The sequence below is a fragment of the Aquimarina sp. BL5 genome, assembly GCF_003443675.1.
Classification (GTDB): domain Bacteria; phylum Bacteroidota; class Bacteroidia; order Flavobacteriales; family Flavobacteriaceae; genus Aquimarina.
Genome location: NZ_CP031963.1, coordinates 519042 through 576712, shown reverse-complemented (window position 1 = coordinate 576712; position 57671 = coordinate 519042). Strand labels below are relative to the sequence as shown.

Annotated in this window: 52 protein-coding genes and 2 pseudogenes (2 of these 54 cut by a window edge); 26 read left to right on the top strand and 28 right to left on the bottom strand. The window is 31.3% G+C overall.

Going from position 1 to position 57671, the window contains the following annotated elements; all coding sequences use genetic code 11:
• Positions 1-194: the 3' portion of a DEAD/DEAH box helicase gene (locus D1818_RS02660; protein WP_118456135.1), read on the top strand. It extends 1357 nt beyond the left edge of the window; 194 of the gene's 1551 nt are visible here — the last part of the coding sequence; its start codon lies off the left edge, out of view; the stop codon is at positions 192-194.
• A 17-nt stretch (positions 195-211) separates the two neighbouring features.
• On the opposite strand, the gene rlmF is transcribed toward D1818_RS02660, so the two are convergent.
• Entirely contained in the window at positions 212-1087 is an 876-nt protein-coding gene (rlmF, locus tag D1818_RS02655) for a 23S rRNA (adenine(1618)-N(6))-methyltransferase RlmF (RefSeq protein WP_118456133.1), read from the bottom strand.
• 962 nt (positions 1088-2049) lie between these two features.
• Here rlmF and D1818_RS02650 point away from each other — a divergent pair.
• Positions 2050-2661: a matrixin family metalloprotease gene (locus tag D1818_RS02650; RefSeq protein ID WP_118456131.1), complete on the top strand. Its 612-nt coding sequence runs from the start codon at positions 2050-2052 to the stop codon at positions 2659-2661.
• Between the two features lie 145 nt (positions 2662-2806).
• Here D1818_RS02650 and D1818_RS02645 read toward each other — a convergent pair whose 3' ends face one another.
• The 4 genes from D1818_RS02645 to D1818_RS02630 form a co-directional block, all read right to left on the bottom strand.
• Positions 2807-3184, bottom strand: coding sequence for a DUF779 domain-containing protein (locus tag D1818_RS02645; protein WP_118456129.1), 378 nt, complete (start codon positions 3182-3184; stop codon positions 2807-2809).
• Between the two features lie 15 nt (positions 3185-3199).
• Positions 3200-4723: an aldehyde dehydrogenase family protein gene (locus tag D1818_RS02640; protein WP_118456127.1), complete on the bottom strand. Its 1524-nt coding sequence runs from the start codon at positions 4721-4723 to the stop codon at positions 3200-3202.
• Positions 4724-4987: 264 nt separating this feature from the next.
• Entirely contained in the window at positions 4988-5407 is a 420-nt protein-coding gene (locus D1818_RS02635) for a DUF2147 domain-containing protein (protein ID WP_118456124.1), read from the bottom strand.
• 191 nt (positions 5408-5598) lie between these two features.
• Positions 5599-5805: a hypothetical protein gene (locus D1818_RS02630; protein WP_118456122.1), complete on the bottom strand. Its 207-nt coding sequence runs from the start codon at positions 5803-5805 to the stop codon at positions 5599-5601.
• A gap of 114 nt (positions 5806-5919) precedes the next feature.
• Between D1818_RS02630 and D1818_RS02625 the strand changes: the two genes are divergently transcribed.
• Positions 5920-6264 carry a hypothetical protein gene (locus D1818_RS02625; protein ID WP_118456120.1) on the top strand — a complete coding sequence of 115 codons (345 nt, stop codon included), beginning with the start codon at positions 5920-5922 and terminating at the stop codon, positions 6262-6264.
• An 86-nt stretch (positions 6265-6350) separates the two neighbouring features.
• Here D1818_RS02625 and D1818_RS02620 read toward each other — a convergent pair whose 3' ends face one another.
• The 5 genes from D1818_RS02620 to D1818_RS02600 all read right to left on the bottom strand — a co-directional run bounded on the left by D1818_RS02620 (position 6351) and on the right by D1818_RS02600 (position 11052).
• On the bottom strand, positions 6351-7358 hold the full coding sequence (locus tag D1818_RS02620; protein ID WP_162897249.1) for an Ig-like domain-containing protein: 1008 nt from the start codon (positions 7356-7358) through the stop codon (positions 6351-6353).
• 95 nt (positions 7359-7453) lie between these two features.
• The gene (locus D1818_RS02615) at positions 7454-8560 is read right to left on the bottom strand and encodes a hypothetical protein (protein WP_118456116.1); all 1107 of its coding nucleotides are present in this window, start codon (positions 8558-8560) and stop codon (positions 7454-7456) included.
• Between the two features lie 382 nt (positions 8561-8942).
• Positions 8943-9269 (bottom strand): hypothetical protein, encoded by a 327-nt coding sequence (locus tag D1818_RS02610; RefSeq protein WP_118456114.1) that lies wholly within the window; start codon positions 9267-9269, stop codon positions 8943-8945.
• Between the two features lie 99 nt (positions 9270-9368).
• Positions 9369-10040 (bottom strand): LytTR family DNA-binding domain-containing protein, encoded by a 672-nt coding sequence (locus D1818_RS02605; RefSeq protein ID WP_118456112.1) that lies wholly within the window; start codon positions 10038-10040, stop codon positions 9369-9371.
• Positions 10033-11052, bottom strand: a complete 1020-nt coding sequence (locus D1818_RS02600; RefSeq protein ID WP_118456110.1) for a sensor histidine kinase — start codon at positions 11050-11052, stop codon at positions 10033-10035. The genes D1818_RS02605 and D1818_RS02600 overlap by 8 nt, the downstream gene beginning before the upstream one ends.
• Before the next feature lie 191 nt (positions 11053-11243).
• Here D1818_RS02600 and D1818_RS02595 point away from each other — a divergent pair, with 191 nt between their 5' ends.
• From D1818_RS02595 to D1818_RS02580, 4 genes are all read left to right on the top strand, one after another.
• A complete protein-coding gene (locus D1818_RS02595) occupies positions 11244-11549 on the top strand; it encodes an EF-hand domain-containing protein (RefSeq protein ID WP_199726307.1) in 306 nt (101 codons plus the stop codon).
• Between the two features lie 61 nt (positions 11550-11610).
• Entirely contained in the window at positions 11611-12357 is a 747-nt protein-coding gene (locus D1818_RS02590) for a YHYH protein (protein ID WP_233558638.1), read from the top strand.
• Positions 12344-12949, top strand: coding sequence for a toxin-antitoxin system YwqK family antitoxin (locus tag D1818_RS02585; RefSeq protein ID WP_118456106.1), 606 nt, complete (start codon positions 12344-12346; stop codon positions 12947-12949). The genes D1818_RS02590 and D1818_RS02585 overlap by 14 nt, the downstream gene beginning before the upstream one ends.
• A 1-nt stretch (position 12950) precedes the next feature.
• A complete protein-coding gene (locus D1818_RS02580) occupies positions 12951-13601 on the top strand; it encodes an SCO family protein (protein WP_199726306.1) in 651 nt (216 codons plus the stop codon).
• A 329-nt stretch (positions 13602-13930) separates the two neighbouring features.
• Here the strand turns inward: D1818_RS02580 and D1818_RS02575 are convergent, their stop codons facing one another.
• The 7 genes from D1818_RS02575 to D1818_RS02545 all read right to left on the bottom strand — a co-directional run bounded on the left by D1818_RS02575 (position 13931) and on the right by D1818_RS02545 (position 19017).
• Positions 13931-14278, bottom strand: coding sequence for a hypothetical protein (locus D1818_RS02575; protein WP_118456102.1), 348 nt, complete (start codon positions 14276-14278; stop codon positions 13931-13933).
• A 53-nt stretch (positions 14279-14331) separates the two neighbouring features.
• Complete coding sequence (locus D1818_RS02570) at positions 14332-15246, bottom strand: DUF5777 family beta-barrel protein (RefSeq protein ID WP_118456100.1); 915 nt, start codon at positions 15244-15246, stop codon at positions 14332-14334.
• A 1-nt stretch (position 15247) separates the two neighbouring features.
• Positions 15248-15793 (bottom strand): YceI family protein, encoded by a 546-nt coding sequence (locus D1818_RS02565; RefSeq protein WP_118456098.1) that lies wholly within the window; start codon positions 15791-15793, stop codon positions 15248-15250.
• 18 nt (positions 15794-15811) lie between these two features.
• Positions 15812-16243: a hypothetical protein gene (locus D1818_RS02560; RefSeq protein WP_118456096.1), complete on the bottom strand. Its 432-nt coding sequence runs from the start codon at positions 16241-16243 to the stop codon at positions 15812-15814.
• Between the two features lie 10 nt (positions 16244-16253).
• On the bottom strand, positions 16254-16598 hold the full coding sequence (locus tag D1818_RS02555) for a cytochrome c (RefSeq protein WP_118456094.1): 345 nt from the start codon (positions 16596-16598) through the stop codon (positions 16254-16256).
• 100 nt (positions 16599-16698) lie between these two features.
• Positions 16699-17541: a hypothetical protein gene (locus D1818_RS02550; protein ID WP_118456092.1), complete on the bottom strand. Its 843-nt coding sequence runs from the start codon at positions 17539-17541 to the stop codon at positions 16699-16701.
• Between the two features lie 357 nt (positions 17542-17898).
• Positions 17899-19017, bottom strand: a complete 1119-nt coding sequence (locus D1818_RS02545; protein WP_118456090.1) for a LytTR family transcriptional regulator DNA-binding domain-containing protein — start codon at positions 19015-19017, stop codon at positions 17899-17901.
• A 339-nt stretch (positions 19018-19356) separates the two neighbouring features.
• Here D1818_RS02545 and D1818_RS02540 point away from each other — a divergent pair, with 339 nt between their 5' ends.
• The 3 genes from D1818_RS02540 to D1818_RS02530 are packed head-to-tail and all read left to right on the top strand — an operon-like array spanning position 19357 to position 21218.
• Positions 19357-19779, top strand: coding sequence for a hypothetical protein (locus tag D1818_RS02540; protein WP_118456088.1), 423 nt, complete (start codon positions 19357-19359; stop codon positions 19777-19779).
• Between the two features lie 7 nt (positions 19780-19786).
• A complete protein-coding gene (locus tag D1818_RS02535) occupies positions 19787-20335 on the top strand; it encodes a YceI family protein (RefSeq protein ID WP_118456086.1) in 549 nt (182 codons plus the stop codon).
• Positions 20325-21218, top strand: a complete 894-nt coding sequence (locus D1818_RS02530) for a DUF5777 family beta-barrel protein (RefSeq protein WP_118456084.1) — start codon at positions 20325-20327, stop codon at positions 21216-21218. Before D1818_RS02535 ends, D1818_RS02530 begins: the two co-directional genes overlap by 11 nt.
• A 97-nt stretch (positions 21219-21315) precedes the next feature.
• On the opposite strand, the gene D1818_RS02525 is transcribed toward D1818_RS02530, so the two are convergent.
• Positions 21316-22878, bottom strand: coding sequence for a M28 family peptidase (locus D1818_RS02525; protein WP_118463455.1), 1563 nt, complete (start codon positions 22876-22878; stop codon positions 21316-21318).
• 200 nt (positions 22879-23078) lie between these two features.
• Between D1818_RS02525 and D1818_RS02520 the strand changes: the two genes are divergently transcribed.
• From D1818_RS02520 to D1818_RS02510, 3 genes are read left to right on the top strand one after another with little or no spacing between them, the layout of a single operon-like run.
• Positions 23079-24128, top strand: coding sequence for a DUF3667 domain-containing protein (locus tag D1818_RS02520; RefSeq protein WP_118456082.1), 1050 nt, complete (start codon positions 23079-23081; stop codon positions 24126-24128).
• A gap of 56 nt (positions 24129-24184) precedes the next feature.
• Positions 24185-25747 carry a YdiU family protein gene (locus tag D1818_RS02515; protein ID WP_118456079.1) on the top strand — a complete coding sequence of 521 codons (1563 nt, stop codon included), beginning with the start codon at positions 24185-24187 and terminating at the stop codon, positions 25745-25747.
• The gene (locus D1818_RS02510) at positions 25716-26003 is read left to right on the top strand and encodes a peptide methionine sulfoxide reductase (protein WP_370449456.1); all 288 of its coding nucleotides are present in this window, start codon (positions 25716-25718) and stop codon (positions 26001-26003) included. Before D1818_RS02515 ends, D1818_RS02510 begins: the two co-directional genes overlap by 32 nt.
• Before the next feature lie 58 nt (positions 26004-26061).
• Here D1818_RS02510 and D1818_RS02505 read toward each other — a convergent pair whose 3' ends face one another.
• From D1818_RS02505 to D1818_RS02485, 5 genes are all read right to left on the bottom strand, one after another.
• Positions 26062-28254, bottom strand: coding sequence for an acylase (locus D1818_RS02505; RefSeq protein WP_118456077.1), 2193 nt, complete (start codon positions 28252-28254; stop codon positions 26062-26064).
• Between the two features lie 36 nt (positions 28255-28290).
• Positions 28291-29217 (bottom strand): LamG-like jellyroll fold domain-containing protein, encoded by a 927-nt coding sequence (locus tag D1818_RS02500; protein ID WP_118456075.1) that lies wholly within the window; start codon positions 29215-29217, stop codon positions 28291-28293.
• 118 nt (positions 29218-29335) lie between these two features.
• On the bottom strand, positions 29336-30883 hold the full coding sequence (locus D1818_RS02495; protein ID WP_118463449.1) for a hypothetical protein: 1548 nt from the start codon (positions 30881-30883) through the stop codon (positions 29336-29338).
• Positions 30884-31017: 134 nt separating this feature from the next.
• Entirely contained in the window at positions 31018-31881 is an 864-nt protein-coding gene (locus D1818_RS02490; protein WP_118456073.1) for an ABC transporter ATP-binding protein, read from the bottom strand.
• A gap of 11 nt (positions 31882-31892) precedes the next feature.
• Entirely contained in the window at positions 31893-33218 is a 1326-nt protein-coding gene (locus D1818_RS02485; RefSeq protein ID WP_118456071.1) for a serine hydrolase, read from the bottom strand.
• A gap of 217 nt (positions 33219-33435) precedes the next feature.
• On the opposite strand from D1818_RS02485, the gene D1818_RS02480 reads away from it, so the two are divergent.
• From D1818_RS02480 to D1818_RS02465, 4 genes are all read left to right on the top strand, one after another.
• The gene (locus tag D1818_RS02480; protein WP_118456069.1) at positions 33436-34413 is read left to right on the top strand and encodes a sensor histidine kinase; all 978 of its coding nucleotides are present in this window, start codon (positions 33436-33438) and stop codon (positions 34411-34413) included.
• 4 nt (positions 34414-34417) lie between these two features.
• On the top strand, positions 34418-35128 hold the full coding sequence (locus tag D1818_RS02475; protein ID WP_118456066.1) for a LytTR family DNA-binding domain-containing protein: 711 nt from the start codon (positions 34418-34420) through the stop codon (positions 35126-35128).
• Between the two features lie 112 nt (positions 35129-35240).
• On the top strand, positions 35241-36377 hold the full coding sequence (locus D1818_RS02470; protein WP_118456064.1) for an AraC family transcriptional regulator: 1137 nt from the start codon (positions 35241-35243) through the stop codon (positions 36375-36377).
• A gap of 148 nt (positions 36378-36525) precedes the next feature.
• Positions 36526-38910: a TonB-dependent receptor domain-containing protein gene (locus D1818_RS02465; RefSeq protein WP_118456062.1), complete on the top strand. Its 2385-nt coding sequence runs from the start codon at positions 36526-36528 to the stop codon at positions 38908-38910.
• 163 nt (positions 38911-39073) lie between these two features.
• On the opposite strand, the gene D1818_RS02460 is transcribed toward D1818_RS02465, so the two are convergent.
• Positions 39074-42190 (bottom strand): carbohydrate-binding protein, encoded by a 3117-nt coding sequence (locus D1818_RS02460; RefSeq protein WP_158597052.1) that lies wholly within the window; start codon positions 42188-42190, stop codon positions 39074-39076.
• A 411-nt stretch (positions 42191-42601) separates the two neighbouring features.
• On the opposite strand from D1818_RS02460, the pseudogene D1818_RS25880 reads away from it, so the two are divergent.
• From D1818_RS25880 to D1818_RS02450, 3 genes and pseudogenes are all read left to right on the top strand, one after another.
• A pseudogene (locus D1818_RS25880) lies at positions 42602-43933 on the top strand (oligopeptidase B); the annotation flags it as partial.
• Positions 43934-44134: 201 nt separating this feature from the next.
• Positions 44135-44782 (top strand): annotated as a pseudogene (locus D1818_RS25875) (prolyl oligopeptidase family serine peptidase); the annotation flags it as partial.
• Positions 44783-44923: 141 nt separating this feature from the next.
• Positions 44924-45820 carry a phospholipase A gene (locus tag D1818_RS02450; RefSeq protein ID WP_118456055.1) on the top strand — a complete coding sequence of 299 codons (897 nt, stop codon included), beginning with the start codon at positions 44924-44926 and terminating at the stop codon, positions 45818-45820.
• A 109-nt stretch (positions 45821-45929) separates the two neighbouring features.
• Here D1818_RS02450 and D1818_RS02445 read toward each other — a convergent pair whose 3' ends face one another.
• Positions 45930-48986, bottom strand: a complete 3057-nt coding sequence (locus tag D1818_RS02445; RefSeq protein ID WP_118456053.1) for a GEVED domain-containing protein — start codon at positions 48984-48986, stop codon at positions 45930-45932.
• A 360-nt stretch (positions 48987-49346) separates the two neighbouring features.
• Positions 49347-50507, bottom strand: coding sequence for an iron-containing alcohol dehydrogenase (locus D1818_RS02440; protein WP_118456051.1), 1161 nt, complete (start codon positions 50505-50507; stop codon positions 49347-49349).
• Positions 50508-50702: 195 nt separating this feature from the next.
• Between D1818_RS02440 and D1818_RS02435 the strand changes: the two genes are divergently transcribed.
• The 6 genes from D1818_RS02435 to D1818_RS02410 all read left to right on the top strand — a co-directional run bounded on the left by D1818_RS02435 (position 50703) and on the right by D1818_RS02410 (position 55995).
• Positions 50703-51905 carry an ATP-binding protein gene (locus tag D1818_RS02435; RefSeq protein WP_118456049.1) on the top strand — a complete coding sequence of 401 codons (1203 nt, stop codon included), beginning with the start codon at positions 50703-50705 and terminating at the stop codon, positions 51903-51905.
• Positions 51906-52124: 219 nt separating this feature from the next.
• The gene (locus D1818_RS02430) at positions 52125-52415 is read left to right on the top strand and encodes a hypothetical protein (RefSeq protein ID WP_120752594.1); all 291 of its coding nucleotides are present in this window, start codon (positions 52125-52127) and stop codon (positions 52413-52415) included.
• Positions 52412-53206: a hypothetical protein gene (locus tag D1818_RS02425; RefSeq protein WP_162897248.1), complete on the top strand. Its 795-nt coding sequence runs from the start codon at positions 52412-52414 to the stop codon at positions 53204-53206. The genes D1818_RS02430 and D1818_RS02425 overlap by 4 nt, the downstream gene beginning before the upstream one ends.
• A 201-nt stretch (positions 53207-53407) precedes the next feature.
• A complete protein-coding gene (locus D1818_RS02420; protein WP_118456043.1) occupies positions 53408-54517 on the top strand; it encodes a type 1 glutamine amidotransferase domain-containing protein in 1110 nt (369 codons plus the stop codon).
• Between the two features lie 103 nt (positions 54518-54620).
• Positions 54621-55670 (top strand): AraC family transcriptional regulator, encoded by a 1050-nt coding sequence (locus tag D1818_RS02415; protein ID WP_118456041.1) that lies wholly within the window; start codon positions 54621-54623, stop codon positions 55668-55670.
• Positions 55671-55803: 133 nt separating this feature from the next.
• Positions 55804-55995, top strand: a complete 192-nt coding sequence (locus tag D1818_RS02410; protein ID WP_118456039.1) for a cold-shock protein — start codon at positions 55804-55806, stop codon at positions 55993-55995.
• Between the two features lie 94 nt (positions 55996-56089).
• Here D1818_RS02410 and D1818_RS02405 read toward each other — a convergent pair whose 3' ends face one another.
• The gene (locus D1818_RS02405) at positions 56090-57493 is read right to left on the bottom strand and encodes a S41 family peptidase (protein WP_118456037.1); all 1404 of its coding nucleotides are present in this window, start codon (positions 57491-57493) and stop codon (positions 56090-56092) included.
• Positions 57494-57567: 74 nt separating this feature from the next.
• Positions 57568-57671, bottom strand: partial view of a hypothetical protein gene (locus D1818_RS02400; RefSeq protein WP_118456035.1) — the end only. Its footprint extends 457 nt past the window's final position; the window shows 104 of its 561 coding nt (coding positions 458-561); its start codon lies off the right edge, out of view — the gene reads right to left on this strand; the stop codon is at positions 57568-57570.

Genomic DNA, 57671 nt, shown 5'->3' with positions numbered 1-57671 from the left:
ATGCTATAGCTTTAGCTAAGATGCTAGGAGATGATATTGATCATAGGATACAGAGTTATGCTAAATGTATAAGTAGAAGTACCTATAATTTTTTATCATGGTTAAAGGATGATTACAGAAAAAAACTGAATACTTATTTAAGAGAAAATTTTGATGCTAAATTCGAAGAAATTCATGGTAGGCCACCTGAATAAACAATGATCATCTATTTTTATTCTTTTGGGAATTTCCAGACTATAAATCGACTTTGTTTGTTTCCTTGAGACATCTCTACAACTCTATGAACGGCTTTTAGTTTATGAAGTTGTTTAAAAATTTTTGGTAAATTATCTTTTTTAGAAACTAAAGATGTAAACCAGCCTACCTGAGTTTTGTAATTTATACTTTGCTTGATCATTCTTTTGATAAACAGAGCTTCACCACCGTTACACCATAATTCATTAGCCTGTCCACCAAAATTTAATACTAAAGGTGTGGCTTTTGTGTCAATTGTAGACAGATTTTTTAATTTACGTATTGTACCTTTAGTGGCTTCTTTTTCTGAAGAATGAAAAGGAGGATTACACATAGAAAAATGATAATATTCATTAGGCTTAATAACACCTTCAAAAATGTTCGCATTATTCTCTTGATGTCTTATCTCAATGTTGTTTTTTAAACTAAACGTCAGATCTATATTAGCCTGAGCAGCAGTAACCGAAACGATATCGATATCTACACCGACCATTTTCCAATTATATATTTGAGATCCCAAAATTGGATAAATACAGTTAGCACCAACACCAATGTCTAACCCTTTTATTTGACTGCTAATACCATCTTCTTCTAATAGATCCGAAATATGATGGATATAATCAGCTCTTCCTGGGATAGGAGGACATAAATAGCCTTTTGGAATATCCCAGTCATCTAATCGATAATGATGCTTTAGGATAGCTTTATTAAGTTCTAATACAGCTTGATTGTCGGAAAAGTCAATACTTTTATTTCCATAAGAGTTTGTTACAACATATGACGATAATTCTTTATTAACTGTTGTTAAATCATCAAAATTATACGGAGTATTATGAATGTTTTCTTTGTGCAAAGTAATGCTTGAAATTAATAGTAGGTAAATATACTAATTATAGTCTCTTATGCAGGAGTGTAATAAAAGAGATATTACAGTAAAAAACGAACATTAAGATTATACACAAAAGAATTTTATCAGTGATTATTATTTCTTTTAGTTCTCCCATATTTAAGCGTTCATAAAATAATTTCTAGTTGAATAAACGAGAAAGTTATTCTGAATTGTTCCATAAATTTTATTGAGAGAGTTATTTAATTTGGAATAATTAATGGGTAATATGAACAAAATCTCGTGAATAAAAACAATAAAATGATTTTTATTCGATGAATTAAGTGTTTTTATTCGATGAAAAACTAATTAATAACGATAAAAGAACATTTTAAAAATACCTTTTCTGACTTTTTTGGGGATTTTTTATGTTAAAATAGTGTTAAAAAACTACATTTTTGTAGTATTTCTTATTGGTGATTAAGCAATAATAAAATTACGGTTAAACCATATATGAGTAAATACTCTTTTATTTTGTTAAATTCTTTTATTCCTTGTAAACACAATTACTTCTGGTTCAAAATACGCAATATTCCGTCTTTTTCTTTAACATTTTAATTTTGTTAAATATCTGATAAAAAGTGTTTTATGGTTTTATTGTAAAACCAAACATGGGGGAATATACCCCCTAAATTTATTCATATAATTTCTATCTTTGGATTGATCGATCGACACAATTATTGTTCACACAATATTATTCTAGGTAATTGTCAAAACGAATTGAGTTAATTATATAGTTAATAAAAAACTCTAACTGAAAGACAATTTAAACAGAATACATCTAGGAAGAATTTGCTTACAATTTAAATTAGCTCGTAAAAAGAACATTATTCATTTTGTTAGTACTGATAATCAGTCAAATGCTCACAAAATGTGAATGTACTAAAAGTAAGTAGTGAAAGTATTAATGATTAAAAATTCAACCGACCATGAAATTACTAAAAATATTATTTGTTCTATCGATTTTCTTTTCTTGTACAACTGAAGATGATTATGTTCCCTTTCAAATTGAGCAAGTATTTTCTGATACTTTAGAGAGAGTTATCAAAGTAGATATTATATATGTACAGCCATCTACAAGATCCAATCAGAAATCATATAATTTAGATGAAACTCATTTTATTGATAATCTGAATGGAAGTTTTTTTCACAGACATGGTATTGGGTTGGAAATGGGAGATGTAAAAACACTTATAAATGATGAGTTGTATGATTTAAGAGATAACAGAGGTACGGAGTCTAGTACTTTCTTACGCGAAACTCAGGATTCTTATAAAGAGGATAGACTTAGTATATATATAATTAAAAGAGCGCATACCGTTGCTATAGCAGGTATTGGTAAAGATCAACGTGCTCTTATTACGGATGAATTTTTATACGAAACCACTGCTCCTCATGAAATCGGACATGCGTTAGGGTTGTTTCATTATTCGGAAGAAGGAAATATTATGAGTCAGATTAGACCTTATCTAAGAAAAGATTTTACATTAAGACAAATTGATGTAATGAAGAGCCGTATAGATGAGATGAAATCTAACTAAAAAACCAAAGTTACCCCAGTCGAGTTGATATTTAATTGAATAAAAGAAAGTCTTAATTGTACTTTGTTAAAGTTCTTGTGTAGAAACAAGCTGCAATCTTTTTGCAGCTTGTTTTTTTTTATTATCAAAAATTTTTGGATGATCATTATATTATTTCGCCTACACGAGTAGGACTCAACTCATTGATTTCCTCATCACTATATATTCTTGATTTAATGATGAATCTAACTCCTAAGGGGATTTCTAAAGAAAAACTAGAACCACGACCTTTAACTACATCTATAGTTAATTGCGTATGTTTCCAGTATTCAAATTGATCCGCCGACATATAAAAGTCACAGTTATGGATTGTTCCTAGCCAAACATCTGTTTCATTAATCATCAATTCGCCTTTTTCAAAGCACATAGGAGACGATCCATCACAGCATCCTCCGCTTTGGTGGAACATCAATTCTCCATGTGTTGCTCTAAGGGTGTTTATAATTCCTTTGGCGGCTTCTGTAATCTTAACTCGTGATATCATATTTTAGCTTTATTTTTAGAAAAATCCAAGAGGCTTTTTATCATAAGAAATAAGCATATTTTTAGTCTGACGGTAATGGTTAAGCATCATTTTATGATTTTCTCTACCTATACCAGATTTCTTGTAGCCTCCGAAAGGGGCATGAGCTGGATATGTATGGTAACAATTTACCCAAACACGCCCAGCTTGCACAGCTCTGGATATCTGATAAGCTTGATGCATATCGCGAGTCCAAACACCTGCTCCTAAACCATACAAAGTGTCATTTGCTATTTCTATAGCTTCAGCTTCATCTTTAAAAGTTGTGACACAAGCAACTGGTCCAAATATTTCTTCCTGGAATACACGCATTTTGTTATTTCCTAACAATAAGGTAGGCTCAATGTAATATCCATTTTCTAGGCCTTCTACATAAGCAGCTTTACCACCAGACAATACTTCGCATCCTTCATCTTTACCAATATTTATATAGTGAAGTATTTTTTCATATTGATCGTTTGATGCTTGTGCTCCCATCATGGTTTCAGGATCTAATGGGTGTCCTAGTTGGATCGCTTCAGTACGCTCGATAATTCGCGCTATGAATCGTTCGTAAATACTCTCTTGTATTAATATTCTTGATGGACAAGTACATACTTCACCTTGATTAAGAGCAAATAATACAGCGCCTTCTATACATTTGTCAAAAAAATTATCATCCGCTTCCATGATACTCTCAAAAAAGATATTGGGAGATTTTCCTCCAAGTTCTAATGTAACAGGGGTAATATTTTTAGAAGCATACTGCATGATGAGTTGACCAGTTGTGGTCTCACCTGTAAAAGCTACTTTTTTAATCCTAGTGCTAGAAGCCAATGGTTTTCCGGCTTCAATTCCGAATCCATTCACTACATTAAGAACACCTTCAGGAAGTATTCCTTCAATTAATTCCATCAGGATCATAATTCCGACTGGAGTTTGTTCTGCAGGTTTTAGCACAATACAATTTCCAGCAGCGAGGGCAGGAGCAATCTTCCAAGTTGCCATTAAGATGGGGAAGTTCCATGGAATAATTTGACCAACAACACCTAAAGGTTCTAAAATGTTTATTGAAACTGTGTTGGAATCTAATTCGCTTGCTGATCCTTCTTCTGCACGAATTACACCAGCAAAATATCTAAAATGATCAACAGCTAACGGAATATCAGCTGCTAAGGTTTCTCGCAGAGCTTTTCCGTTGTCCCAGGTTTCAGCTCTTGCTAGTATATCTAGGTTATTTTCGATTACATCAGCAATTTTAAGTAAACAATTGCTTCGAAATGTTGCAGAGGAGTTGTTCCATTCAGGAGCGGCTTTCCATGCTGCATCAATTGCCAATTCAATATCTTCTGAAGTTGACCTAGCAATTTTGGTGAAGCTGGTTCCATCAACCGGAGAAATGTTGTCAAAATATTGACCTTTAACAGGAGCGGTCCATTTTCCACCGATGTAGTTGTTATATTGGTCTTTGAAGTCAGGTCTTCTTACCTTACCTTTTGGGGTTGGTCTTGCAATACTCATAGTAATAAAAGAATTAAAAAGTTTAAAAGAGTTGTTAGAATAGGAATTCTAGTGTTTTGCCAAGCAAAAAGATATAATATGCTGACAATAAAGGACGTACCCTTAAATATACTATATTTTAAAGGATTCTAAACAATGAAAATTGTTAATATTACTATTGCCTTTTTTGAAAAACCTGTTACACGAGTATCACGAATAGCATACATTTCTGTTGTAAAACTTCATGAATTATAGTGTATAAACTCGTGTATTAAAAAAGTGTAATCAGTTTTTCACTCTTTTCGCTTCAAAGGTCTTAAATAGTATGCCTTTATAAGCTCTTATGTAACATAAATCTGTATTATCCGAATCAATCCATACTTTTACAGTATACGTTTTTCCGCTATCTGCATTATAGATAGTCCCTCCAGATAATTCTCCGTCTTCAAAACTTAGGTCGTTAAGAATATCTATTCCTAATAACTGACGTTGTCTAAGTTCAAGATTGGGATTTTTATTATCTAAACCATTAAGATTTGAGATAGGTTTTTTTGCTCGTTTATTGATTTTTCCAAAAAAACGATCTCCATCTTTATAGATCTCTATTATAGAACCACCCTCTATGCGCCATTTCCCGATATAAGTTTCGGGTTTTATAGATGATATACAAATACAGGTTAATAAGAGAAGTAGGGTTAATCTCATCGGAAAGAATGTGTTATTTAGATTAGTTTTCTTCTGAAATATAAGTATAAAAGTTTGATTTTAGTTTTATCTAAATCAATTATGCCAGATATTGACTCATCATCTTATAGAATATCAAGAAAAGAAACAGCTTACTGTTTTATACAGTAACTGTAAAACCAATCATAGCAGCAACTCAGTGAGTCAGTGGACTATTTGTTGTTATCGATGATATCTTTAATATCAACTTCCATATAATCAGCAATTCTTTGTAGTCTTTCAAAATCTTTAGCAAGATTTTTTCTCTTTACTACATAATCTCCTGCTTGCGGACTTACTCCTAAAGTTTTAGAAATACCGTATACCGTTTTAGCTCCTTTGCTTTTTTTTAGGAGCCGTTTTAAATTTTTATTTATCATAATTCAAACATACATGTATTTTTTTAATATTCAAATAAAATTTTATTAAAAAAATATTTGTATAATCAAATTATATATGTATATTCGTCGGAACTAATCCAAAAATCATCACTTATGAAACTCCTTATTATTGCATTATTCTGTGTGTCGTTTAGCTATGCGACAACAAATCCGACGAACGAAAAAGAAAAAACTAAAAAAGAGCAGAAGAGTGTTAAAGAAGAAAACTCATTAATCTCTAAGAATTTTCATTCTGTAAAAAAATGGAAAATGACAATTGAATATACCAGTGGAGAAGTGATTTCTAAGACAATTACGTTAAACCAAAATTCAACCGTAAGTCCAATGGAAAGTGCTTTTATTGAGGCAGAAAAATATATGAAAACATTAAAAAATGTTAAAAGCTATAATGTATCTCCAGTTGCAGGCAACTCTTTTGTATTGTTGGCAGGAAACTAAAAATCTTAAATGAGTCTCAAAACTACTACTGAGATAGGATACCTACTTAATTATGGAAAAAAGGCAGTTAATCAAACTGCCTTTTTTTAATTTATGGAAAATTCTAATGAATACTGTTGATTAGTAGTTTCTTGGTTAGAAGTTTTTTTGATTTCTGTATCAAATAAACGACTTAGGTTGTTACCCGCTAAATCTTCAATCTCTGGATTACATAAAATTTGATAATCACCTTTTTTCCAAGCTTCTCTTGGTTGGAATGATAGTATAGTTTCTTGTTCTAATAATTGCCATGTACCCTTTATTTCTTGCATACTCTTATCAACTATATGAATATTACCTTGAACACTACCATAATCCAAAGATTCACTACATTGAATTAATAACTTTGATATAGAATTAATTTTAGGAATACCTATTTTCCAATCATTTATAGTTGGTTTTATGCGATCAGTATTTCCTATACAAAAAGAATGTATAAAATCTTCTTGCATAGAAACTCCGTTTATATCTTTTATGTCTTTTGTAACTATTAAGCGATAAGTTTCTTTGTTAAAAACAGCTCCTAATTCTTTATTTGGCCCTAGACCTCGTTTCTGTCTTCCTGGCTCTATCCATATGGTTAAGAGTCTTCTATCATCAGAAATAAGTGGATTTTCTAATGGAAGTATAGTTCTTGATAATGTATCTCCGGCAAGGTTGATGAATCTAATGTGATCATACACAAAAGCAGTGTTAATTGGTTTTGAAAATCTGATATATAACTTTAAAAGATTAGAGGGTAGGATGGGAGCGGAGGGATATATTTCTGTTACTGAGAGAGATTCATAATTTTCAGGAATCGTTAGTTTGAAATATTCTATAATATGATTATATACTAAAGTATATTTTTGATCCCATCCAAATGGGACTACTGGTGTAAATAGAATTCCTTCATTTGTTTTAAGGGTTTTTCCTAGAATTGGAGTAGAATAACCTAATTTATCTTCAGAAATCTCACCTTTAAATACAAGAATTCTTCCTTCTTGTAATTTGTTGTTTTTAATTAGAATCTGGTTTTTAGTAAATACAAATTCAAGAGATGACTGAGCTTGCATTACTTCCATTAAACTAATAAAAACTAATAAAATCTTGAACAGATTCTTCACGATAAAATATCAATAAAAAAATGAGATGTACGTTATGAATTTTATTATTTAACCCACCAACTATTTCCTGTTTTTAAGGCTAGATTTCCATTGGATTCTCTTTGTACCATAAGGAAGCTATCACCTAGTTTATCTAATTGCTGTACATTAACAAATGGTAGATTTACATAATCTACACCCACCGCAGCACCTTTTTTAATAACAGGTGTAGTAAGTGAGCCTTCATATGCTTCCAGATCTTTAAAATCCATTTTCATTAATGGCCTATTACTATTAGCAATAAGTAAATAACGATTTCCTTCATTTTCAATCTCAATCATATCTACTGGAGAGTTTCCGCTTCCTAGTTCAGCAACTGTTCTACCTTTATTATGTTCGCCAGGTTTAATCTCATTCATTGGAAAAACAACCAAAGGTGTACACGTATAGCCAGCAACTACGTGTGGATTTCCATTAATATTGGTGGGAATAAACGCTTTTATTGGAGCGTGAGTTTCATATTTTCCGTGTGCTGCGTGATAAATTTCTAAAGAGCTATACTCTTGTTTTTCATTAAAAGGAAAATCAATTGATCTAAATGTAGAAGCAAATTCTTGGTTGCTCAAACCAGATAAGAATACTTTTCCTTCCATATATTTAATATCTGCCACGGCCCATTTACGTAATTTTCGGCCTCTACGATCTTTTGCTTCTTCTGTTACTGGGTTGAGCAATGTTTTTTTACTATAAGAAACATTATCAAGCGGAACTTGCTTTAGTATATTATCTTCTACTCTTAATAATATGGGAACTCCTGAACTGTGATTGATAGAGAGATAGATATTGTCATTCTCCGGATTTACTACCATATCCGTAATTTGTATCTGATCGATGGTTGTACCCATCATATCTGCTATTAGTTTATCCAACTGGTCTAATTTCACTTTAGAGTTATCTAATTTAGGATGCTCACTAAGGTCGATTGCTACAATCTGAGCGGCATTGCTATCGCCAATGAATAGAATGCCTTCAGGGCCAAACGTCATTTTATGAATGGAAGTAATACTAGGATTACCGGTTTTAAAATCTGTTTTTAACGAAGAATTTGCTTGAACATTATTTACAAAAAAGGATAGGGTCAACGAAATAATGAAAGTAATGAGTGTTTTCATGATGTGTGAGTTATGGATAGATCAATGATTTTAAAAGTAATAAAAATGCAGAATTCTTACAGTTAAATAATTGCCAATACTGTAATTGAGTACAGAATTAAATCTCGAACTTCCCTTTTGAAAACGAATTAACTTTTTACTTATAATAAACACAGGGGATATTTTTAATATACTGTTTTTGATGTAATTAAGTTACGTATGTTAGAAAGTGGATAGAATTTTCAGGTTTATATTATTACGACCCGTTGCGCATTTAAAAAAAACAGTTAGGAGCAAAGCGTCAGTTCGAGTGATTTTTTGTAATGAAATGAAGAAAAATTGTATCGAGAATAGCTTTTCTGATACAAAATCTAAATGCACAAGAGGTTACCACCTTTTTTTATTAATTCAATTCACCTTCACCTACGGGTTCACTAGCCGTAGATATTCTAGAGTTATTAAATCCGTTGTCATTATTAAAATAGACATAAATAGGGCTTTCATTTCGTAACATATCTATTAAATGCTGTAATTGATTGTGATGATAATAGAAACTATAATAAGAACCAGATTGAGTTGCATCTGGCAGAACTGCATTTGGATCTTCTATAAACCTAACCGAGCAGGTTTGCCCACCAGAACCTCTTAAAATTAAATTTGTTTTTCCCGTATTTCTGGAAGACCAGTTATAATACGAATATGTCTGAACTTGAAAGGATGATTGTGCCATTATTATTTTATTTTTATAGGCACAATCTATATTTTTCCAATTTAAAATAAAAGGGTTAAATGACTGATTATTAAAAGGGTAAAACCCTTGTGTTTTGGTTTAAAACAATTGCTCTTTAACTAGTTCATAATAGCTAGAGCTTACAGGTATTTTGGTTTCTGATAAGAAAAGATCTTTTCCTTTTAATGCTGTGACTTTATGCTTGTTGACTATGAATGAACGATGCACTCTCATAAATGAACTATTTGGTAATGTTTCATTAAGAGATTTTAAGGTTTGATAGCTCATTATTTTTTTATTGATTGTATTGAAAACAACATATTCACTATCACTTTCGATATAAAGAATATCACTATACTTAATTTTGTGTAAATCATACCCTGATTTTATCGTAATAGTCTCTTCGATATCTGTGAATGTGATATTTTTTTTAATCTTATTTATGGCAACTAAAAAACGATCAAAAGTGATAGGTTTTAGTAAGTAATCTAATGCATTTAACTCAAAACCTTCTAGTGCATATTCTGAATAGGCAGTTGTAAAAATTATTTGAGTAGATGAAGGGATTATTTTCGCAAAATCAGTTCCTTTTAATTCTGGCATTTGAATATCTAAGAAAACCACATCTATTGATTCATCTTTAAAAGATTCCATAGCGTCAATTGGGTTTTCAAACGAACCAACTATATCAATGTAATCTAACTTATTTATATAAGTTTTTAGAAGAGCTCTCGCTAATTCTTCATCATCTATTATGAGGCATTTAAGCATTATCAATAAATTTTATGTTCAACATAACCTTAAATTTCTCTTCGGATTCATCAATTTCTAATTGATGAATTTCAGGATATAATATACTCAATCTTTTTTTAACATTTTCTAGTCCAATTCCACCAACCTTATCTTTCTGGACCTTTTCTTTTGGAATACTATTCTCAATTTTAAACACAATGCTCTGAGTACTAACATTGATTCTAATATCTATAAAGGAACCATTAGGCTTCTCAATATTACTATGTTTAAAAGCATTTTCAATAAAAGGAATAAATAGCATTGGAGCTATCATTAAATTATTATCAGAAACATTAAAGTCTGTTTGTATTGGATATGGCTTACTGCTTTTTAAAGAAAACAACTTGATATAGTTTTCGATATAAGTAATCTCTTTTTCGAGTGGTACTAGTTGTCGTTCACATTCATATAACACATATCGCAGCATATTAGATAAGTAACTAATACTCTGTTGTGTTTTATCCGAATCCATTACTGAAAGCGCATAAATATTATTGAGAGAATTAAATAAGAAATGCGGATTGATCTGCGATTTAAGAAGCTTAAGTTCTGTCTGAAGGTTCTCATTTTTACTTCGGATAGTTTCTTCTTCTTTTTTCTGAGCAAATAAAAAAGTTTCAATAAATGTAGCAATTACATACGAAATGGTTAAGAACAATAATGTAATTAAAAACTTAGATGGAGGTCTTCTTGGTAAACGTCTTAATTCTTCGATAGGAGGCATTCTTGGAGGGGAGAATAGATTAGAAGAAATGAATGTGCATATTCCTATAGCCGAAATAGAAATCACTAAAAAAAGTACATACTTTTTCTTAAACAAAAATTTCTCTGAAAGATAAAATATAAGACCAGCGATAAGAAAAACCTGAAAGCCAAACACTAACAAATTTTCAATAAACAATCTATGATTGTCGACTTGACCGAATGATAGAATTATCCAAACTGTTAACCATAAAAGTATTTGAAAAAAGAATCTTTTTGATCTACTCATATTACAAATTAAGGAAAAATAAAGTCAGTGATTTTGTAAAACTGGGTATAAAACCTTGATATAAATGCTGTCTGTATGTTATAAGCTATCAACCACTGAAAAGATAGTGATATTGACTGAAAACAGGTAATTGCTCCACTACTTTTGTTTAATTTAATAGTCTATATAAGAAATAATAAATATGTATAGATATGTTGAGAAGAAACAAAATTAATTTAGGAATGGTAATAGGATTGGTAATTTTTATGGTGTCTTGTACATCCAATGCTCAATCTAAAGATGAAAAACAAAGAAGGCAAAAACCTCCAAGTATAGAAGAAGTATTTAAGATTATGGATGCTGATGAAGATGGAAAATTATCTAAAGAAGAAGTAAAAGGACCATTAAAAAGAGATTTTTCTAAAATCGACACTGATGAAGATGGGTTTATTACAAAAGAAGAGTTAGAGAAAGCTCCTAAACCAGAAAGAAAAGGTCCTCCAAAGAGAGAACAATAGAATACTATTAATTAACTAAATCTAAGAAATAATGAATCTTAACCTAAAAAAAAATGGAATAATGGCTACAATATTTGGATTATTTATAGTCGTTATCACTTTTATAGCTTGTAGTAGCGATGATAACAATATAAATACTACAGATGATGATGGAACAGTTGTCGAACTTCATGCAGCCTTTGCTGAGTTTGATACAGACGAAACTGATATTTATCTAGAAGGATCCAATGTGGTTATAGAAACTACAGGAAGACCGAATCATACTAGTTCTTATTGGGGAGAAGGCAATGCGCTATATATAGAGGAACCTAATGTTGCAGCAACACCAAGTTTGATTCCGAATTTTGATGGATCTGCTACTTTAAGGGTTTCTACAGATCCACAATTGGCGAATAATACAACAGCTACATCTCTTGGATCTATTGGGATTGCGATAAGCGGAGCTGCACTTTTTAATGACCAAGAAGGTAATGGAGCTTTAGATCAAGCTGCAGCATCTTTAGATTATTCAGGAGGACATATTGGGCCTGCAGAATATCATTATCATTTAGAGCCAAGAGCTTGGTCGGATGATGATGAGGATCTTATAGGAATCATTGCAGATGGTTTCTTTATTTATGGTAGAAAGTGTAATTCTACGGGAACATATCCAACAGATTTAGATACCTCTGGAGGTCATACAAGCACAACTCAGCATGCAGATGAGGCTGAATATCATTATCATATTATCAATGAACTATATTCTACCACAGGTAGTTATATTGTTTTTGCTGGACCATATAATGGAACTCCAAATGCAATTAATTAAAATAGTCTATATCACCATTTTCCTTTGTTTGATCAGTTGTAAAAATGCTTCAGAAAGTATAAACATACACACTGAAAATGTTACAAGCATTGATGATAAACTGGTACTTAAGAAAAAATTAGTTCTTAATTCAAATGAAGGGAAATGGTATTATAATGAACAACCTTTTTCTGGATATGCAGTTAGTTATCATCCAAATAATGCTTTAGAGGAAAAGGTTGGTTATTATAAAGGGAAAAAACAAGGAATTACTCAAAAGTGGTTTCCTGATGGAACACTACACAAGCAATGTTTTTATAAAAGCAATCGTCTTGATGGAGTTGTACAAATCTGGTGGAGCAATGGCTCTTTAGCTTCAAAATCAAATTATCTAGATGGAGAAAAGCATGGTATACAGCAAAAATGGTATCCGACCGGACAGTTATCTAAACGGACTCATTTGAATCACGGGAAAGAAGAAGGTATGCAAAAAGCTTGGTTAGAGAATGGTAAAATATACGTCAATTATGAAGCTAAAAATGGTCGTATTTTTGGTCTTAGACGCTCAAATTTATGTTATGAACTGGAAAAAGAAGTTGTGCAATATCAATAAAATGATATATTTATTTATAGGCTTTTCGATTAGTGTCAGTGGTTGTAAAGATTCTAAAGCAAAAAAGACAAGTAGAGTAGAATCATTACCTTATTTTAATGAAGCTACATTTACTCCGCATTGGTTAACGCCTGGTAGTCAAGAAGAAAAAGAATTTCATGTGATACCAGATTTTACTTTGGTAAATCAATTAGGAGATACAATTACAAATAGAACTTTTGACAATAAGATATATGTGACAGATTTCTTTTTTACTACGTGTCCAGGCATTTGTCCAAAAATGACCGCAAATATGTCTAAGCTTCAGAAAGAATTTAAAGAAGATTCTACAATATTATTATTATCTCATTCCGTAACTCCCGAATATGATTCTATTCCTGTATTACAAAAGTATGCTAAAGAGAAGAAGATTATCGATAATAAATGGCATTTAGTTACTGGTGATAGAAAGCAGATTTATGATTTAGGAAGAAATCATTATTTCGTAGAAGAAGATCTAGGTGTAGAAAAGGATGAAGATGATTTTCTACATACAGAGAATTTTTTATTAATTGATAAAAACAAACATATTCGTGGAATATACAATGGACTCAATAGAGCTTCAATTGCACAATTAATTATTGATGTCAATACATTAAAATCTGAAAAATGATTTTTAAAAGTTTATTACCTTAAAACTGTGAAGTAGAAGGTTTAGTTTCTTTTATGTTTATGACAAATCTTTATAGTTATTATTAATTACAGAGATTTATTTTTAAAACAAACTGTAATTAATCGGCGAATTGATTAGGACGGAAAAGATGAAATCTTCTTAAAATCAAAAGGCTGAGTTCATAAGAACTCAGCCCTTCTTAAAATCAATTACCTAAAAATAAACTCTTCTCCATAGCAATTTCACCCCACTGATTTTTCTATCAAGTAGTTTTAATTAAATAATCGATCTATCTACCTAAAACATTTCTTAAGGATGATTCGTCTTTATTATGTGTGTTCAAACCAAGATATACTGGTTTTTGCCGTCACACATAATTCATTACTAGCATTAAAAAAACTATTTTTAACAATCAGTTTTTGTTGTTGTTCATCAAATGATAATAACTCTAGATTTATAAAAAAATCTTGCATGAACATTAAATGTTTTCTGATTTTTTTTGTTTCTAAGAATTCTTGTAAATCAAAGTTGATTGTTTTTCTCTTTTGCTTAGCATATCCTTTTTCAAATAAATAAGCACTAAGTATTGATGATGTATAGTTTTGATATGCATTGTCTTGCATTACCATAAAATCATCAACATCTTCTCCTTTAACTTTAAAATTTCTTCTAAACATTTTATTAGTTGTATAATTTGTTTAATAATTATTTTGATAGTAACCTAGCTTATTTACAGGCCGGCTTCTTTCATTGCTTTCAGTTTTTTCTTTTTCTTATTTCCCATTTGGAAAGCTCTTGAAATATTAAAACCTAGATGTATATCACCTTCAAAAAAGTCATCCGTGGATTCGGTGATGAAACTTTTTTCTATCATAGTTATAGAATTTGAAAGTATTATCTGGAAGATGTGTCCTCCAGTTTCTATATCTACTCCAAAGGCTAATGAATTTGATGCATCAATTGATTCTAAGGGGTTTACTGTATAAAAGTATTCTCCATTTATTGAAACTCTCTTTGTTAATTTTACTCTACTACCAACACCAACTGCAAATATGCCGTGTGGGTCTTCGTTGATTTTCACAGAATTCCTATGAATGTAGGTTGGAGTGATTTGTAATGAAAACCCTGAACTGAATTTTCTTGCCATTAGTACTTGAGTAACATAGGATAACTTTTGACTAAAACTTGGTTCATTGTTAGGATCAAAATCCTTTAGCGTTCTATATGCAATACTGGTAAAAAGAGAGGCAGTAAAGGGAAAAGAGTTTTTACCAGAACTTTGTTTTAAGAACTTGTACTTAATAAATCCATCATATGTTTTATCAAAACTACTTCTACCAACACCTAACATAATATCATCAGTTAATCCATACTCAAACGCAAAACGAATATTAGATTGATCTAATCCATATAATTCATCAGCTCCCAAATTAACTCTGCCAAAACGATGAGATATCACAAACTCTAAGGTTCTTTTTTTTCGATTCTCGATTGAATGGCCGTTTAATATTCGGGTTCCTTTAAAAGTAGAGGTAGTGTAGTTTTTGGTTTGAGGAGTCTCTTCTTCTAAAATATCCAGTAGATCTTGGGCAAATGTTTGAGAACCAATCACCCATATCATAAAAACAATTAACTTTTTTTTCATGTTACTTTTTATATGGTTTATGATCTAATTCGAATGTCACTTTTATCGTTTTTGCTATATTATTTGAAACTATTGAAGGTATTTTAATTCCAAAATCAGCAACTTTTATTGGAAAATCTCCGGTTAGCTTTATGCTTTCTTCTGTTTTATTGATTTTGCCTTTTGCTTCTATTTTTTTAGTAATCCCGTGAATAGTAATATCGCCTACAATTGTTACCGTTGGTTCGTTTTCATTTGCATCACTAAAGTCTATTATCTGACCCTTGAAAATTGCTTTTGGATATTCATCAGATTCCACATAGTTCTCATTAAAATGCTCCTGCATTAATGATTTTTCGAACATAAAAGATTTCATAAGTATCGAGATAGCGATTGTTCCAGTTGATGAATCTATAATACTCAACACCTGGTTATTGTCTGCTTTTATATCTTCTATAGGCGTGCTAGAAAAAAATGATGTATACCCTTTTTTTGTAAGAAATTTACCCTGTCCGAATGAAACGGCAGAGCATAATAAGCTGAATAATAATATATTTAATAATTTCATTTCTTTATAATTAGATTGTTAATTAATGATTACACATTTTACCAATATCACGTCCATTAAATATCCAGTACAGATACCTTTAATATTGATTTTTTGACCTATTTTTAGGTTATTTGCTTTTTTGTTTTCCTTAGGTAATACGTGACAGATTACACTTTCGATGTCATCACTTTTTCTCAAAGAGATAATAGCATTACCGTTTTTATCTGTATCAATTTCAGCGATTGTTCCGTTAACTTCAATTATTTGTTCTAAGTATTTTGAGTTTGCTTCTGTTTCGTTATTTAGGAACTCACTTAATAAAACACCTGCTTCCATTGATAAATCCGGTGTAGCTGCTGATACATCTATATGAGGTTTATTATATACATTGAAGTAGATAAAAACACTGGCTAATAGAATAATTACTCCTCCAGCAATAAGAATTCTTTTGTTTATTTGTTTCTTCATTGGATTTGATTTAATTGTTTAATGCACCACTTTCTATCCAACAGCGAATCAATTCTATTTCCTCATTGCTTAATGAACCGCCTTGTGGCATTGTTCTGTTAACAACTTGAGTTCTTACTCTATCCGCATTATTATTAATGCCATCATAAGTTCTTAAATCAGGAAATTGGCTTCCCCCATGACAGCTTATACAGTTACTATCGATAATTGGTTTAATGCTAGCTGCAAAGGAAATAGTGGTGTCACAAGATTCTATTATTATATCAGAATCTTCTTCTACGTTAGTCTCGCAAGAGAAAAGAGTGATACTGAGTACGATTATCAGTGTGTTTTTAATTTTTGAGAGAATGTTCATTTTTGAAAAGAATTTTAAGTATAAGAGGAAGAAAGAAATTCTTATCTTCCTCTTATGATCAACTAACTAACTACTTATAAATAAACCAAGTTTTAATCTTCTAAAGTTCTGTAGTATCGGTATTAACAATTGGCCAAATACCTGGATTAGGAACATTGATTCCATAATTATCTCCTCTTTCTACATCTTGTCCAAAATAGTATAAAGGTCTTCCTTTATAGGTTAATTGTGGTGTACCAAAAACATCGATGGTTCCAAAATCACTAGCATCAAGAATACTAGGTAATCTATCTATATCTATATGAAAAACTGGCCATGCTGCATTGTTAGAAAAATCTTCTGCAGTGAAGCTGTTTTTGTCTTTTGTATCTCGGCTAAAGCTGTATATGGTTCTTCCTTTACTACTTGTCATATAAAAGGTAAGTTCATCTCCAGGAGTATAATCACTAGTGAAATTTTGATCATTTCCATCACCATCTCTACCCACTAATTGAGCTTCTGCATACATTAAGGAATAATCTGGTTTAGCAATGTACCAGTTATTGCCAATTTTATCGCCGTTAGTATCGCCTGCTGCATTATCATTAGCAAAATAATATAATGGCCATCCTTTATATGTATTTTGTTTTTCTCCGTCAGTTCTAGTAATTACACCAAAATCATTAGCATCTAAACCATCATCTAAGGTTAAGTCAGCTGTATAAAATATAGGCCAAGCAGTTTTACAATTACCTGAGCATTCTGATTGTTCCTTAGTATCTCTCGAAAAGAAATAAAGCGACATGCCTTCAGAATCCGTAAGAATTTTTCCGTGTATAGTGTTATCAGCTAGTTTTACATTATTAGCCTCGGGTACGATGATAATTTGTTCGTCTGAGTCATCACTACTACAACTTGTTAATAATGATATTGAAGTGAGTAATAAGAAAATTGATTTTTTCATTTTTAAATTATTTATGATTTATGCTACAAATAACAATCAATGAAGGAGGTAAAATCAAATTAATGTATGTGAGAAGGAAAAAGAAGCCTTAAAAAGGAAAAAAAAGCTTTGAAGTTCTAAAGTGTTTTTTGATTTTATAATTATACAAGAAGTGAAGAAATAATAAAAACATAAACACCTGTAATATAGGTTTTTACATGTATTTTGATAAAGGATGTTCACATGATGTCTACCTAAATAACAACTAAAAAATAACCAAGAACTGTCAAAATAGTTGTTGAAAAGAAAGGATAAAGCGTGTTAACGCATATTTATAAACTTACATAAGAATATGGTATGCAAAGAACAATTTTCTAACTAAATATTAAGCCATTGTCTAAATTCTGCGGCTTTATTTTTACTTATAATTATTTCAACATCCGCATCTTTGATCAAAATTTTAAGTTGGCTGTTTCCATATTTGATAATTTTAGCTATCGCTGTAATGCTTATTATAAACTGGCGATTAGCTCTAAAAAATAGCGATGTATCCAGATTCATTAATATATCATCTAAACTGTCATTACTAGTAGATCTTTTTCCATCAAAACATACTATATATGTTATCGTGTTTTCTGTATATATATAAGATATATCATTTATAGAAACAGGAATCAATTCATTCCTTATGTAGGTTAGAATTCTTTTCTTACTGGAATCTACAGAGGATTCCATTGTAGGCTCCAATAATTCTTCTTCTGTGTTTTCTACTACCTTTTGTTGATAAGCGATAAGATCGGTATTTAATTTAGATAGATTAAGTAATTCACTTTCTAAACTAGTATTTTTTTGTTCCAATTGCTTTTCGTAATAACTCCCTATAATTCGAACTGCAAAAAAAGAAGATAGAATAATCAATCCGCCCATTAGAGCAAAAATGGTGTAAAAGCTAGTTTTTAGTTTTCTTATCTGTACTGATATTTTGCTTAGGTTTACTTGTGCTGCTACAATTAGATCAGAGCCTTTTACCGGCGATATATAAACAATTTCAGATACGATTTCGGCATTAGCAATACTATCATTTTGCTTTCTTTGATTTATGAGTAAATCATATAATTTATCAGAACTATCTTCCTCATTTAGTGATTTTATTAGCGATTGGTCCGAATTTACTTTTAAGCCTACTTTTGTGATATCTGGGTGACATACTTGTTTTCCAGACCAATCAAACAGGCAAATAAAAGAAGCTTCATTTTGAGTGTTTTCGATAGCTTTTTGAATACTATTGACTATTTTCAATTTATCAATATCTTCTATTGTCCAATGCTGAGCTAATTTGGATATTTCGTTAGCTTCTCGTTTACTAGATTCTAATTGTATTTCTATTAATTGATTCGCACTTACTTTAATAAAGTACTTTACTCCAAAAGAAGCGATGATTAAAAAAATTACAGATATAGAAATAAAAGTTAAGAAATATAATTTGTCTTTTCTCATTGACTATGTACCTATCGTTTTTAATAATTTAAAACTTAATATACTTGTTGATTTTTTCTGAAACGAAAATACTATATTTTTTGTCCTATTGTTTTAAACATTGAAATAATTACAGATCATTTTAATTATTCATTTTCCTTTTCAAACACTATTTTTCGTCTTCAAGCAGGTTTTTAGGAATAGAATATATTAATGATTGTTAATTTGTCTGTAATCCTAATTTAAAAAAAATAAAACATGAAAGCATATATACCTTATAGATTTACGTCATTGTCAAGATTATATTTCATAAAATCAAAATAATATTCATAATTAATACTAGTTTTGCTTTTATAACAAATGAGTAAAAAAAACAAAATAACTTTTTCTCTAATAACCTTACTATTGTTAGGAGGTCTTTATATCTATTTAGAATTTTATAATTATTCACATATCGATATCGATAAGGTATCTACAGAAATAAAAACGAGTTCTAAACATCTTACAGCATCATTTATTCAGAATGAAAAAGATGCAAATTCTATTTATAAAGGTAAAATAATAGCAGTAGAAGGTATAGTAAAAGAAGTTTCTTTTTTAAATAACCGAAATACAGTAATATTGTATGGTGATAATAAATATTCTGGTGTGTTATGTGATATGCAATCCGATCAAACGGTTGGTATAAGAAAACTTAAAAAAGGCCAGAAGATTATGCTTAAAGGAGTTTGTAAAGGATTTCTTAAAGATGCTATATTACTAAATTGTATGCTGATTAACTAACAAACCAATGAATAGAATTATTATTCTACTATCTATTTTGATCAATTTTATAGACTCAGATAATAGGTCAGATCAAGTTATTACACGTCAGGGACAGGTATCTTTCTTTTCCTATACTTCTGTAGAAAATATAGAGGCCAAGAATAATCAGGTTTTAAGTATTATTGATTTTTCGAAAAATGAGATAGCTATAAGTATGTTAATGAATGCATTTGTGTTTAAAAAATCACTAATGCATGAACATTTTAATGAAAGTTATATCGAATCTGATTTATATCCTAAAGCTACTTTTCAAGGTAATATTATTGATTTTGAACCTTTAGCCGAAGGGATTCAAACCAAAATGGTAAAGGGAACACTTACGATTCGAGATATTACTAAAGAAGTTGAAATTAAAACAACTATTGAAAATATCGACGGAACTTATTTAGTGACAGGTGATTTTGAAGTTGTCGTTAAAGATTTTGAAATTAAAATTCCACCAATCCTAGCACCTAATATAGCTAAAAATATATCAATTAAATTCAGATTTGAATATCAACCTTATGAAGAATAACACATTTTTTCTTTTGTTTATACTTATGCTAATTGGATGTAGTTTTTCCATGAATGCTCAAGACTTATTGGATAAACTAGAAAAAGAATATCCTAATAAGAAAGAGTACGAAATAGCTACATTCAAAGGGACTCGCATTTCATTAGGACACTCCGTAGAAAATCGAAGAAAAGGGGTTTTAGAAGTAAAGGCTATGAATCTATTTTGGAACATACCTAACCGTCCCAGTCAGAGCTTTGTTGCTGATAAATGGACAGCCAGAATAGCTTTAGAATACGGTCTGTCTAACAGATTAACTTTTGGAGTAGGAGGTACAACTTTAGAAGGGGTCTTTGATGGATTTTTAAAGTATAATCTCGTCCGACAGATAAAAAATGGTAAAGGTTCTCCTCTAAGTATTACGCTTTTCCAAAATGCTTCTTACAGGAGTAACGATGGAGGTATAGGGCTATCGGATGATTTTATAGATCGTACAGCATTTACTAGTCAGGTTTTAATAGCACGTAAATTCACCTCTCAGTTTTCATTACAACTATCACCTACATATATTCATAGAAGCTCTTCTTTAGATGAAGATCCGAATAATCATTTTGCATTAGGAATAGGAGCAAGGTATAAGGTAGGAGGTCACATATCCATAGTTTCTGAATATTATTATTTAGCGAACCCTTTGAAATCAATTGATACGTATGATGCTTTTGTTTTAGGGGTTAATTGGGAAATGAGTGATTTAATGCTTCAATTTCAGATGACCAATGCTAGAAATATGGTGGAAGATGCATTTATAACACAAACACCTAATAATTTCAATCTTAGTGACGGAAATTTCGTTTTTGGCTTTAATGCTACGTATGTATTACATTTTAATCAGAAAAAATTGTAACACAAAAGATATTTATTAGAACGATAATGTTAATAGAAAATAGAAAGAGGTCTGATTAAAAATCAGACCTCTTTTTTGTAAAATATATATTTAAGTACTATTTCTTTTCAGCTTTATCTGCGACAATTCTATTCTCACGATTTGCCAATTCCCAAGCTGTATAGAACACTAACCTAGTTCTATTTTCTAGTAAATCATATTCTATTTTATCAGGAGTGTCACTTGGTTGATGATAATCATCGTGGGTACCATTAAAATAAAATATAACAGGGATATTATTTTTTGCAAAATTATAATGATCCGATCGGTAATAAAAACGATTAGGATCATTTTCATCATTGTAGGTGTAATCTAATTCTACATTGGCGTATTTAGTATTTACTTCTTCAGAAATGTTATGAAGTTCAGTACTTAACTTATCACTACCTATTAAATATACATAGTTTCTATTCTCGCTTTTACGTTTTGGGTCTATTCGACCTATCATATCAATGTTTAAATCTGCTACTGTGTTTTCTAATGGAAAAATAGGATCGATATCAGTATAATAGCGAGACCCCAAGAGACCTTTTTCCTCTCCAGTAACATTAAGGAATAAAATAGATCTTTTTGGTCCATTACCATCTTTTACTGCTTTTGCGAAAGCTTCTGCAATTTCTACCACGGCAACAGTACCAGATCCATCATCATCGGCGCCATTATACACTTTGCCATCTTTAACTCCTTCGTGATCTAAATGAGCAGATATTACTATAATTTCATCCGGTTTCTCGGATCCTTTGATAAATGCAGCTACATTTTCTGAAGTTACTTTTTCAGAAATATTTTTGTAATCCAAAGTCATTTTAGTTTTTATAGTATTGGATATATCGTTTGTCTCGATATCACTTAACAAAGCTTTAGCCAAACTAGTATTAATTAGGAAGAAGTAAGCTTCTTCAGAATTATCTGAAAGCGTCATTCTACCAGACGCATTGCCAAATTGTGCTACGACCATCTGATACACTTCTGGGAAATAGAATAATATTGCCTTAGCACCTTTTTCTTTAGCAGCAATTCGTTTTGCTGCAAATTGTTGTCTCATATTAGACCATTTTGATCCTTCTGAAGTGCCTGTAATAGTATATATGCCATCAGCGTTTTTTGGTTCACCTGATTTGATAAGAACTACTTTATCTTTTACATTTACATCTCCATAACTTGAAAATTTTTCGTCATCTATTCCAAATCCCGCATAAACGATTTCATCTAAAGAAAAATTATCCGTTTTTCCTGATGAAAGAGAGATGAAATCTTCTTTGTAGGTAAAAAGTTTATCATTAACACCAAGTTTTACATCAGGGGTCCCCAAAATATCAAGTGGTACTTCCTGAAAATAATCACCATCGCTTTTTGCCGCAGGAACACCATATTTCATATAATGTTCTTTCAGAAAGTTAATGGCTAATTTTTGTCCTGGCTTACCCGTTTCTCTTCCTTGGAATTCATCGGATGCATATGTGTATAGTGCAGTTTTTAAATCTTCGGAAGTAATTGTATTAGCATAGGTTACTGGATCATTAGTTACCTTTTTTGTTTCTGCTGATTTTGTTGTTGTATTAGTGGTACCACAAGCCGCAATAAGTGCTGTTGCCACTAACACAGAAAATAATTTTTTCATAAAAAGATGTGTGAATGTTATTTTTTGATTTTCCCAAAAATACAAGAATTTCCATACCATTTTGTTAAGGGACTACAAAAATAGGCGTGATCGAATATTTTAGAGTACTTTTAATTATAATATATAAGGATAGAAGCTAGCATAAATAGATCAAATTATATTTGTAATTTCGTTCTGTACATTTAAACAAATGATTAAAAATGTCTACTACTTACCAATGTAAAAATTGCGAACAATCTTTTGATGAATCCTTCGACTATTGTCCTTATTGTGGACAAGAAACTGCTGATAAGCTAACTTTTGGAGTGTTGTTTAGTAACACCATAGGTAATTATTTTGCTGTGGATGCTCGTTTTTTTAAGAGTTTTATTCCTTTGATGACAAAACCGGGTATTTTGGCGAGACTTTTTGTTGATGGAAAACGGCTTTCTTATTTGCATCCAGCGCAGTTTTATCTTTTTATCTCTGTTGTATTCTTTTTTGCTTTTTCGTTTACTGTGAGAAAAGCAGATGACAATCTAAACAAGACAATTAAAAAAGAATTTAGCAAAGAAAACTCTTTAGATCCCGAAGAAATAAAGAAAGATTCCATTGGTTTGGAAATTGCTAAAAATGCATTAACAAAGAATGTAGGTCTTGCTAAAATAGCAGAAAAAGATCTTAAAGTTTTTGATTCTGTGTTATCTGCGGAACAAAGATCCTCAGAGAATTCATTTAGTTTTAAACGAAAGGAACTCGATTCTTTAATCGAAGTAGGTGCTCCTCAAGAAGAGAAATTAAAAGTTATGGGAGTGGATGAAGACGATGGAATAATAGCTAAAACATTTGTTGCTCAAATACTTAAGTTTTATGAGCAAAAAGGCGGTGGAATTTTGAAAACATTATATGACACCATTCCTATTACGATGTTTTTGATGTTACCATTATTTGCTTTCATACTAAAAATATTTTATTGGAAAAGAGCAACTTTTGCACATCATATGGTATTTAGTTTTTACTTTTTTACATTTGTTTTTACCTCGCTCTGTTTTCTGATTTTAATGAATTCAATTGTCGGAATACCTATTTGGCTGCAAGTTTTATTCTTCTTATCGTTTATTATTTATCTAATCATTGCTTTTAGAAATTTTTATAAGAGTAGTTGGATAGGAGCATTTTTTAGGGGACTTCTTGTTGCTTATGTATATATGATAGTAATAGTACCATTTGCTTTTATTGGTGTTATTTTTGTTTCAATATTCTTATATTAAAAAGAATCATTAAAGTTTCTGGAGGAAACAAGAAGTATTACTAAAATAAGTTAATGATGAAATTAAATATAAATAATACTTTTTCTGAAGAATTACCTTCGGATCCAGTACTGGAAAATTCCAGAAGACAGGTTAGAAATGCTTGTTTTTCATATGTTACTCCTAAGAAAACAAGAAATCCAGAAATATTACATGTTTCGGAAGAGATGAGGAAATCATTAGGATTCTCTGAAGAAGATGTACAATCAGAAGAGTTTTTACAGATAATGACAGGTAATAAGGTTATAGAGGATACAAAGCCTTATGCTATGCACTATGGTGGACATCAATTTGGAAACTGGGCAGGACAATTAGGAGACGGTCGTGCTATCAATCTTACCGAAGTCATACATAATTCTAAACGTTGGGCTATTCAGTTAAAGGGAGCTGGCGAAACCCCATATTCTCGTAATGCTGATGGTTTAGCCGTTTTACGATCTTCTATTCGCGAGTATTTATGTAGCGAAGCAATGTATCATCTAGGTGTCCCAACAACACGAGCTTTGTCTCTTGCTATTACTGGAGATCAAGTATTAAGAGATATATTGTATAATGGTAATGCTGCTTACGAAAAAGGAGCTATTGTATGTCGTGTAGCACCTTCATTTGTCCGGTTTGGAAATTTTGAAATTCTAGCAGCGCACGGAGATCATAAAAATTTAAAACTTCTTGCTGATTATACCATAAAGTACTTTTATCCAGAAATAAAGGAGAGTGGTAAGGATGCATATGTTAAACTGCTATCAGAAGTTAGTAAAAGAAGCCTGAGAATGGTTATTGATTGGCAACGAGTTGGCTTTGTTCATGGCGTTATGAATACAGACAATATGTCTATTTTAGGATTAACCATCGATTATGGACCATATGGATGGTTAGAAGATTATGACCTAGGATGGACTCCTAATACCACAGATAGACAATTTAAACGCTATAAATTTGGAACACAACCAGAACTCGTGCTTTGGAATCTTTACCAATTAGCTAATGCGTTGTATCCTTTAATTGAAGACATAGATCCGATAGAAAATGTATTAAATCAATATCAAGAAGCATATAAACTAGAGTATATTGATATGATGCTAGCCAAAATCGGGATTTTTACTAATCATGAAAAAGATGATCTATATGTAAATGAACTACAAGAATTACTTCAACTTGTAGAAACAGATATGACTATCTTTTTTAGAAACTTGGCTAACCATAAAAAAGGTAACTCTGTTCAAGGAATTGAAATTGTCTATGATGCATTGTACAATCACAATGATTTAACGGATGATTTAAAAAGGCGTTGGAATGCTTGGTTTTTAAAATATGATACCAGATTAGAAGACGAGGTATTAGAAGATGATGAACGTAAAAAGAAAATGAATACCATAAACCCTAAATACGTTCTTCGGAATTATATGGCTCAGTTGGCGATTGATGACGCTGATAAAGGTGATTATAATCTAATCAATGTGTTATACCAAATGCTTAAAAAACCATATGATGAACAACCAGAATATGACAAATGGTTTGTAAAACGTCCGGATTGGGCTAGAAACAAGATTGGTTGTTCTATGTTATCCTGTAGTTCCTAGTATCGCTATGTTGTTAGAGCACATAAAAAGAATTCCGGAAGGGTATTCTGAAGGAATGTACAAAAACATAAAATATAGTATTACTAAAGAGATTTTTAATAATGGAAAGTCTTTTAAGATATATGGCAAAGAACTTCAAGGAAATGATTTTATTAGTTTAAACTATTATATCACCTCCAATTCTGAATTATTAAAACCTTGCGAAATGCCTGAACAAAAAGTTATAGACTTCTTGAAAAATATACAATTATTATAGTATGTTTTTAATTGATTTAAAGATGTTTAAAATACCTTAGTTCGATTTTTAGTTTATGTTATTTTTCTCCAGGATGGTATGTTTTTTTAGCACGTTTTAAGACATCATCTTTATAAAAAGCAGCTTCTTTAAATTGTACATCTACATATGTTTGTATTTGATCATCAAAATGCAGTGAATCTGGATTACCACTTTGTCCTCCGGCTAAACTGGTTTTCGCTTTAACTTTATCTCCAAATTCTACAACAGCAACAAAACTATTTCCTCTGGTTCCATAGATTTTTTTGGTATTATTCTTATAACGTTGGCCATATGCAGCAAGTGCTCCCCAACGTCCTGAAGCAAATCCAACAGCTGTACTTGGTTTAGAATCATCAAAAGGTTGTTTAATGTCACCATTAATACGCTGAAAACGATTGACTTCTCCCCAAGGAAGAATTCCTCCAAAATCAGCTTCTAACTGTTCTATCGTTTTCTTAAACATCGCAAGTCTTTCTTCTAAGGGTGATTTAGTACCGAAATAGGTGAGAAGTTCCATATCACTGATACGTTCTTCGGGTCTTTTTCCTTTTCTAGCATAATTCGTTCCATAAAAATGAGCTAACGTCATTGCTTTGGATTCTTTTGATGTTTTATAATCCCAATTTCGTAAGATTTCGATACTACTTCCTAATTCTTTGGTTTTATCTATTTTATCATAGGCTTCTATCAATCCAGGAATTAATTTTGCAAATGCAGGTAGATATGGATCGTACGCTAATGTTATTAGACTATCTATCGTATAATCCTTTTTGTCTTTTAGTAATTCAATAGCATGAACACCTCTGAAATTTTCTCGGTCTATTGACATATAGCGAGGGTACTCTTCTTTTTTAGGACTAAATTCTAATGCAGCAGTATATGGCGTAGAGTTACAATTTTGTAACCAGCCATTTTTCGGATTTAAGAGTGTTATCGCTTCATCAACTGGATGTAAGCCATTCCAGTCGGTTTTAGGATTACTACCATCAACAGCTTTAGTGTAATCAAATGATGGATCCCTAACGGGAATAAAATTACCATGAAAGTATGCAATATTTCCTTCGGCATCCGCATAAACAGTATTATTAGATGAATTAGTCTTTATATCCATCATAGTACGAAATCCTTTATATCCATTCTGTTTTGTACGGATATATGATTGTTCTAATGCTTTTACAGGTTCCCACATTAGTGCAGTTGCTGCCCATTTTCCTTCTTTAAGATGTGTGATAGGACCGTGATGCGTTCTATATGCAGGAAATGTTTTTTCTTTCAAAGAATCCCCTTCTTTATATTTCAATGTAACATCGTACCTTGTTACAGGGCGTAATTCATCACCATATTTGTACATTGGTTTCCCTTCTTTCTTTACTGTTGTTTCTATAAATTCATCAATAACGTCTGTATAAGTAGAGGTGTGCATCCAACCCGTCTTCTCATTAAAACCTTGATAGACAAAAAACTGTCCCCAAGTTACAGCACCATAAGCATTTAAACCTTCTTCACTTACTACGTGTACTTCTCCTCTAAAATAAAATGAAGTATGTGGATTGATCAATAGCATAGTATTTCCTGATTGGGTGAGCGATCCGGAAATTGCTATTCCGTTAGAGCCTTGTGGTTCTAGCATTTCTTTTTCTTTTTGAAGTGAAAGTTCTTCGGCGATTGGCATTTCCATATCGCCTTCATACATCGCTTTGATTTTACGAGTAGAAACGCGCTCTATATCTCCACCAATGGAACCTTCACTAAAATACATAGGCATCCATGGTTCAAAATGTGTAAGTAATCGAGGTTTTACTTCTGGATGTGTCTCTAAATAATAATTGATCCCGTCAGCAAAAGCAATACATAATTCCTTAAGCCATTCTGGACTACTTTCATAATTAACTATGGCTTCTTTTTCTGTCATAAAAAGCTTTGCTCTTAAATCACTATAAATAGCCTTTTCTCCTTCCACCTCGGCTAAACGACCGATTGCCCAAATATAATTTTGTTCTACACGATTGAAATCATCTTCGCATTGAGCGTATAGTAAGCCAAAAACAGCGTCCGCATCTGTTTTTCCGTAGATATGAGGTACACCAAAATCATCTCTAATGATGGTAGTATTTAGTGAATGTTCTTGCCATCGTTTTTCTTCTTTAGTAATTTCTACTTTTGTTTCTGTTTTACAAGAAAATAGGAGGAAAGTGGTAATACCAAAAATTATGACTTTAAATCGTATCATAGAGCTTATTTTATAATCGGAAGAAAGGGTAAGTAATTATTTTAGGAGTGTATGAACTCCGTTTTCTAATGTATATAATGTGGTGATTTCTTTTTGAGTAAGATGTCTGTTATAAATAGAAAGTTCATCCATTAACCCTATATATCCTAATCCTAAATAAATATTTGATTTATCTAATTCCCAGGTAAAAGGATCCGTAATGTTTTCTCTTTTTCCTTTTAGTTCACCGTTTATATAGAAAGAAGCTTTGCCTGTTTCTGTATTTAGGTTTTCAAAATTAATAAAGATGTGCGTCCAGGTACCCTTGGCAAATGGTGGTTTAGAAACTGGAATTAATTGATTCTTAAAAACGGGGTCATCATTATCAGATATGGTGGTATCTTTTTTCCAAGCAGTTTTATCTCCAATAACTCCAAGTCTGAAATCTCTAGGGTTTTCTTTTGTAAAATCAACCCATATGGATGCATCATTATAACTAACATCCGTAATTTGGATTGGATCACAATATCCTGGTTTTAGATCTGTAGCTGGATCTAGGTTTAACCAAAAAGACACGGCACCATTCCAGTCATTGTTATTATAAGCAATATTATCTTTACTAGCATAGTAGATATAACCTTTACTACTAGCGCTATACAGTAGGGCATCTCCTTTTAATCCTTGACCTTCAGCGATACTAACATCTTTTTTATGTAAGCCTACCTGAGCAGAATCTCGAACTTTACGAGAAGGAACCGTATATAATTGTGGATCTCCCAATGCAAAGTCGGCTTGAACACCTTTATCAAAAGAAGCATAAAATGTAAGCGCTTTTTTTAATGTAGTTTTTGTAGTATCCTTTTTAACTACATCGATTTGAGTTTTATCTTTTTTGTTTTTGTCTTTTCCACAGGATGCTGCAATAAAAGATAATGCTAAGGTAAAAACAATACTGTAGTAAAGAGAAGATTGTGCAGATTTCATGAGATAATAGATGTGTGTTTATTGGTTATAAATATATAAAAATATACCCCACCAAATAGTGAGGTCGTTAATAGATAGGAAAGTTTAAATAAATTTTATGAAAATACATTCAGGAATTTTAGTTCCTCAACTGATACCTTCTGGTTAAGAAACCGATTGTTCCTAAAGTTATAGTTACTATTATTAATGACATTATATAATTTGGACTATGGATAAGTCCACCGAAATAATCTGCAAATGGTATTTTATTAATGTTTGCATATGTGATCATAAAAAATAGTATTTCGAATAGTTTCTTTCCTTTAGTAAGGATCCCTAATGTAGATGCTAACAAAACAATAAAAACAGAACCTATAATAATTAAACCAACCGATGAAAGGCTCTGCGTAATTATGAATCTAATTAATAGAGGAGAGGCTAAAAACAATATGATGGCTATTCCAGCAATTATCTGTGAAGTTAATAAACGACCTAATGGCTTATGCGAACTAAATGCAAAATAATGAACATTATGAGATATCTCTTTCGAGGATATTTCTGAAAGTCTATGTACTTGTAAAAACCATAGTATAGGTAGAATTATTGGATATGTAATTTCTACGGGAGTAATTGCGAGCAAAACCATTCCTATAAGATTGATAATCCATAACCATCTTTTTCCTTTTCGAAAAAGTAACACTAATTCAGTTTTTATCAGAGAAAATATTCCATAATCAATTTCAGATTTATATAACTTTGACAGAACGATTTCTTTACGTTCTTTTTTGTCTAATAGTTTAGGAAGCTTACTTATGATTTTAGGTCTGTCTTTTATGTTAAATCGATGAAAAAATGGAGATATCATGAGAATAAGTATAGTTGATAGTAAGATCAAGGCTATTCTACTTATTAAAAAAGATGAAGGAAAAGATATTCCATTGAATTCGAATTTCTTTGGTTTCTGAACATTTCCTAAAACATACCCTATTGATAAGCTAGTCTGCTCATCCGCTTGTAAAATACTTTTAACGCTTTCTTCCATTTGATGCATTACTATTTTGGTTCCAAAAGGATCTAATACAAATTGCGTTTCATTTGGAGAAGTAGAAAATACGGTTGCAGAAAATAAAAAAAAGAAACCTATATTTTGAATGACTGAATATTTTTTAAAAAGAACTTCGAAAACTACTGCCAATACAGCGATAAAAAACATAGCTGGAATAGGGATCAATACATATGGAACTATAAATTGAGATAGTTCAAAAGGAAACCCTTCGTTATATAAAAAGAAAAGTAATATGCTCATTATAAAAACAATAAACACAATGGTGGATAATACTAAAAAGTTACTGAATACCTTCGATAATAAATATCTAAAGTTAGATGCAGGCGTAGCGGCAGTTATTTGTCCAATTTTGGTTATTTGATCAGTTTTAATGCTACTATTAACAAGATAAAAACCAACCAATGATAAAAACACACTCGTCATAATTGCAGTTACATAACCAAACCAAGCCGAATTGTAATATCCAACATAATCAGAAATTCTTATGGTTGAGTATGAGGCATTGGGTTCTGGTACAAATGTATACGCTACTGCTAAACTAATACACAAGGTTATTAGAAAACTGTAGGTTCTGGTACGTTGTAGATAATCGAACTTTATGGTTGATAAAAATGATTTCATAATAAATGTATTAGTGAGCATTATAGACTCCGATATGTATATTGTTTAAGAAAATCAGAGCAGTGATTAGAATCATTATAAAAACAATAGATATTCCTGTCATTGCTTTTTTATTTATTGAATTTTTCATGGTTTTAATTTGTTTTAGTTAAGTATAAATATGCATCTTCTAGATTTGCTTGCTCAGGGATAGAATGTTCCTTTGGAATCTCCGAAATGTATCTAACGTTTAGCATTCCTTCTTTTCGGGAAGTACTCACCACTATTTGATTATTTTTTAAATTTGTAAGTTGTTCTTTATCTATGATAGTGCTAAAAACCTTTTGATCTACGTGCGCTATCAACTTTTCTTGATCCCCATATGAAAGCAAAGAGCCATTTTTCATTACGGCGATTTGATCTGCAATTGTATCAATATCTGATACAATATGAGAGGACAAAATCACGATACAATCCTGCGCTAAATCCGAAATAAGATTTCTAAAACGAACTCGTTCTTCTGGGTCAAGCCCAACCGTTGGTTCATCGAAAATTACAATTTTGGGATCATTAAGAAGTGCTTGTGCAATTCCTACCCGTTGTTTCATTCCTCCAGAATAACTTCCTATAGGCTTTTTTGCAGCATCTAATAGATTAAGTCCATCTAGCAACTGCTCAATTTTTGATTTGAGATTGGATCCTCCAATACCTTTCATCGCTGCTATATATTCTAAAAACTCAAACGCATTAAGGTTAGGATATACTCCAAAATCTTGAGGAAGAAAACCTAATTGTTTTCGCATATAATTAGCATCTTTTACAATGTTGTTTTTGTTTAAAATAATGACACCCTGTGTTGGTTTACTTACAGTTGCTATCATTTTAAGAAGTGTAGACTTTCCAGCTCCATTAGGTCCTAAAAGCCCCAATATCCCTTTTTCTATAGTTATGGAGAAATCTTTTAGTCCGTATTTATTTCTATTGTATTTTTTTGATATGTTTTGAATTTCGAGTATCATAGGTATCGATTTTATTTACTTAATGTTTTTTTGCTAATTGTTGTAACAAAACCATTTTGGCTAAATGATAAACTACTAGTATCATCTTCTATTTGTGTTAATACAACTCCAACCGTAGTATCATAGAGTGATTTGTCATCCTTTTGAATAAGTTCACTTTTAACCCCTTGAGCTTCTGAAACTAAATACATCTTATCATTCTCAAGAACAATCTCTAATGTTAGATTAGCTTCTTTAAGTAAATAAGTTCCGGTATATTTTTTGAAATTGTTTAGATCAATACTCTTAAAACTTTCTATAGGTTTATTATTCATATATGCTATTAGGTCTGTACTAATAGATTTTTTTGATGGGATTGATTTTGTGTTCGAAAAGATCAAGTACAAATCTTTAGTCATTGGATTATATTGGTTCCTGAATGCATAGCCAATATTGTTTCCACCGTGTCCGTAATAATTCACTCCTTCTTGGTTGGATTTAAATAAACCATAACCATAATATTGATTTCCAGATTCCATCATCATTTTTACTGTTTCTTTTTTAAGCAATTGTTCTGTTTCGAATAAGGATCGATAGAATATTTCCATATCTGTTAGTGTAGAAGCCATACTACCAGCTGCATATGCAATATTTGCAAAATAACGGTAGTCTAAATAATCAGTCACATCTTTTTCCTCATGATAAGGTGTTGCTAAATTTGGAATATTTCTATGCACATAAGGATGCGTGTTTTTCATTTCTAAAGGTGAAAGAATGCGTTCTCGCAACAAATCAAAATAACTTTGATCAGTGATTTTTTCAATAATTTTCCCTAAAAGAAAATAATTGGTATTACAATAGTCGAATTTACCAACCATCTTAGGGTTAGATTTCTCTACTTGTTTTAATAAAGCAGTATTGTACAATGAATCATTTTTTGCATAGAAAATATCTAGAATGTTTCTTCCTATTACTTCATCTAAACCGCTTTCGTGTGTTAGTAAAGATTCTATAGTTAAGGAACCATTTACATTTTGTATTGGTGTTAAATATGCACCAATGCTGTCAGTTAGCCTTAAGTTTCCTTTTTCTACTTCCTGCAATATTAGTATCGCGGTAAAAGTTTTTGTGGCACTACCAATATTAAAAACACTGCGCTCTGTTAGATTAAAATTACCAAGACGGATTGTTCTTACTTCGTTATTTTTTTTGATTAAAATTGCTACTCCTTTGTTTTGTTCTTTTAATACGGAATTATATTTTTTAGAAATAATATTTAAATCATTTGTTTGTCCATATCCCATATACTTTATAAGGATGAATACTAATAGTACTATTAATTGTCTTGTAGTTTTCATAAATCTGTTTTTTATAATTTGTTAGATCAAAACTCATTTAATTTTAGTTTAGAATAAAAAAAGAATGATGAGAGGAAGTGATGGGATGATATTAGTATAAAAATCATCTTAACACGAAAAAGAGGTCATATAGACCATAACAGATAACTTATATCATGAAAAAGTGCTATTTCAGATATCAAAACCTATTTTTGATAAGAATTTTTAATCTGATAACATGTCAAAATTAGATACTTGGGTAGATAATAAGCTCTTACAAAACATAACAATATGGTTGTTTTTGCTGCTTATTTTTATGATGGTTATTCAAGCAGAAAATAGGTTTGTTACATCTATAGGTTTTATAGCATTTATTATGCCTCCAGTATACATATGCAACTTAAAAATATTACCGTTATTTTTGAATAGTAGGAGATCATTAGGCGCAACTTTGTTCCTTCTTAATGTTTCCTTTTTTACTTTTTTAGGTGTATTTCTTTTGAGTAGTTTTTTTAATAATTTTCAATGGAAAATGCTTTTAAATGTTTTTGGGGCTGTTTTATTGGTGATTCTTTTCGGAACAGCTTTAAAACTTGCCAGAGATAGTTTTTTTCGTCGTCAAGAAGAAAGAGAAGCAGAGTTAAAACTTCTGAAAGCACAATTGAATCCACATTTTTTATTTAATACCTTGAATAATTTATATGGATTGTCTGTGGTGAAATCAGAAAAATTACCTGATTTAATGTTGAAACTTTCTGATTTACTGCGTTATAGTTTATATGAAACGAAAGAAATGTTTGTTCCTTTAGAAAAAGAAATAAAGTATCTCGAGAACTATATCTCTTTAGAGAAAATACGTTTAGAAGATAAAGCAGATATTCAATTTAACATTGAAGGTATAGTATCTAGTGCCGTTATAGCCCCCATGTTGCTAATTGTTTTTGTAGAAAATGCTTTTAAACATTTAGGAGTCTTAGGTAATATGAAGAGTAAAGTATTAGTGGATATAAAAGTAGGTGAGAGTTCACTTGTTTTTCAGTGTGTAAATACAATTGATTCTTTAGATATAAACCATAATGATCTCGAAAAGGGGAAAAGTGGTATAGGTTTACAAAATGCTAAAAAACGTTTAGATTTGATGTATCCCGAAAAACATCAATTACAAATAGTACAACAAGAAGATTCTTATCGAGTAGAACTAACTCTTAATTTTTGAATGTGTGAAAATATTACAATGTTTAATAGCGGATGATGAGCCAATAGCTCGTCAGATCATTGAGAACTATATTAAAGAAATACCTTATCTAGAAGTAGTTTCTACGTGTAAAAATGCCTTTGAAATTATGGCGTTTTTACAAGAAAATCATGTGGATTTATTATTTCTCGATATCAATATGCCCAAATTATCAGGTATCAGTTTATTAAAGACAATGCAGCAAAAACCTCAAGTCATTATTACTACCGCATATCCAGAATATGCAGTAGAAGGATTTGAATTGTCGGTAACGGATTACTTACTCAAACCTTTTTCTTTAGAAAGATTTATACAGGCTGTTATTAAGGTGCAACAAAAATCAGATGATAATAATGTCAATAACGTGGTTATCGAGAAAGAAGATACGGTTACATCTATATATGTAAAGAGCGACAAGAAGATTATAAAGTTGGATTTTGATACTATCAATTATATAGAAGCATATGGGAATTACATTAAGATATATGCGGATCAAATGATTCTAACACCAACGACACTATCAGATTTTGCAGAAAAATTATCAAACGATTTTATTAGAATACATAAATCATTTATTGTGAATTTTAATAAACTAAAATTAATCGATGGTAATCAAATGGTATTACAAAATGATAGTAAATTACCGATAAGTAAATCGTATAGAAAGACGGTACTTAGTAAAATAGATGGTGTTTAGCATGAAATTGATTGATAAACAATACTTTACTTTGGATTTATAAAAGAATGAGTTTTACTCATAAGTTAATAGTAAATATTTATTTTAGCTTTTTAAACACTTTTCAAAGTTAATGGATAAATTTTCTCTATTAGGAATCATCACTCTTGTTATTGTATTTGTTGCATTATTACTTGCTATTTTTTTGTTTACTGTTAAAACTAAAAATAAGGTAAGCAATCGATTAATGGGGGTTTATTTTGTCATATTTGCAGTTCATATTAGTGTATTCTTTTATGCAAAATATATTGAACTACCCCTGGTTATTAATATGCTTCGTGATCAAATCGCGTTTTTGTCCAGTCCATTATTATTTTTATATGTACTATCATCTGTATATTCAGATTTTAAGCTTCAACCTAAACATCTTTTACACCTGATACCTTTTGCTATTGAGATTTTAATTTATGTTCCTGGATTTTATGCTGTTAGTGAAGAGGAAAGAATAATTTTTACGGATAATTTTCATTCAAATCCAGAAGTGAAATTTTCCTCAATTTACGGTTTTGTAGTATCGATAGTATATCTTCTCTTAATATTCAGGACACTAAAAAAATATAAGTTGTTATTATTAGAAAGTTATTCTAATAATAACAACTTTAATTATAAATGGTTATATCAATTAACATTACTACTATCATTTATTTTTATTTTTTCGTCTGCTAAACAAATTTATAAATATGTTGGTGATGATATAGAAGTTTTGAATATGATGAGAATCATATTAACATTACTTTTATTAGGGTTTTTATCTTGGATTGTACTAAAGAGTATGTATTATCCAGAGTTGTTTAGGAGCATTGACACCAAACATTTGTTAGTAAAAAAATTGATTGAAACTAGCCCAAATAAGCAAACTTCAGATGATAAGTTTGTTATACAAATAGAGAAACTCCAAAAATATATGGAAACAGAAGAACCCTATCTAGATTCTTCATTGACCATACACAAACTGGCAAACCAGCTCAATCTTCCATTTAAGGATATTTCTATTTTGATTAATCATCATATAGGAAAACATTTTTTCGATTTCATTAATGAATATCGAATAAAAAAAGCAATAGCCCTACTAGAAAATCCACTTAATGAGAAGTTAACTATTCTTGAAATCTTGTATGATGTCGGTTTTAATTCTAAATCTCCTTTTAATACTGCTTTTAAAAAACATACAGGTTTTACACCTACGCAGTATCGTAAAAACATCTTATAATCAATTGGTTACAATAAAGTAGTACGTCTTTGTAAAAAGTAATACCAATTTCTAGTAAAAAAAATAGTACTACTTTCTTTAGTTGTACGCATACTCGGAGCTTTCCTTTCATTTTTGTTTTGAATTAAATTTTAAAACAAACAACAAAATGAAAAATTGTATTCTATTCATCTTCTTACTATCATCTTTTTTAGGTATTGCACAATTACAACTCACTGGTACTGTAACCAATTATTCAGAACCTGTAGCATTTGCAAATGTTTTTTTGACCAATCAGAATGATGAAATGGTAATCAATAGCGGAGGTATTACAGATGAAAATGGTTTCTTCTCTATAGATACTAAAAAAGGGGTATATAGAATTACTATAAGTTTTATTGGTTTTCAAGATTGGAAAAAGGAACTTTTGATAGAAAAGAACCTTGATTTAGGAGCTATCATACTTAAAGAAGACACAGAAAACTTAGATGAAGTTGTTATAACATCACAGAAAAAGTTAATTGAACAAAAAACAGATAGGCTAGTATTTAATGTAGAAAATAGTATTGCCGCTGCTGGAGGTAACGCAGTGGATGCGCTTAGAGTTGCTCCTGGTATTAGAATACAAAATAACAATATCAGCATGATTGGCGGTGAGTCATCGCGGATCATGATTGATGGTAGATTATTACAATTAACTGGAGAAGATCTAATTAGTTTTCTAGATTCTATGGCCTCGGATGATATCAAAAAAATTGAGATCATTACCAATCCACCCGCTAAGTATGAAGTCGTTGGGAATGGAGGTATTATTAATATTATTTATAAAAAAGGTAGAAGAAATTCTTGGAAGAATACTTCTGGCTTAACTTATAATCAAAATACATTTAGTTTCACAACTTTGCGAAATAGTTTTTTCTATAACAAGAATAAAATTAGATTAATACTTTCTGCTAATGGAAGTAAAGGAAATATCCGAAATCAAGAAAACAGTACTATTTCATTTCCGAATAGTACTTGGGAAATCGATACCGAATCAAAAGATGAAAAGAATAATTATTCAGGCCGTTTTTCATTAGAATATGATATTTCAGAAAAAATAAAAATAGGAGGGCAGTACCTAGGTAATTATAATCAACCTGATTCTAAGGGTAACGGTATTACAAACATTTCGAATAATCAGAATTCCGTAGATTCCTTGTTGATAAATGATAATAATAGAAGCGATAGAGTAACTAGTCATGTTCTGAATGCCCATGTAATAACACTACTCGATACTATAGGAAGAAAAGTTTCTGTTGATTTTGATTATTTTCGATATAATAATTCTTTGGAAAATGATTACATAGTAAATACATTTTCTGCTAACAATGAATTTATTGGTATTAATCAAGCTGCACAGAATTTCTCTAATCAGAATATAGAGAATTACAGTGCAAAAGTAGATATTGAACATCCTATGACGTTTGCGAATCTTTCTTATGGTGCCAAATTAAGTTTTATTACTACACTAAATGATTTAGAAAACTTTAATACGATTACTGGATCTCCAGTTTTTGACACGAATCTATCCAATCAATTTGAGTATAAAGAGAATGTACAAGCCTTGTATATAAATGGCTCAAAAAAATTAAATAGCAAATGGAACTTTAAAGCAGGATTAAGACTAGAGAATACAGAAACCAATGGATATTCTATTACTTTAAACCAGAGAAATGAAAATAATTATCTAAAAGTATTTCCAACATTTTACACATCATATCAGAAGAATGATGATCATAATTTTTCCTTTAATTATGGAAAAGGGATAAATCGACCAAGTTTTAGGGATTTAAATCCTTTTAGGAGCTTTATTAATAGTAATGCATACTCAGAAGGAAACCCTTTTATACAGCCATCATTTACAGATCGTTTTACATTGGCGCATAATTACAAAGGAAAATTAATTACTAACCTATATTATAGTCGAACTACCGATGGTTTTGGTACGCTATTTTCTGCTGATGCTGAAAATGAAATTCAAACAATTATCAGACGAAATTATTATACTACTGCCTTTTTTAAAATAAGCGAAACATATACTTTTGATAGCTTATCTTGGTGGAAAAGTCAAAACTATTTCTCGTTTTCACTTCAGAATACAGAACTGGATGATGATCTTAATTCAAGTCCTCAAAATGGAAATCAATTTTATTTCTCTACAAGTAACACCTTTGTATTAGGTAAAACCACAAAATTACAAACAGATTTTTGGTATGCTTCCAAGACGAAATCATTACTGTATAATGTTGACAACATGTACAATGTTACTATTGGATTAAAACAGAGTTTTTTAGATAATAACTTACAAGTATCGTTAGTGTTTAATGATATATTTGATACAGCAAGCTTACGTAATTTATCATCAGAGATAAATGGTGTGAAAACTATATATGGCCAAAATTATAGTAGTAGAAATGTACGCTTTTCATTAAGCTATAGTTTTGGAAATAAGAAAGTTAATGTTAAAAACAGAGGCTTTGGTAGTGATGATGAGCGAAATAGAGCGAATTGATTTATCGTATCTTAGATAATATTTATCATATAAGACCTTACAATGTTTTAAAAGCTGTGACGTGGAAGTGTAATCTCAGAGATATAGATCCCTAATTAAAATAAAGGAAGCCTTTCATTTTTGAAAAGCTTCCTTTATCCAAAGAATTTCTTATATGAAGTGATTACTTTTGAATACTTATTTTACTGAAATATGTTTTTTTATTGTCTAGGATTTTTATAATGTAAACATCAGTATTCAAGTGTTTTAAATCCAAAGTGGTTGATTCATCTTTAACACTTTCTGAATGTATTCGTAAACCAGCTAGGCTATAAACTTCTACCTGAGCTGTACCTATACCTGAAACAGTTATATTCAGTAAATCAGCATTGTTTAACGGATTAGGATATACCATAGGATCTTCATTCTTTACGATATCAGGAGATCTATTATTTCCTTGAAAACGGTCTCTACTGGCTAACCATTCCATATCCCAATGTACACCTCTTAATAAACACCCTTCTACGCCCATATCAACCCTACCTGGACATAATGGTTCATCATTCGAGTCATTTATAGGTCCATTTCCACATTGAACGTCATTGTATATATTATCTCCATTATTTCTTGATCTAAATAATGGATGCTTTTCTAATTCATCACAGATATCAACTACACTATATTGAGTTCCATTAACGATTACTTTTTTGCTTCCTAAATTGTGATCAAAATTAGTACTACACCAGCAAAATCCATTAGCTTCATAACTATCGTGCCATGAAACTCCTCCAGGGTTTAAAGGAATATCTCCACAATCCTGAATTAAAATGAGGTGTGCTACATTGTAGTCACAATCTCCACCTGCATACCTAGCAGCAACTTGATATTCTGCATTACTTAAACCAGTAAAACTATAAGAACCAGCGTTGTCATTAACGGTAATAGGGTATGAGTTTCCTCCATCAATACTTAACTGAATCTGTGTATATACATCCGAATCTTCGAAATTAACTGTGATTTGACCATTATTATTACTACAACCAGGATTAGTTTGTGTAATTGAAAGCCCTCCAAAGAAATCCGAGCAATCTTCACCAATAGTTGTGCAAGCCAATGCAGAGACATTAGGCCCTGTCACTTGTATATAATCAATATTACCAAGTCCTGAGTTATTAGTAGCTTCTAGGCGGATGTCTTTTACTCCGTCAGAAAGATCTACCGTTACCGATTCTGTTTCCCAACTAGTCCAACTTCCTGTAGAATTGAAACTAATACTACTTGCTACAGTAGATCCATCAACAACTAATTTTGCGGACCTGTTACTTGTACTAGCATATCTCCAAGTAAAGGTATATGATCCAGCTGATCCATTTAGTTTCCAATCTATCCCATTACCAAGTACATTAGCGGTATTCAAAAATCCAGATCCAGTATGTCCAGTATGATTACTGTCAACAGTACCTTCAGCAGAGCAGAATCCAGTTTCATCTTCTTGAATAGTGATTGTATTATTTGTAACTGCATAATAAGTAGGTATGTTCTGTTTTGAAATACCGGGTCCCTCATATGCTACAGTCAATACATTTCCACCAGTTTTTTCAAAAAATTGAACTTCTATTTTGTGATATCCAGCTTCTAAACAAACTATTCCTGATGCTTCCCGTGCACCGTGTAACCCATCATTGTCTACTACTTTATTTCCATCAATCCAAAGAGAGGAACCATCATCAGAAGTTGTATAAAAAGTATGATTACCATCATTTGGGATATTTACATAACCGTTAAAGGTTAATCCAAAATTATCACCATTAGAAACATTACTTAGATCAATGGTAGAACCCACTCCAGTAGATACTGGTGTAAGTGAATTAAAATTAGGAAGTGAATTCCAACTACCTTCATAATACATATAACTAATACCAGGAGTTAGATTAGAAGGTGGTATAATAGCTACCAATGGTGAATTACAAATATTTGTAGTCGTTTCTTTTGAAAACTTAAACCAATCAACATCAAATAAATACCCATTTCCGCCAGTAAATACAAAATAAATATCTTGTTTATCATTTATTTCTGATATACTTGCTGTTAGAGTTTCCCAGGAAGTAAAAGATCCAGTATTAGTAACTTCTACTGTTCCTAATAAAGTTCCGGAAACACTTCCTTGTCTTATTTCAATAATTCCTCCTGAAGTACCACTTGATGCAGATATTTCTATTGAATTTACTCCGGAACCAAAATCAACATTTTCGTATTTTACCCAATCTCCGTTATTTACCCATCCTACAAAAGAATTAGTATTTCCTGTCTGTATACCCGATTGCTCACAAAAATCTTCTGCTTCTATTTGCGAAAATGCATTGTAGCTGTCACAAGTTTCTACAGTATCTTCACAGGTTTTACTTGAATCACTTATATTGCTTGACTGAGAAACTGTACTGGTAACGTCATAATCATCTCCATTACCATAAGAATTACAATTTAAAATTTTTCCAGTAGCTCCAGATTTAGCATAAATACCATCTTTTGCATTATTTGCTACACAGTTATTTTTCCAATCGATATCTCTTGTAGTAAAGTTTTCACTATTTGCGCCTAATCCAAAATCTCCATTACCGGTGATAATACAATCATGTACCAAATATCCTTCGGTATCTGCAGCACGTACTCCTCTAAAATAGTTTCCCGACATTTCACAATCATAAATTTCTATATCTTCACTATAAGAAATATTGATTCCATTGGCAGATGTGGAATTATTAAATGTAGAGTTTCTAACAACAGCACCATAACATCTCCTTAGGTACATATTATGAGCAAAACCTTCTTTACCCGCTGTTCCGTTTTCACTAAAATCACAATTCTCTACTAAAACATTTTTAACACCTTTAATATGCACGCCCCATCCTGTATTGTAACAACGAACACTTGATATTTTTACCGTATCGTGATCTTCGCCATAGGAGATAATTTCTATTCCTCCACCGTCAGATGCATTGGTACCACTTAAAGTTAGATTCTGAATGGTAATGTTTTTTAAACCATAACCAGATTGAACAATCATCTTTATATTTTTAGTAGTCTTAATAGTAGTGGCGTATGTACCTGAACCTTGTAGTGTTGTGTTACTAGATATTTTAAGAGATGAAGTAATCGTAAATGTACCAGAAGCAAGTGTAACAGTACCTCCTCCGCTAGAGCCTACATCATCGAGTGCATCCTGAATGTTCCCTCCTAAGGGTACTGTTATATCAGCAGCACTTAACGAGAGGCTTATTAAAAGGATAAAAACCTTTATCATATTAATAAAATAGTTTGTTTTGACCATAATTAAATCATATTAATTAGTAGACATATCTCAACCTTCACGTTAATAGGAATATTTATGTCAATTTTGTTAAACAGAATATATTTTTGATTTTTCAAAACGTGATTGTATAAAATTAGGTTTGAAAATTAAATTGGTCAACCAATTTTATAAAAGTAAAAATAATGTACAATTTTAAAGGATCGTTTAATCTTTAGAATGCGTAGAGAATCATATAGAATTCGTCCGTTTTATTTTATAATATTGAGAATCAAAATAAAATTTATTCTTTTTTAAATTGGATTAATTACTAATTCTTATAGAATACTATTATTTTTAAATCTTAATATTCAATTCTATATAAAATTTGAATATTCATTTTATCATTTAATCATACAATAACATATGAAAACTAACATCATCAATCTACTTCTTATCGTACCGGCTCTCTTTATAGGCTGTAATACAACAAAAGAAGAAAAATCCGAATTAAGACCTCATCAATCATTAGACGCTCCAGTTGCTAAGAAAATCGCAGAAGAGTTAAAAGCGCACGAAGATACACGTATCGATAACTACTTCTGGATGCGTTTAAGTGACGAACAGAAAAATGCACAAACTCCAGATGCACAAACTCAGGATGTATTAGATTATCTAAACGCAGAAAATGATTATAAAGATGCTGCAATGAAGCATACCGATAGTCTACAGAAAACATTATTTGATGAAATTGTAGGACGTATAAAGAAAGATGATTCATCGGTTCCTTATAACGATAATGGATATTCTTATTATACAAGATTTGAAAAAGGAATGGACTATGCATTATATTGTCGTAAAAAACTAGAAGAAAATGCAAAGGAAGAGATTATGCTTAATGGTCCGGAAATGGCTAAAGGTCTTGCATATTTTGCACTAGGTAGTAGATCCGTAAGTCCTGATAACAAAATATTAGCTCATGGAATTGATACAGTATCTAGACGTCGATATACTATTCATTTTAAAGACTTAACGACTAATGAAATACTTTCTGACAAATTAGTAAACACTACAGGAAGTGTAGCGTGGGCAAATAATAATAAAACGGTATTTTATACTTCTAAAGATTCTATAACGCTTAGAGCTAATAAAATTTACAAACATGTGTTAGGAACGGATCAGTCAGAAGATGTATTGATTTTTAATGAAGAGGATGATACATTTAGTACATTTGTTTATAAATCAAGATCCGATAAGTATATCATTAGCGGTAGTTATCAAACACTATCTACAGAATACAGGTACCTAGATGCAGACACTCCTAATGGTGAATGGCAAGTAATACATCCTAGAGAAAGAGACTTAGAATATGATGTAGCTCATTTTGGAGATCATTTTTATATCAAAACAAATCTGGATGCTAAAAACTTTAAGTTAGTAAAAACACCAATTACTGCAACGACCAAGGAAAACTGGGTCGATGTTATACCGCATAGAGATGATATTTTGTTACAAGATTTTACGGCCTTTAAAAATCATTTAGTACTTAGCGAAAGAAAAGATGGTCTAAGTACAATTCGAGTAAAAAAATGGAATGATGAAGACGATCATTATATTTCATTTAATGATCCTGCTTATCTTACCTATCCTACAACTAATCTTGATTTTGATACAAATATCTTACGTTATAGCTATACATCCTTAACAACTCCGAATAGTGTTATTGATTACAACATGAATACTAAGGATCAAACGGTTTTAAAAGAACAAGAAGTACTAGATGCTAATTTTTCTAAAGACAATTATGTATCAGAGCGTTTGTATGCCACAGCAAGAGATGGAGTAAAAGTGCCTATATCTTTAGTATATAAAAAAGGAACACAGAAAAATGCAAATACACCGTTGCTATTATATTCCTATGGTTCCTATGGAAGTAGTACCGAACCGTATTTTAGTTCTACACGATTGAGTTTATTAGATCGTGGTTTTGTATTCGCAATGGCTCATATTCGAGGAGGACAGGAAATGGGGAGACATTGGTATGAAGATGGAAAACTTCTGAAAAAGAAAAATACATTTACTGATTTCATTGATGTTGGTGACTTTTTGGTAAAAGAAGGATACACCAGTTCTGATCACCTGTATGCTATGGGAGGTAGTGCCGGAGGATTATTAATGGGAGCTGTGCTAAATATGAAACCAGAGCTTTGGAATGGAGTAGTAGCCGCTGTGCCATTTGTAGATGTTGTATCTACTATGATGGATGAAACAATTCCTCTAACGACTTTCGAGTTTGATGAGTGGGGTAATCCTAAAAATAAAGAATATTATGACTACATGAAATCGTATTCTCCTTATGATAATGTAGAAGCAAAAGAATATCCTAATATATTGATTACTACGGGTTATTGGGATAGTCAAGTTCAGTATTGGGAACCAGCGAAATGGATTGCCAAATTAAGAGAACTAAAAATAGATGATAATCTTTTAATCATGGATTGTGATATGGAAACTGGACATGGTGGAGCATCAGGACGTTTTGAACGCTATAAAAGTACAGCCCTTGAGTATGCTTTTATGCTTGATTTAGAGGGAATCACAAAATAAATTATTTTGAAGTATATACTAAAACCAGTAAAAAGAAGTTTTACTGGTTTTTTTATCTCTAATTAGGTTTAGTAAAACACTAATCAATAATACTCTTTTCATTATTATGTATGAATTTTGGAATGCGTAAGTAAAACGTTTATGAAAGTATTAATTACTGTAATTTTATTTGTTATCACATTTTCTCATAGTCACGGCCAAAGTATTATGGAAGATTCTGGAGGAAGTTTATCCAAAAGATGGAGAATACAAAGTAGCGATAGTATAAAACGATTTAAAATTGAACCCTATAAGCCCGTTTATTTTTTATTAGCCAATTATACAACAGATATAAATAATTTTCCAACTAGTGCTAACCCTCTTAATTCAGTAGAAGAATCTTCTGATTTTTCTGATACTGAATTAAAATTTCAATTAAGTTTCAAAACTAGAGCTTTTAGAAATTTATTTGGAAAAAAGATAGGAGGTGATCTTTGGATAGGGTATACGCAATCTTCACGCTGGCAATTGTATAGTGCTAATATTTCTAGACCATTTAGAGAAACTAATTACGAACCGGAAATAATGTTGGTTGTTCCTACTCCCTATAAAATTTTAGGATTAAATGGAGTATTAGCAGGTATTGGTATAAATCATCAGAGTAATGGAAGATCAAATCCATTATCAAGAAGTTGGAATCGAATTGTCTTACAGTTTGGATGGGAAAACCCTTCTTGGAGTTTTATGTTAAGGCCTTGGTGGCGATTGACAGAGGATGCTATAGAAGATAACAATCCTGGTATAGAAAACTATGTGGGCAGAACAGAATTTTTAGCAGCTTTTTCTAAAGGCAAACATGATATAAGTATACTAGGAAGACACTCATTAAGAGGTGGAGATAATAATAGAGGTAGTATACGACTAGATTATGCAATTGAGATTTTAGGTCAACTACAGATTCACGCACAAATATTTCATGGGTATGGAGAAAGTTTAATAGATTATAATCATAATCAAACAACTTTTGGAATTGGTTTGTCTCTTCTACAATGGAGGTAGCTTACATTCTATTGTTTTGAAAACTTTAGTGTTTATACTATATAAAAAGGCTGCCGATCATAGTGACGACAGCCTTTTCTAATACTTATTGGCTAATAAATATTTATAGTTACTTCTTTACTATAAATCGTTTTGTAATTGCTAATCCATTAGAATTAGTAAATCTAACAAAATACAAGCCATCAGCGAATTGAGAAATATCAACTCCAAAAGAAGATGTTTTTGGATTTATCTTTTTTACAATAGTCCCATTTGAAGAAATCATAATAATCTCATCGAATGTCCCTTCATTAATTTCAATATTTAATGTTGAAGTTGCAGGAATAGGATATAATTGGATACTCTTATTAGCTATTCTTGTGAAGGATACTACTTCTGCAGTTTCATTTGTATCTTCTGCATTTGCAGGAGTAGTACTTCTTGCATTATCACCACGAATAATTATTTGATCAAAATATACCTGATCATTATTTACACTAGCATCGCAACGTATACGAAATCTATTACTTGCATTAAAATTATAAGTTCCGGCATCTAATACAATAGTATCGGTAAAGAAAGAACCATTATTAAAATCTGTACCTGTTACATATTGCCCAATCACTTCATAAGAAGAACCGTTAAAGAATTCAATAAAGTAATCTTCACCATTTTCCATAGCATTCGCAAAGGTGTGGAATTCGATAGATACTTCGGTATTTCCGGTTAAATCAAGTATTGGAGACACTGCATTAGATGAAGCACTATTATCACGAAGTCTAATCGAAAAATCTCCTTCAAATGCACGTGCACTATTATTGATGCGTGCGCAATCACTTCCTCCATCTATCCAGCCTTCAAATCCAGTTTCAAAATAATATGCTGCAATTTCGCCAGATGTTCCGCCACCTCCATTGGTACCTAAATTAATAGTGTAATCTTCTACTTCACCATAGGTAAAAGTTTCACAAGAAGTTGGAATTGCATTATATTTCATAGAGATTCTCATTCTCACTGAAGTTTCGGAAGTTCCTGTTGGAACTGTAAATGATCCACTACTAGGAGTATCCGTAGATGGTGATTTTGACCAAACAAGTTCTCCTGCATCATCAAAATCTCCATTATTGTTATAATCAATCCAAACTGCATATCCCTCAGCATAAACAGTACCGGTCCAAGTAGGAGTAACGGTAACTGTATATGTTTGGCCTTCATTTAAATCAGTAGAAATTCCAGTAAAATCAGAATAAAATTGAGCTCCAGAACCATTATTAATTGTATTCAATTGAACATTACTAATAAATTCATCATTTACATTAGTACTTGCAGAATCACAATAAACCGCAGTACTTCCGTCTATCGTGGTAAATGAGGTAGTGGCACTTCCAGAAACATTTCCAGCAGCGTCTTCTGCAGTTACCGAAGCAGTATATGAGGTTAAAGGAGAAAGCCCTGTAACACTAAAGTTAGCAGTTGTAGAGGTTCCTACAACAGTACCACCTATAGAAATCGTATATCTAGCTACTCCTACATTATCCGTAGAAGCAGTCCAATTAAGAGTAGCTCCATTAGATGTAATGTTACTAGCTACTAAATTAGTAGGGTCAGAAGGTGCTTCTGTATCAGGAACACCTGCTTCGATTTGGAATTTACCAACAACACCTCTTCTGCCGCCATTTACATATTCATTGATAAACCAAAACGAAGAATCATCTGTTGGATCTACATCAATTTTACTATAATCTCCATATCGTGTACCTGGAATATTACCAGTTCCATTTGCGATAAGTTCTTCTGCTGTCGTCATTGTTCCTAAAGGATCAGAACTTAATCTACCTGTAAAATAAGAACTTACTCTTACTGTTGAAGGAGTAGTAGGACCAGACATAGAAGTATATCCCATTCCAATATTTCCTTGACCATCCATTGCTAAACTTGCGTGCCAAGCATGTCTTCCATCCGGAGCAGTGTAAGTACCTTCTTGATATAAAGACCAAGGTTGATTATCTCCATTTTGTCTAAATTCATACCATCGTATCGCTGCCAATTCCCCAGAACTAGCATCTGCATCTACTACAAAATTAAATACTGCAGAATTATGAGTAGCGAATTTTCTAAATTGTGCTTGGTTCATAATTGTTGCTTGTAAAGCATCAATAGATGTACCTCCTCCTGGTTGAGACAAATTAACAAAGCTTCCTCCATCAAAAACACTAATAAAAGGTGTTGTAACAATTTCTTGTGGATTAGAAACTGTAGAGCTCCCTGGATTATTCCAGTTTACATCTGCTGTCCATACCTTAATATGATCTACTGACACACCATTCCAGGCATTATCCTGCAGATAAACAATAGTTGCACCTCCAGCAGCTGGTAAATTACCATCCGTTACATTTAAAGCTTGGGGACTAAAAAAGCCGCTAGTCACAATTCCTGGAAGGTTAAAACCAAGAATTTGAGCATTTGGATCTCCTGCTAACATAGCATCTCTTTCTAAAGCCCATAGTTTATTTGTTCCACCTGTATTTTCAGTAATATAATATCCATCACTCCAAACAGATAATTTTTGATAATCCTGTATTCCAGAGATGTTATAAACATACCATCCAGAAGTTACTGGATTTGGTCCATCAGAAACTGCTACCTGAGCACCAGATCCTAAAAATGATAATACCCATCTATCTGCAGCATTATCATATGACGCAGTAAGATCACAGCAACCACCTGAAGGAAAAATGGCAGGATTAGGAGATGTTTGTCCTACTAATTGATTACCAGATTTATCATAAATCATAAATCCAGTATTATATACAACTACTACATGATTAGGACCTACTGCAATGGAAGGATCTGTAGGTTGAGAATTTGAAGTATACGTATCAAAAACTAAACTAGCAGGAGCCCTTTGAATACTTTGCTCCATTACGTTTTTATTTCTAAAAAAATAATCGTTTTCAGTTTGCGGGTCTTTACCAGTGGTAATTTGATTTCCTAACGATCTTTTATCTTTTGCTTCTCTAACCGAATTATCTGGAGGAATAAGATCATTAGGTCTCGATGCAATTGAGGAAACATATTCTACAGAAGATACTTTTCCATGATAAAAAGCTTTTGTTCCAGTTTGTTGTGCTTGAGTCATAAAGCAGACCATAACAAACGCCGTGAGTACTACGAGTTTTAATTTCATTTGTGTTAATTTAAATGGTTAATTTGATTTAAAATTAACTTAAATTTTTACAGGAAATTGAAATTATTTTAGGTTTTTTATAAATAAAAGGGAAGACCATATTTAGGCTGTGTATTAACCATTTATTACCTAATCGAAAAACTATTTATCATCATTATTTCGGAAAATTCCCTAAAAATAACGACATTTTTTAACAAACAAAATGTAACTATCAAAACAACCTTCATTTTATCCTATTCGTTGTACTATATTTTCTAAACTTATTAATAAAATAAAAGAAGATTTAACTTAGTTAAATGATTAGAGCCTTGTTTTTTTAACAAAACAAGGCTCTATAAATATAAAAGGTAAAAGTATTTATTAATACGCCATCTCTACAATTTCTGCAGCAACATCAGGAGTGATATCTTGATGTTCTCCTAAAGCCGTCATTCCGTGATCGGTTAGGTTTTTAGCGACTTTTTGAGAAAATCCATCATAATCATCTGTATAATCCCGTAATCTTGTGTCAATATCTAAAGACTGAAAAAAGCTTTCGGTTCTTTTAATGGCTTCTCTTGCTTTTTCTTCTGTATTTCCTTCTTTAATATTAAAGATACGTTCTGCATACTGAGCAAGTTTCTCTTTCTTCTGCTCAAACTTCTTTGTATAAGCACTTGGTAGAATTACAGCCAAAGTACGAGCATGATCAATTCCATAAAAAGCTGTAAGTTCGTGTGCAATCATATGTACACTCCAATCCGTAGGCACACCTTTTTGTATATATCCATTAAGGGCCATAGTGCAACACCACATAAAATTAGAAGCAGCTTTATAATCACTCGGATCTTTAATTATGGCAGGAGCAATTTCTATTAAGGTTTGTAAAATCCCTTCAGAGAAACGATCCTGAAGTGGTGCATCTGCTGGATACGTCATATATTGTTCTAATACGTGAGTATAAGCATCTACAATACCATTAGCCAGTTGTCTTTTTGGAATACTATGAACTACTGTAGGGTCACAAATTGAAAATTCTGGAAATAATCCAGGACCACCCATTACCATTTTTTCATTCGTTTCTGATCTACTTACCACAGCACCACTATTCATTTCGCTTCCTGTAGCAGGTAAAGTTAATACGGTTCCAAAAGGCAACCCTTTTAATGTTCTAATTCTCTTTGCTAAAATATCCCACGGACTATCTCCTTCATAAACTGCTGCTGAGGATAAAAACTTAGTTCCATCAATAACAGATCCTCCTCCAACAGCCAGCATATAGCCGATATCTTCTTTCTTTATTATTTCTAATGCCTTTAACAGTGTAGTGTATTCAGGGTTAGCTTCAATTCCAGAAAACTCTATAATATTATGGTCTTTAAGGGCTGCTATTACCTGATCATAAACACCATTTTTCTTAATACTTCCTCCTCCATAGAGTAATAAAACTTTCTTATCCTTTGGTACTTCTGTAGTAAGTTTCTCTATTTGCCCTTTACCAAAAATTATTTTGGTAGGTACATATAATTCAAAATTTCTCATGATTTTATATTCTTATTTAAGTTGACTAAACTTTGATTCAAAATTATTAATACAAATTTCAAAATAAAAATGCACTAAATAGTTGATCTATGGTAAGAAATAACAAAATATTACGACTTTAAATAAATAATACCATATATCTTATATGGTAATCATTAGAATTAGAATTAGATTATTTTTTTTAGATTTACCCCAATGATAGCGCCTGTATTACCTAAAAACGAAAAATATCGACAAATAGCTTTAGAGAAGTATGGATTATTAGATACTTTGCCAGAAGAAAGTTATGATAATATCACATCCATTATATCGTATATCTGTGATGTGCCGATATCACTTATTGCATTAATTGATAAAGATCGAAATTTTTTAAAATCACATTATGGAGTTCCATTTAATGAATCTCCTAGAGAAATTTCGTTTTGTGGTCATGCTATTAATTCAGATGATCCGTTAACTATCATAACAGATTCTAGAAAAGATGAACGGTTTAAAGGAAATCCTTTAGTTGATGAACATCAAGCTATTTTTTATGCTGGTGCACAGTTAATAGATTCTGATGGTTTTAAGTTGGGAACTTTGTGTGTGTATGATACTAAACCTAGAGAGTTAACTTCTGAACAAAAAGATGCATTATTAGCTATGTCCAAGCAAGTGGTGAACTTGTTTGAACAGCGATATCAAAACTTAAGACTTACACAACTTAGTGATAAGCTTGAAAAAAGAAATGAAGATCTTAAAAAATTCGCCAGTGTTGTTTCACATGATCTTAAATCCCCTTTAGCTAATATTATTTCGCTGACAGAGCTGTTAGAAGATGGTAATAAAGATAAGCTTAATGAAGAATCTTTACAGTATTTAGAATATTTAAAGACATCTTCTTATTCCCTAAGAGACTATATTGATGGGATTCTCAAGTTTTATAAAAGTGATGATATAATAAAAGACGGAAAAACTGAGATACAAATTAACCATTTACTGGAAGAATTAAAGAGAATAACTGATTCCGAACACAAGGTTCGATTTAATATTTCCTCGGATGTTCAGTTAATTTCTGCGAATGAAACTGCCTTGATGCAGATTTTAATTAATCTAATTACCAATGCTATAAAGTATAATTCAAAACCTGAGATAATTATTGATATAGTTATAACAGAAGAAGAAAGTTTTTACAATTTTGTGGTTAAGGATAATGGTGACGGAATCCCAAAGAATTTTTTAGATAAAATATTTGATCTTTTTACGGTTGTTGGAGTAGAAGACAGAGACGGTAACGTTGGAACTGGTATTGGATTAGCAACGGTAAAGAAAATAGTTAGAAATTTAGGTGGAGCTATTTCGGTTACTTCTACAGAAGGAGTAGGCAGTACGTTTACTTTTTCCATATCTAAAATTTAGAGTAAATTTTAATAAAATTATATTCGTGTTCCCTTTTTTAAACTCTCTATGGGTATTTAGTTATTTGTATTGAAAATATCAATTTGTCGTACAAAGTAATTACTAGATATAAAATAGATTCTACAGAAAAAGAATAGCATTTCGCTGAAAACCTTTCTTAGCGATTAAACTTCTCAATGTTTTTATAGTCATTAATATGTAATTTCAAATCTCTAGATTATGAAACCAAACATATTAAAAACAGCAATATTATTCTGTATGATTGTATTTTTTGGAATTGTACGTATAAATCCAGATTACAATCCAAGAGAACAGGGAAATATTTCAATGTATCAATATACAACCTTCGAAATTACAGAAGCTAAAATATCTTTTATAAACGATATAAGATCAATTCATCGAATTTGGTTATTAATTGTTATGAGTATACTATTAATTGCTGTACTAATTCGAGTATCCATATTTCCAAAAATAGATTTATTACCATCTTCAAAAAATAAAAAAACATGAAAAAGAGATTCTTGATACTGGCCTGCACGTTTATGGTAAAGATGATATATGCAAGTTCTTTTAATGCAGATATTATAATTGATACAACTACTGTTGTTAATAATACTGAAACATATACGGTGTATGACGACGAAACCTATGTTTACTTAACAATGAAGACAATAGATCCTAAGGTGGCAACCTCAATATTACGTAAAGGATTAGTTATATATTTTGATGTTAAAGGAAAAAAGAAAAAAAACGTATCAGTAACCTATCCAATTGTTAAAACTCAAAGACCTCCAAGAAGAAATGAGGATAGACCTAGTAAGCCTACTGATCCCGAGGTCAATGACAGTATTATAAAAAAGATATATCATATGCTAGAAAATAATAAACCACAGAAGGCATTATACACATATTACGATAAAATCAAAGAATTTAATACAGTTCTAAACAATGAGGGCATTGCTATAGATGTAAGAGCAGATAAACAAAATAGCTGTTTCTTATATAGCTTAAAAATACCTAAGAATAAAATAAATACGAGAACAGATATTAATTTTAATAAGCTTATTATAGGAATTAAAACAGCTAACATAGCAAGGAATACGTCAGAAAGAACAAGACCTACGCAATCAGCAAGAAATGGTGGTAGAGGCGGCGGTAGAGGAGGAGGGAGATCAAACGGTACAACAGGACAAGGAATATCTGGTAATCCTCCTGTAAGAGATCAAAGTAGATCGAAAAACAGAGAAATAGTATCCGATATTACTCCTATTGATTTTTGGTTTAAAGTTACTTCTAATTGATTTTGTGTTAAATATGCTCTTTTAGAGTTTTTATTAATTAGTTAGTTTTTTGAGATAAGCTTCGTAAGTAATTATGGAGCTTATTTATGTAACAAATAATACTAACTTAAAACATAATACACTCTGACGGAATTATCATTTCGACATATTTTATCTAATACTTACTATTACTTCGTGCTATAACTTTAAAAAACTAATAGCATGTTCAAAAAATATCGAATTCTTAAATGGAGTATAATCTCTATTCTATCTATTGTTCTTTCTCTTTTTATTTTTGGTTGGTGGTTTATGGGTTTATTACCATCTTCAGAAAATAGAAAGGATATAACTATTACTCAAGCATCTGATTTGCCATACCTTTCTAAAAATACTATTCCAAAACGAGGTAAGATCTTAGCAATCGTTACCAGTACAGCTATTATGGGAAATACTGACAAAAGTACTGGTTATGAATTAACTGAATTGTCACGTGCCTACTATGTTTTTCAGGCTAATGGTTTTGAGGTAGATATTGCTAGTCCATTAGGTGGTGAACCACCTGTAGTCATTGATGATGAAGATATGGGACTCTATGATTTTGCTTTTTTGAATGATCGTGAGGCTCAATATAAAGTAAAACATACCATTCCTGTTGATAATGTTAATTCCGAATTGTATGAAGCCGTATTTTTTGTAGGAGGAAAGGGAGCAATGTTTGATTTTCCAGAAAACGCTTCAATTCAATCTATTGTTAGAAACTTATATCAATCTGATAAGGTTATCGGGGCAGTATGTCATGGACCTGCGGCACTTGTAAATGTAACCCTTGATACCGGTCGTCCATTACTAAAAGACAAAAAGGTAAGTGGTTTCACTAATGACGAAGAATTATTATTGATTTCGGATGCCAAAAATATATTCCCTTTTCTTTTACAAGATAAATTAGAAGCCCAAGGAGGTGTTTTTAATGAAGGTACAATGTATCTGGAAAATATAAGTCAGGAGAATAATTTAGTAACTGGTCAGAATCCTTGGTCTACCTGGAAACTAGCTGAAACTATGATTTCTCAATTGGGATATACACCAAAATATAGAGAAATTACAGCAGAAGAGAATGCAGTAAAAGTTTTAAAGATATATGAAGAAGAAGGATCTGACGAAGCCAAAGAATTAATGAATCGCATAATTTCTATAGAAAAGAAACCTATGGATAGAATATTAATAGCAAAACACGGTATTATAGCAGCTATGCAAGGCAAAATTGGGAAGTTTTTTAGTTTGGTTGGGTTAACATCTGATGCAAAAAACATATCAGAAGGTATGAGAAATTAAAATAATAGCAAGATAGTATTGCTAAACAGTAAGTATAAATTCTTCGGTGAGTTTATACTTTCTTGGAATATCAAATATCCCTACATTTGGAAAAATTAGTCTATTGAGTTTTTTAGATATATTATTGGTAATTATTAGCAGTGCAGGACTTTTGCACGGAGTACTTTTTGCCTTCTATTTAATCATTTTCAAAAAGAAAAAGACATTAACCAATCGTTTACTAGGTTTGATTCTCATATTTATGGCTTTCCGAATAGGGAAATCAGTAATGCTCAATTTTGGCGATGGTCTAGAACCTGTTTTTATTTTTATTGGATTGGCTTTTCTTTTATTAATTGGTCCATTATTCAGATGGTATGTTTCAGGAATGACCTCTCCAAACTTTAAACTGCCAAAATATTATTACTTAGAAATTATTCCGTTTGTATTGATTTTTACTTCTAGTCTTTTTGTTACTAAAGAATGGTACGATAACAGTAAACTGGTCATCTTTATTTTTGGGAGTGGTCTTATATTTATATATCTACATTTGTTCTTTTATATAATGTTTGGATGGTGGATCTTGAAAAAAACAAAACAAAAACATCAGGAAACCTTACAGACAAAATCCCAGAAAGCCATATTCACTTGGCTCCGTTTTCTTATCGCTGGTTTTATAGTAATATGGATAACCTATGTGTTAAACATTTTAGATGAAACCGTACCTTACATTGTTGGGCCTATTTTATATTCTATAATTATTTATTTTTTAAGTTATAAGGCATTTCAATTAAAAGCTACTGATCTGGATGGAGAAGTATTTAGTACCAATGATGATAATCTTCTATTTGATCAGATTTCAAAACTAGTTACTGATACAAAATTATATCTCGAACCGGACATTTCATTAGTAAAGCTTAGTAAACAGTTAGGGAAAAGTACACAAATTACTTCATCCGTTATTAATCAATACGCGAAGAGAAATTTTAATGATTTTATTAATCATTATCGTGTTCAGGAAGCTAAGAAGTTACTTTCTACCACAGAAGGTGATAAATTCACTATATCCGCGATCGCTTTTGATATAGGCTTTAGCAGTCTTTCCTCTTTTAACAGTGCGTTTAAAAAATTTGAAGGGATCACACCATCTAAATACAGAAAAGATAAAGCTTAATTTCAGCGATTTACATAAATAACGACGGTTTTTTTATAATAAATTGAAAATAAGTTAATTAATATGTTGTATATCGAAAAAAAGGGGTCATTTTTGCACTTTAAAAACAATATTTTAATTTAATTACATTACAATGAATAAAGGAACAGTAAAATTCTTCAATGACGCTAAAGGTTTTGGATTTATCACTGAAGAAGGTGCTAACAAAGATCACTTTGTACACATTTCTGGATTAGTAGACGAAGTTCGCGAAGGCGATACAGTAGAATTTGATCTACAAGAAGGTAACAAAGGATTAAACGCAGTGAACGTAAAAGTTATCTAATACATACATATACTTTCAAGTTTAATGAAAAGTCCATCAATATTGATGGACTTTTTTTATTACCTTATTCCTCTTTTCTTCCCTTAATAACTGTTTAATTGCTAAATAATTCCAGAGCGCGATTTATTCCACTATCTATTCCTTCTTCAAAATCCAAAGTTGAAAGAAATGGAACTCTATTTTCTTGATTATCGGGGCCAATTCCCACTGCTTCAAAAATGACTCCTTGTGGATCTTCATATACTTCATTAGATAAACCTATTTCTGCACCATTTGGTAGTGTATGACTAAGAACATTAGAAAAAGCTCCTGCTGTATTCTCTCCTACAATCGTTACATATGGTAAGTCTTTCATACATAAAGCAAAAAGGTCTGCTGCACTTATGGATGCAGGACTGGTAAGCAATACGATATCTCCCGTAAATTGAAAATCTCCTTTAGGACCTACAGAAACAGCTCTTTTTTCTGTAAAAGTATTACCTAACCTAAATTTTTTCGTATATAAAAATCTTTCTTGATCCATAAAACGAGATACAATATCCAAAGCTGCCGTATCATGTCCACCTCCATTAAAACGTATATCGATAATCAGTTTAGAAACTCCTGATGCAGAAATATCGTTCATAATTGTGTCTAATAAATCATTTAATGTAGACAGCTCATTGCTAAAATCACTTCCATATCCTGCCATCGTTAAAACATTAACGTATCCTACAGTATCATTGATCAATCCCCATAGTATATTATCTCTTTCATCTATTTCAAAATCTCCTCCTAAATATTCTGTTACTATTGTTGTTGCTTTTTGACCAAAAAGATCTCCTAAATCATCTCCGTTTTCTATAATAAAATCTCCACTTAAGTTCATATTGAATGTTTCTAATAATTTTGGAAACCCTGAATCAATTTGAATACCATTTTCTTCATCGAAGATACTTACATGACCATCTTCTAATAAAAGAACTAACTCTTCTAAAATATCATAAAAGTTATCAGTAGTCACTTGATCTCTTAAACTTTCATACTGCGACCAGTCTACATTTCTGGTTTCAAAAAAAGCATAATAATCATTAAAGATATTCCAGAAATGATCAAAATTCACCTTGGGATCATCAGTATCGGCTATCTGATCAGGAAGACAAGTTGGGTTTTGATTTGACAATCGAGTAAATTCAAAATCAGATTCATTTAAGTCTGTAGTTAATATCAAGTCATTTGCACTTACTAGACTTGGAACAAAATCTTCTAGTTCAAAATCATCATCTACAATTGAGCATCCTGCGGTATTTATATTATAAACTACATCATTCCCTTCTGTAAACTCCAAAATGTATCCTAGTTCTTCTGAGAACCAAAAACCATTGATCGAATCTTCTACAGGAAGGGTGGGATTGTCATCATCCGTTTGGCAAGAAACAATTAATAATAACTGGAAGCATACGCATAGCTTTTTAATAATTCTAAAATGGATTTCTTTTTTGATAATGTGTACTATCATAATGATAATTTTTGATTTTTAGTAAAATGTAAAGAGATTAATAAAGGTTTTGTTGTACAAAACTGAAGAGAACATTAAAAACGATATCCAATTTTGAGGTTGAAATATGGTGTTAAACCAATTTCTCTTCCAGTGTTGTTTCCAAATCCAAGTCCTACACCAACACCAGCTTCATAAT

What these genes read in the sequence shown, in the direction of transcription:
- D1818_RS02590 (WP_233558638.1), top strand. Translation starts at nt 11,611, where the DNA reads ATGGCTACAATATTTGGATTATTTATAGTCGTTATCACTTTTATAGCT.
- D1818_RS02545 (WP_118456090.1), bottom strand. Translation starts at nt 19,017, where the DNA reads ATGAGAAAAGACAAATTATATTTCTTAACTTTTATTTCTATATCTGTA.
- D1818_RS02650 (WP_118456131.1), top strand. Translation starts at nt 2,050, where the DNA reads ATGAAATTACTAAAAATATTATTTGTTCTATCGATTTTCTTTTCTTGT.
- D1818_RS02485 (WP_118456071.1), bottom strand. Translation starts at nt 33,218, where the DNA reads ATGAAAACTACAAGACAATTAATAGTACTATTAGTATTCATCCTTATA.
- D1818_RS02585 (WP_118456106.1), top strand. Translation starts at nt 12,344, where the DNA reads ATGCAATTAATTAAAATAGTCTATATCACCATTTTCCTTTGTTTGATC.
- D1818_RS02525 (WP_118463455.1), bottom strand. Translation starts at nt 22,878, where the DNA reads ATGAAAAAATTATTTTCTGTGTTAGTGGCAACAGCACTTATTGCGGCT.
- D1818_RS02410 (WP_118456039.1), top strand. Translation starts at nt 55,804, where the DNA reads ATGAATAAAGGAACAGTAAAATTCTTCAATGACGCTAAAGGTTTTGGA.
- D1818_RS02630 (WP_118456122.1), bottom strand. Translation starts at nt 5,805, where the DNA reads ATGATAAATAAAAATTTAAAACGGCTCCTAAAAAAAAGCAAAGGAGCT.
- D1818_RS02540 (WP_118456088.1), top strand. Translation starts at nt 19,357, where the DNA reads ATGAGTAAAAAAAACAAAATAACTTTTTCTCTAATAACCTTACTATTG.
- D1818_RS02560 (WP_118456096.1), bottom strand. Translation starts at nt 16,243, where the DNA reads ATGAAGAAACAAATAAACAAAAGAATTCTTATTGCTGGAGGAGTAATT.
- D1818_RS02530 (WP_118456084.1), top strand. Translation starts at nt 20,325, where the DNA reads ATGAAGAATAACACATTTTTTCTTTTGTTTATACTTATGCTAATTGGA.
- D1818_RS02645 (WP_118456129.1), bottom strand. Translation starts at nt 3,184, where the DNA reads ATGATATCACGAGTTAAGATTACAGAAGCCGCCAAAGGAATTATAAAC.
- D1818_RS02465 (WP_118456062.1), top strand. Translation starts at nt 36,526, where the DNA reads ATGAAAAATTGTATTCTATTCATCTTCTTACTATCATCTTTTTTAGGT.
- D1818_RS02515 (WP_118456079.1), top strand. Translation starts at nt 24,185, where the DNA reads ATGAAATTAAATATAAATAATACTTTTTCTGAAGAATTACCTTCGGAT.
- D1818_RS02580 (WP_199726306.1), top strand. Translation starts at nt 12,951, where the DNA reads ATGATATATTTATTTATAGGCTTTTCGATTAGTGTCAGTGGTTGTAAA.
- D1818_RS02505 (WP_118456077.1), bottom strand. Translation starts at nt 28,254, where the DNA reads ATGATACGATTTAAAGTCATAATTTTTGGTATTACCACTTTCCTCCTA.
- D1818_RS02595 (WP_199726307.1), top strand. Translation starts at nt 11,244, where the DNA reads ATGTTGAGAAGAAACAAAATTAATTTAGGAATGGTAATAGGATTGGTA.
- D1818_RS02445 (WP_118456053.1), bottom strand. Translation starts at nt 48,986, where the DNA reads ATGAAATTAAAACTCGTAGTACTCACGGCGTTTGTTATGGTCTGCTTT.
- D1818_RS02640 (WP_118456127.1), bottom strand. Translation starts at nt 4,723, where the DNA reads ATGAGTATTGCAAGACCAACCCCAAAAGGTAAGGTAAGAAGACCTGAC.
- D1818_RS02570 (WP_118456100.1), bottom strand. Translation starts at nt 15,246, where the DNA reads ATGAAAAAAAAGTTAATTGTTTTTATGATATGGGTGATTGGTTCTCAA.
- D1818_RS02420 (WP_118456043.1), top strand. Translation starts at nt 53,408, where the DNA reads ATGTTCAAAAAATATCGAATTCTTAAATGGAGTATAATCTCTATTCTA.
- D1818_RS02600 (WP_118456110.1), bottom strand. Translation starts at nt 11,052, where the DNA reads ATGAGTAGATCAAAAAGATTCTTTTTTCAAATACTTTTATGGTTAACA.
- D1818_RS02520 (WP_118456082.1), top strand. Translation starts at nt 23,079, where the DNA reads ATGTCTACTACTTACCAATGTAAAAATTGCGAACAATCTTTTGATGAA.
- D1818_RS02405 (WP_118456037.1), bottom strand. Translation starts at nt 57,493, where the DNA reads ATGATAGTACACATTATCAAAAAAGAAATCCATTTTAGAATTATTAAA.
- D1818_RS02460 (WP_158597052.1), bottom strand. Translation starts at nt 42,190, where the DNA reads ATGATAAAGGTTTTTATCCTTTTAATAAGCCTCTCGTTAAGTGCTGCT.
- D1818_RS02480 (WP_118456069.1), top strand. Translation starts at nt 33,436, where the DNA reads ATGTCAAAATTAGATACTTGGGTAGATAATAAGCTCTTACAAAACATA.
- D1818_RS02605 (WP_118456112.1), bottom strand. Translation starts at nt 10,040, where the DNA reads ATGCTTAAATGCCTCATAATAGATGATGAAGAATTAGCGAGAGCTCTT.
- D1818_RS02495 (WP_118463449.1), bottom strand. Translation starts at nt 30,883, where the DNA reads ATGAAATCATTTTTATCAACCATAAAGTTCGATTATCTACAACGTACC.
- D1818_RS02535 (WP_118456086.1), top strand. Translation starts at nt 19,787, where the DNA reads ATGAATAGAATTATTATTCTACTATCTATTTTGATCAATTTTATAGAC.
- D1818_RS02615 (WP_118456116.1), bottom strand. Translation starts at nt 8,560, where the DNA reads ATGAAAACACTCATTACTTTCATTATTTCGTTGACCCTATCCTTTTTT.
- D1818_RS02620 (WP_162897249.1), bottom strand. Translation starts at nt 7,358, where the DNA reads ATGCAAGCTCAGTCATCTCTTGAATTTGTATTTACTAAAAACCAGATT.
- D1818_RS02575 (WP_118456102.1), bottom strand. Translation starts at nt 14,278, where the DNA reads ATGTTTAGAAGAAATTTTAAAGTTAAAGGAGAAGATGTTGATGATTTT.
- D1818_RS02470 (WP_118456064.1), top strand. Translation starts at nt 35,241, where the DNA reads ATGGATAAATTTTCTCTATTAGGAATCATCACTCTTGTTATTGTATTT.
- D1818_RS02635 (WP_118456124.1), bottom strand. Translation starts at nt 5,407, where the DNA reads ATGAGATTAACCCTACTTCTCTTATTAACCTGTATTTGTATATCATCT.
- D1818_RS02565 (WP_118456098.1), bottom strand. Translation starts at nt 15,793, where the DNA reads ATGAAATTATTAAATATATTATTATTCAGCTTATTATGCTCTGCCGTT.
- D1818_RS02555 (WP_118456094.1), bottom strand. Translation starts at nt 16,598, where the DNA reads ATGAACATTCTCTCAAAAATTAAAAACACACTGATAATCGTACTCAGT.
- D1818_RS02500 (WP_118456075.1), bottom strand. Translation starts at nt 29,217, where the DNA reads ATGAAATCTGCACAATCTTCTCTTTACTACAGTATTGTTTTTACCTTA.
- D1818_RS02430 (WP_120752594.1), top strand. Translation starts at nt 52,125, where the DNA reads ATGAAACCAAACATATTAAAAACAGCAATATTATTCTGTATGATTGTA.
- D1818_RS02450 (WP_118456055.1), top strand. Translation starts at nt 44,924, where the DNA reads ATGAAAGTATTAATTACTGTAATTTTATTTGTTATCACATTTTCTCAT.
- D1818_RS02490 (WP_118456073.1), bottom strand. Translation starts at nt 31,881, where the DNA reads ATGATACTCGAAATTCAAAACATATCAAAAAAATACAATAGAAATAAA.
- D1818_RS02550 (WP_118456092.1), bottom strand. Translation starts at nt 17,541, where the DNA reads ATGAAAAAATCAATTTTCTTATTACTCACTTCAATATCATTATTAACA.
- D1818_RS02610 (WP_118456114.1), bottom strand. Translation starts at nt 9,269, where the DNA reads ATGGCACAATCATCCTTTCAAGTTCAGACATATTCGTATTATAACTGG.
- D1818_RS02425 (WP_162897248.1), top strand. Translation starts at nt 52,412, where the DNA reads ATGAAAAAGAGATTCTTGATACTGGCCTGCACGTTTATGGTAAAGATG.
- D1818_RS02440 (WP_118456051.1), bottom strand. Translation starts at nt 50,507, where the DNA reads ATGAGAAATTTTGAATTATATGTACCTACCAAAATAATTTTTGGTAAA.
- D1818_RS02625 (WP_118456120.1), top strand. Translation starts at nt 5,920, where the DNA reads ATGAAACTCCTTATTATTGCATTATTCTGTGTGTCGTTTAGCTATGCG.
- D1818_RS02435 (WP_118456049.1), top strand. Translation starts at nt 50,703, where the DNA reads ATGATAGCGCCTGTATTACCTAAAAACGAAAAATATCGACAAATAGCT.